Origin of the sequence: Streptomyces sp. NPDC020965 (genome assembly GCF_044333555.1) — a bacterium.
In the GTDB taxonomy this organism is placed as follows: domain Bacteria; phylum Actinomycetota; class Actinomycetes; order Streptomycetales; family Streptomycetaceae; genus Streptomyces.
In genome coordinates this window covers 1,503,145-1,560,815 of the sequence record NZ_JBIRRE010000001.1, presented here as the reverse complement: position 1 = coordinate 1,560,815, position 57,671 = coordinate 1,503,145, and the positions used below count along the sequence as shown (strand labels likewise).

The 57,671-nt window shown below is 71.5% G+C and carries 40 protein-coding genes, 1 other RNA gene and 1 pseudogene (2 of these 42 only partly in view); 31 read left to right on the top strand and 11 right to left on the bottom strand.

Annotated features, from left to right (window positions below):
* Positions 1 to 203 carry the 3' end of a TetR/AcrR family transcriptional regulator gene (locus ACH4S7_RS06740; protein ID WP_398519950.1) on the top strand. The gene continues 403 nt to the left of window position 1, outside the view, so the window shows 203 of its 606 coding nt (coding positions 404–606); the start codon falls outside the window, past its left edge; it ends in the stop codon at positions 201 to 203.
* Between the two features lie 144 nt (positions 204 to 347).
* Here ACH4S7_RS06740 and ACH4S7_RS06735 read toward each other — a convergent pair whose 3' ends face one another.
* From ACH4S7_RS06735 to ACH4S7_RS06715, 5 genes are all read right to left on the bottom strand, one after another.
* Positions 348 to 1,238: a phosphotransferase gene (locus ACH4S7_RS06735; RefSeq protein WP_398519949.1), complete on the bottom strand. Its 891-nt coding sequence runs from the start codon at positions 1,236 to 1,238 to the stop codon at positions 348 to 350.
* Positions 1,239 to 1,774: 536 nt separating this feature from the next.
* Entirely contained in the window at positions 1,775 to 2,656 is an 882-nt protein-coding gene (locus tag ACH4S7_RS06730; RefSeq protein WP_398519948.1) for a carbohydrate ABC transporter permease, read from the bottom strand.
* Positions 2,653 to 3,990: a carbohydrate ABC transporter permease gene (locus ACH4S7_RS06725; protein WP_398520059.1), complete on the bottom strand. Its 1,338-nt coding sequence runs from the start codon at positions 3,988 to 3,990 to the stop codon at positions 2,653 to 2,655. Before ACH4S7_RS06725 ends, ACH4S7_RS06730 begins: the two co-directional genes overlap by 4 nt.
* A gap of 18 nt (positions 3,991 to 4,008) precedes the next feature.
* Positions 4,009 to 5,370, bottom strand: a complete 1,362-nt coding sequence (locus ACH4S7_RS06720) for an ABC transporter substrate-binding protein (protein WP_398519947.1) — start codon at positions 5,368 to 5,370, stop codon at positions 4,009 to 4,011.
* A 435-nt stretch (positions 5,371 to 5,805) separates the two neighbouring features.
* Entirely contained in the window at positions 5,806 to 9,654 is a 3,849-nt protein-coding gene (locus ACH4S7_RS06715; protein ID WP_398519946.1) for an FHA domain-containing protein, read from the bottom strand.
* Between the two features lie 412 nt (positions 9,655 to 10,066).
* Here ACH4S7_RS06715 and ACH4S7_RS06710 point away from each other — a divergent pair, with 412 nt between their 5' ends.
* The 4 genes from ACH4S7_RS06710 to ACH4S7_RS06695 all read left to right on the top strand — a co-directional run bounded on the left by ACH4S7_RS06710 (position 10,067) and on the right by ACH4S7_RS06695 (position 15,915).
* Positions 10,067 to 11,845 (top strand): protein kinase, encoded by a 1,779-nt coding sequence (locus ACH4S7_RS06710; RefSeq protein ID WP_398519945.1) that lies wholly within the window; start codon positions 10,067 to 10,069, stop codon positions 11,843 to 11,845.
* A 167-nt stretch (positions 11,846 to 12,012) separates the two neighbouring features.
* Complete coding sequence (locus tag ACH4S7_RS06705; RefSeq protein WP_398519944.1) at positions 12,013 to 13,290, top strand: serine/threonine-protein kinase; 1,278 nt, start codon at positions 12,013 to 12,015, stop codon at positions 13,288 to 13,290.
* 418 nt (positions 13,291 to 13,708) lie between these two features.
* A complete protein-coding gene (prfB, locus tag ACH4S7_RS06700; RefSeq protein WP_398519943.1) occupies positions 13,709 to 14,815 on the top strand; it encodes a peptide chain release factor 2 in 1,107 nt (368 codons plus the stop codon).
* Between the two features lie 401 nt (positions 14,816 to 15,216).
* On the top strand, positions 15,217 to 15,915 hold the full coding sequence (locus tag ACH4S7_RS06695; protein WP_398519942.1) for a hypothetical protein: 699 nt from the start codon (positions 15,217 to 15,219) through the stop codon (positions 15,913 to 15,915).
* A 145-nt stretch (positions 15,916 to 16,060) separates the two neighbouring features.
* Here the strand turns inward: ACH4S7_RS06695 and ACH4S7_RS06690 are convergent, their stop codons facing one another.
* On the bottom strand, positions 16,061 to 16,258 hold the full coding sequence (locus tag ACH4S7_RS06690) for a hypothetical protein (protein ID WP_398519941.1): 198 nt from the start codon (positions 16,256 to 16,258) through the stop codon (positions 16,061 to 16,063).
* Positions 16,259 to 16,532: 274 nt separating this feature from the next.
* On the opposite strand from ACH4S7_RS06690, the gene ftsE reads away from it, so the two are divergent.
* The 5 genes from ftsE (at position 16,533) to ssrA (ending at position 20,442) form a co-directional block, all read left to right on the top strand.
* Complete coding sequence (gene ftsE, locus ACH4S7_RS06685) at positions 16,533 to 17,222, top strand: cell division ATP-binding protein FtsE (protein ID WP_398519940.1); 690 nt, start codon at positions 16,533 to 16,535, stop codon at positions 17,220 to 17,222.
* A 28-nt stretch (positions 17,223 to 17,250) separates the two neighbouring features.
* Positions 17,251 to 18,168, top strand: a complete 918-nt coding sequence (gene ftsX, locus ACH4S7_RS06680) for a permease-like cell division protein FtsX (protein ID WP_398519939.1) — start codon at positions 17,251 to 17,253, stop codon at positions 18,166 to 18,168.
* Positions 18,169 to 18,235: 67 nt separating this feature from the next.
* Positions 18,236 to 19,402, top strand: coding sequence for a S41 family peptidase (locus tag ACH4S7_RS06675; protein ID WP_398519938.1), 1,167 nt, complete (start codon positions 18,236 to 18,238; stop codon positions 19,400 to 19,402).
* 18 nt (positions 19,403 to 19,420) lie between these two features.
* Positions 19,421 to 19,909, top strand: coding sequence for an SsrA-binding protein SmpB (gene smpB / locus ACH4S7_RS06670; RefSeq protein WP_398519937.1), 489 nt, complete (start codon positions 19,421 to 19,423; stop codon positions 19,907 to 19,909).
* Between the two features lie 144 nt (positions 19,910 to 20,053).
* Positions 20,054 to 20,442: a transfer-messenger RNA gene (ssrA, locus tag ACH4S7_RS06665) on the top strand.
* Positions 20,443 to 20,535: 93 nt separating this feature from the next.
* On the opposite strand, the gene ACH4S7_RS06660 is transcribed toward ssrA, so the two are convergent.
* Positions 20,536 to 21,828, bottom strand: a complete 1,293-nt coding sequence (locus tag ACH4S7_RS06660) for an MFS transporter (protein WP_398519936.1) — start codon at positions 21,826 to 21,828, stop codon at positions 20,536 to 20,538.
* A 181-nt stretch (positions 21,829 to 22,009) separates the two neighbouring features.
* Between ACH4S7_RS06660 and ACH4S7_RS06655 the strand changes: the two genes are divergently transcribed.
* The 7 genes and pseudogenes from ACH4S7_RS06655 (at position 22,010) to ACH4S7_RS06625 (ending at position 31,401) form a co-directional block, all read left to right on the top strand.
* Positions 22,010 to 22,987, top strand: a complete 978-nt coding sequence (locus tag ACH4S7_RS06655) for a LysR family transcriptional regulator (protein ID WP_398520058.1) — start codon at positions 22,010 to 22,012, stop codon at positions 22,985 to 22,987.
* 467 nt (positions 22,988 to 23,454) lie between these two features.
* On the top strand, positions 23,455 to 24,057 hold the full coding sequence (locus ACH4S7_RS06650; RefSeq protein ID WP_398519935.1) for a CGNR zinc finger domain-containing protein: 603 nt from the start codon (positions 23,455 to 23,457) through the stop codon (positions 24,055 to 24,057).
* Between the two features lie 434 nt (positions 24,058 to 24,491).
* Positions 24,492 to 25,085 carry a sigma-70 family RNA polymerase sigma factor gene (locus ACH4S7_RS06645; protein WP_398519934.1) on the top strand — a complete coding sequence of 198 codons (594 nt, stop codon included), beginning with the start codon at positions 24,492 to 24,494 and terminating at the stop codon, positions 25,083 to 25,085.
* Positions 25,082 to 25,972: an anti-sigma factor family protein gene (locus ACH4S7_RS06640; protein WP_398519933.1), complete on the top strand. Its 891-nt coding sequence runs from the start codon at positions 25,082 to 25,084 to the stop codon at positions 25,970 to 25,972. Before ACH4S7_RS06645 ends, ACH4S7_RS06640 begins: the two co-directional genes overlap by 4 nt.
* Positions 25,973 to 26,033: 61 nt before the next feature.
* Positions 26,034 to 28,433, top strand: a pseudogene (locus ACH4S7_RS06635) (HelD family protein); the annotation flags it as partial.
* 740 nt (positions 28,434 to 29,173) lie between these two features.
* Positions 29,174 to 30,607, top strand: coding sequence for an NAD-dependent malic enzyme (locus tag ACH4S7_RS06630; protein WP_398519932.1), 1,434 nt, complete (start codon positions 29,174 to 29,176; stop codon positions 30,605 to 30,607).
* A gap of 512 nt (positions 30,608 to 31,119) precedes the next feature.
* Entirely contained in the window at positions 31,120 to 31,401 is a 282-nt protein-coding gene (locus ACH4S7_RS06625; RefSeq protein WP_004571953.1) for an HU family DNA-binding protein, read from the top strand.
* Positions 31,402 to 31,730: 329 nt separating this feature from the next.
* Here the strand turns inward: ACH4S7_RS06625 and murA are convergent, their stop codons facing one another.
* Entirely contained in the window at positions 31,731 to 33,071 is a 1,341-nt protein-coding gene (murA, locus tag ACH4S7_RS06620) for a UDP-N-acetylglucosamine 1-carboxyvinyltransferase (protein ID WP_398519931.1), read from the bottom strand.
* Positions 33,072 to 33,328: 257 nt separating this feature from the next.
* Between murA and ACH4S7_RS06615 the strand changes: the two genes are divergently transcribed.
* The 12 genes from ACH4S7_RS06615 (at position 33,329) to mycP (ending at position 48,755) form a co-directional block, all read left to right on the top strand.
* Positions 33,329 to 33,889 carry a YqgE/AlgH family protein gene (locus ACH4S7_RS06615; protein ID WP_398519930.1) on the top strand — a complete coding sequence of 187 codons (561 nt, stop codon included), beginning with the start codon at positions 33,329 to 33,331 and terminating at the stop codon, positions 33,887 to 33,889.
* A 120-nt stretch (positions 33,890 to 34,009) separates the two neighbouring features.
* Complete coding sequence (locus tag ACH4S7_RS06610) at positions 34,010 to 34,300, top strand: DUF3039 domain-containing protein (protein WP_398519929.1); 291 nt, start codon at positions 34,010 to 34,012, stop codon at positions 34,298 to 34,300.
* 269 nt (positions 34,301 to 34,569) lie between these two features.
* A complete protein-coding gene (locus ACH4S7_RS06605) occupies positions 34,570 to 35,874 on the top strand; it encodes an extracellular solute-binding protein (protein ID WP_398519928.1) in 1,305 nt (434 codons plus the stop codon).
* Between the two features lie 19 nt (positions 35,875 to 35,893).
* Positions 35,894 to 36,868, top strand: a complete 975-nt coding sequence (locus ACH4S7_RS06600) for a carbohydrate ABC transporter permease (protein WP_398519927.1) — start codon at positions 35,894 to 35,896, stop codon at positions 36,866 to 36,868.
* A 5-nt stretch (positions 36,869 to 36,873) separates the two neighbouring features.
* The gene (locus tag ACH4S7_RS06595) at positions 36,874 to 37,713 is read left to right on the top strand and encodes a carbohydrate ABC transporter permease (RefSeq protein ID WP_398519926.1); all 840 of its coding nucleotides are present in this window, start codon (positions 36,874 to 36,876) and stop codon (positions 37,711 to 37,713) included.
* A gap of 84 nt (positions 37,714 to 37,797) precedes the next feature.
* On the top strand, positions 37,798 to 39,441 hold the full coding sequence (locus tag ACH4S7_RS06590) for a beta-N-acetylhexosaminidase (protein WP_398519925.1): 1,644 nt from the start codon (positions 37,798 to 37,800) through the stop codon (positions 39,439 to 39,441).
* A 289-nt stretch (positions 39,442 to 39,730) separates the two neighbouring features.
* Positions 39,731 to 40,627, top strand: coding sequence for an FAD binding domain-containing protein (locus ACH4S7_RS06585; protein ID WP_398519924.1), 897 nt, complete (start codon positions 39,731 to 39,733; stop codon positions 40,625 to 40,627).
* On the top strand, positions 40,624 to 42,750 hold the full coding sequence (locus ACH4S7_RS06580; protein WP_398519923.1) for a 2Fe-2S iron-sulfur cluster-binding protein: 2,127 nt from the start codon (positions 40,624 to 40,626) through the stop codon (positions 42,748 to 42,750). Before ACH4S7_RS06585 ends, ACH4S7_RS06580 begins: the two co-directional genes overlap by 4 nt.
* Entirely contained in the window at positions 42,747 to 45,071 is a 2,325-nt protein-coding gene (locus tag ACH4S7_RS06575) for a xanthine dehydrogenase family protein molybdopterin-binding subunit (protein ID WP_398519922.1), read from the top strand. The genes ACH4S7_RS06580 and ACH4S7_RS06575 overlap by 4 nt, the downstream gene beginning before the upstream one ends.
* Positions 45,072 to 45,169: 98 nt before the next feature.
* A complete protein-coding gene (locus ACH4S7_RS06570) occupies positions 45,170 to 45,688 on the top strand; it encodes a hypothetical protein (protein WP_398519921.1) in 519 nt (172 codons plus the stop codon).
* Between the two features lie 90 nt (positions 45,689 to 45,778).
* The gene (locus ACH4S7_RS06565; protein ID WP_398519920.1) at positions 45,779 to 47,338 is read left to right on the top strand and encodes a WXG100 family type VII secretion target; all 1,560 of its coding nucleotides are present in this window, start codon (positions 45,779 to 45,781) and stop codon (positions 47,336 to 47,338) included.
* Positions 47,339 to 47,375: 37 nt separating this feature from the next.
* Positions 47,376 to 48,755, top strand: coding sequence for a type VII secretion-associated serine protease mycosin (gene mycP / locus ACH4S7_RS06560; protein WP_398519919.1), 1,380 nt, complete (start codon positions 47,376 to 47,378; stop codon positions 48,753 to 48,755).
* A 33-nt stretch (positions 48,756 to 48,788) separates the two neighbouring features.
* Here the strand turns inward: mycP and ACH4S7_RS06555 are convergent, their stop codons facing one another.
* From ACH4S7_RS06555 to ACH4S7_RS06545, 3 genes are all read right to left on the bottom strand, one after another.
* Positions 48,789 to 50,840: a serine/threonine-protein kinase gene (locus ACH4S7_RS06555; protein ID WP_398519918.1), complete on the bottom strand. Its 2,052-nt coding sequence runs from the start codon at positions 50,838 to 50,840 to the stop codon at positions 48,789 to 48,791.
* A gap of 186 nt (positions 50,841 to 51,026) precedes the next feature.
* Entirely contained in the window at positions 51,027 to 53,285 is a 2,259-nt protein-coding gene (locus tag ACH4S7_RS06550) for a protein kinase (RefSeq protein WP_398519917.1), read from the bottom strand.
* Positions 53,286 to 53,288: 3 nt separating this feature from the next.
* Positions 53,289 to 54,293 carry a serine/threonine protein kinase gene (locus ACH4S7_RS06545; RefSeq protein ID WP_398519916.1) on the bottom strand — a complete coding sequence of 335 codons (1,005 nt, stop codon included), beginning with the start codon at positions 54,291 to 54,293 and terminating at the stop codon, positions 53,289 to 53,291.
* A gap of 169 nt (positions 54,294 to 54,462) precedes the next feature.
* Between ACH4S7_RS06545 and ACH4S7_RS06540 the strand changes: the two genes are divergently transcribed.
* Positions 54,463 to 55,005, top strand: a complete 543-nt coding sequence (locus tag ACH4S7_RS06540; protein ID WP_398519915.1) for an AAA family ATPase — start codon at positions 54,463 to 54,465, stop codon at positions 55,003 to 55,005.
* A 190-nt stretch (positions 55,006 to 55,195) separates the two neighbouring features.
* Positions 55,196 to 57,671: the 5' portion of an NACHT domain-containing protein gene (locus tag ACH4S7_RS06535; protein WP_398519914.1), read on the top strand. Its footprint extends 623 nt past the window's final position; the window shows 2,476 of its 3,099 coding nt (coding positions 1–2,476); the start codon lies at positions 55,196 to 55,198; its stop codon lies beyond the right edge, outside the window.

Genomic DNA, 57,671 nt, shown 5'->3' with positions numbered 1-57,671 from the left:
TGGACAGCCAACAGGGAGTGGCCGCGCTGATCGTGCGCGCGGCGGTCGAGCGCGGCGAACTGCCGGCAGGTACGGACCCGGACCGACTGCTGGACGTGGTGGTGGGGCCGCTGTACTGGCGGCTGGTGGTGGTACGGGGAGACCTGCCGAAGGGGTACGTGGACGAGCTGGCGCGGGGGGCGGTGGCGGCGCTCAAGCTCTGAGCGCTCTGAGCGCCCTGGGCGCCTTGAGCGGGCGCCGGCTCACCCACCCCGCCCGAGCCGTCTCCGATCCCCGGAGCCCCGAGCCGACCCCCGAGCCCTGGAGTCCCCGAGCCCCGCACTCATGCCCGTACGCGCGCTTCGGTGTCAGCTCAGATGGAGCCGCAACGGTGACGACGTCCCCGAGCTGCCGAAGCTCCTGCGGTGCCTCCGCTGCATCCCCGGCCGGTGCGACGTCGTCGTCTCGTGCGAGAAGTTCAGCAACTGCCGGAACCGCTCATTGCTGGCCGAGGCACCCCGCTCGCCCACCGTCTCCGTCCAGTGCCGACAGATGACGTTCACGAACGCCTCGACCGCTCGCGGATCCGCCCGCCGCCAGTGCGGAAAACCGGACAGCCAGGCGAGGGCGTCGGCGGGCGTCTGGCCGCACTCCATGAGACGTACGGCCGTGTAGGCGGGATCGATCCAGGACGGCCCGACCGCGGGCATGGCCCAGTCGATGACGTACGCCGTTCCGCCATGGTCGCCGATCATGATGTTGTGCGGGTTGGTGTCCGTGTGCAGCAGATGACTCCCGGCCAGCTTCTCGGCTTCACCCGGCTTCAGATGCGCGGTGAACCGCTGTGCGAACCGGGGTACGGGCGTCTGCGGGGCACGCAGTTTCTGCATCTGCCGAAGAGTGAAGGCGATGGCCCCGAGGTCCTCGCTCCGCGGCCCCATATCGGCGTGCCGCCCCTCGATGAGGATGAAGGCGAGACAGAACCAGCCCCCGGCCCGGTAGGTGTGCCGGATCGTCGGCCCGACCCCCCGTACGGTCCTGTTGAGCAGCGACTCCCAGCGGAGCGCGGTGGCGCCCGCGACATCGTCGTCCCGGACCCCCTTCAGGAAGAGGCGCCCATTGCCCGCCGTGGTGATGATGAGCGCGGCGGACGCGTTGAGCCCGGCGGTCACACTCCTGGCGCTGACCACTCTGCCCGTCCGCAGCTCGATCGCTTGCCGGAGTTCGGCGGGCAGCTCTTCCCAGTCAACGCGTGACATGCGTTCCTCTCCTGAGAGTCAGGGGGCACCTGGCTCGATGGCCCCCTGACCGTCGAGGGTTCACTCTTGCGTGGTGCCGCACTTCCGGCAACGCTGCTTTCCGCTCCACTGCGTCCATTCGTGGTCGCATTCACGCAGAATCCACGGTTCCATGATCGGTTCCCTTTCCCCTCGGCTGCGGACGGGTGCGTGTCTCCACTGCGCAATGGTGCCCCTCGTTGGGCCGCGCGGGGGTGGGGATGCACATACGGGGTGCAGTTCCTTCGGAGGGTGACGGTGCCGATGGGGATCGGGGACCGGGTGGGGTGGGTGTGGACGGCGGATGCGATCCGTGCGGCACGCCGCAAGGACGAGCACGAGCGCAAGGACCCGCGCCGCACGAGCACAAGCACAAGCACCCGCGCCGTGCGAGCACGAGCACAAGCGGGCAAGCACCAGCACCAGGGCCAGCACCAGGGCCAGCCCAAGCACGCGTACGGACGCACGGCGGCGGCGGAGCGCTGGATGTGCGCCCCGCCGCCGTCGGATCCGTACGGCTACTTCACCGCGCCCGCCATCACCCCCGACACGAAGTGCCGCTGGAACGCGAAGAACACCGCCAGCGGGATCACCATCGACAGGAACGCCCCCGACGCCAGGACGTCGATGTTGTTCCCGAACTGCCGTACCTGCCGTTGCAGCGCCACCGTGATCGGCGCGCTCTGCGAGTCCGCGAAGATCAGGGCCACCAGCATGTCGTTCCACACCCACAGGAACTGGAAGATGCCGAGCGACGCGATGGCGGGTGCGCCCAGGGGCATCACGACCTTGGCGAAGAGGCGGAATTCGCCCGCGCCGTCCAGCCGGGCGGCCTCCATCAGTTCGCGGGGGATCTCCGCGAAGAAGTTCCGGAGCAGGAAGATAGCGAACGGCAGACCGAAGGCGACATGGAAGAGGATCACCCCGAGCGTCGTCTCGAATATCCCGATCTGGCCGAACAGCTTCGAGACCGGCACCAGCGCGACCTGTACGGGCACCACCAGGAGGCCGACCACGGCCATGAACCACCAGTCGCGGCCCGGGAATTCCAGCCAGGCGAACGCGTACCCCGCCAGCGCGCCGATCACCACCACCAGCACCGTCGCCGGGACGGTGATCATCACGCTGGCGAAGAGGGAGTCGGTGATCGCCTCGTTCTTCAGCAGCCGCGAGTAGTTGTCCGTGGTGAGCTGCGCGGGTGCGGTGAACACCTTCCACCAGCCGCTCGCCGCGATGTCCTGCGGCCCGCGGAGCGAGGAGACCAGCAGGCCGAAGGTCGGCATCAGCCAGAACAGCCCGATCAGCAGGAGGAACACCCGCATCACACCGCCACCGGCGCGCGATGCGATCCGCGCCGGGAGCGACTGCTTCGCCTTCACCACACCGTCCGTCGTGGTCATCGGCGACTCTCCCTTCGCATGCGCCGGATGTTGAAGAACATCACCGGGAGCACCAGCAACAGCAGCAGTACCGCGATGGCGCTGCCCACTCCCAGATGGGAGTCCGTGCCGAAGGACGACTGGTAGAGCTGGAGCGCCAGTACGTTCGCGTCGTCCTGGGCGGAGCCCGGCGCGATGATGTACACGAGGTCGAAGATCTTCAACACGTTGATCATCAGCGTGACCAGGACCACCGCCAGTACCGGCGCCAGCAGGGGCACCGTCACCTGGCGGAAGACCTGCCATTCGTTGGCGCCGTCCATCCGGGCCGCCTCCAGCAGTTCGCGCGGCACGCTCGCGAGTCCCGCCGCGATCAGCACCATCGCGAACCCCGCCCACATCCATACATAGCTGCCGATGATCGCCGGGGTGACGAGCGACGGTCCGAGCCAACTCACCCCGTTGTACGGTTCGCGGAAGTTCTCGGCGGGGAACTGGAGCCGCGCGCCCTCGGCGGCGGCCGGCAGGGTGAAGGTGCCGTCCGCCCCGGCCCGCGCCTCCGCGACGACCTCGCCGTCCTTGACCGCCTCCACCCGGATGCCCTTGAGGCCCAGTTCCTTGGTGTCGATCACATTCGGCCGGCCGCCGCCGCCCTTGGTGAAGTCCAGCCACGCCGTACCGGTGATCTTCCCGTCGTCCGCCGTCGCCGCCCGCGCGGGCTTCGCGTCGGACGGCATCTTCGGGGGCGCCACCCCGACCAGCGGCAGCAGCACCCGGGAGTCGGCGCTCACCGGCTCCTTGGTGATGAACGAACCCCCACCGCCGGGCTCCAGCGGATGCACCGGTAGCGGACGCGCCTTGGGGAATCCGGCCGACTCGTTGAACGTGTCGTGCACGCCCACCCAGACCGCGTTGGCGACCCCGCGCTCCGGGTCCTGCTCGTACACCAACCGGAAGATGATCCCCGCCGCCAGCATCGAGATCGCCATCGGCATGAAGACGATCAGCTTGAACGCCGTGCCCCAGCGGATGCGTTCCGTCAGTACGGCGAAGATCAGCCCCAGCACCGTCGCGACCGTCGGGGCCACCAGGACCCAGATCGCGTTGTTCTGGACCGCCGTGAAGATGCTGTCGTCGGTGAAGATCTCCACATAGTTGTCCAGGCCCGCGAATCCGGAGCCGGACTTGTCGAAGAAGGACCGGTAGACCGAGTACCCGATCGGGTAGACCACGAGCGCGCCCAGCAGCGCCAGCGCGGGCAGCAGGAAGCCGACCGCGATGACTTTACGTGTGCCTGTCACGCTCTTGCGTTTACCGGCGGGGGCGCCCGGCCGGGCCGGGCCCCCCGCTGTCACTGTGCCGCTCACCCGTCGTCAGCTCTTGTACGCCTTGGCGGCGTCCGCTTCGAGCCGCTGCTGGGCGCCGGCCACGTCCTTCGGGTTCTTCAGGAAGTCCTGAAGTGTCTTCCAGAACCCTTTCCCCGGCGAACCGCCGAACGACTGCGGCATCTGGTCCGACATGTCGAAGCGGAAGTCGTCGCCCGATTCGATGAGGGCCTTCGCGATGTCACGCAGGACCGCATTGGGGTACGCGGCGAGGTCCAGCGCCTTGTTCGGCGAGAGGAACCCGCCCGCCGCCGCCTGGATCTTGGCCGCGTCCGGCGACGCCAGGAACGTCAGCAGCGCCTGCGCGCCCTTGCTGTCCTTCAGCGCCACGGCCGCGTCCCCGCCCGTCACCACGGGCGGCTGCGCGCCGACCGCCGGGAACGGGAACACCTTCGCGTCCGTACCGATCTTGGCGTCCGTCTGAGCGATGTTCACCGTCACGAAGTCGCCCTCGAAGACCATCGCGCCCTTCGGCTGATCACCCCCGCTGAACGTCTGGGTCACCGACGCCGGGAACTCCGTCTGGAGCGCCCCGTCCGCGCCGCCCGCGATCAGATTGGGCTTGCCGAACAATTCGGCGAGCGAGGTCAGTGCCGCCTTCACCGTCGGATCGGTCCACTTGATCCGGTGCTGGGCGAGCTGGTCGTACTTCTCCGGACCCGCCTGGGAGAGATAGATGTTCTCGAACCAGTCGGTCAGCGTCCAGCCGTCCGCGCCGGCGACCGAGACCGGGGTGACACCGGAGGCGGAGATCGTCTCGGCGGTGGCGAGGAACTCCTTCCAGGTCTTCGGCTCCGTCGCGCCCGCGTTCTCGAAGGCGGCGTTGTTGTACCAGATCAGCGACTTGTTGGCGGCCTTGTAGTAGACGCCGTACTGCTCCCCGCCCACCTGGCCGATCTTCTGCCAGCCCATCGAATAGTTCTTCGCCAGCTCGGCCTTGGCCGCCGCGCCGACCGGTTTGGCCCACTTGCGCTGTACGGCCTGCTGGATGGCGCCCGGCTGCGGCAGCATCGCCACATCGGGCGGGCTGCCCCCGGCGATCTTCGTGCCCAGGAAGTTGACGATCGGGTCCTGGGCGGGGACGAAGGTGACCGTGGCCCCCGTCCGCTTCTCGAACTCGTCCAGCACCTTGACGAAGTTCTCCTGCTCGGGGCCGCTCCACACCGCCGCGACCTCGATCTTCTCCCCCTTCAACTGGGGGAGTTCGACGCCGGCCGCTGGCTTGGTGCCCTTGGTATCGCCCGAGCCCTTGGACTTGTCGTCGTCACCGTCGCCGCAGCCGGTGAGAGCGAGGGCGCCGACGGCGGCGAATATGACCGCGGCCCTGCCCGTACGTAGAGTTGTGCGCATCTCTGCCCCGTCCCTCCCGTGCGCTGTCCCGTTGACCGACAGGTGTACGCCCGGCCCCGGGGGGCCGCAATAGCGCACGGGGCACCCGGGAGCCTTTTGTGATCCCCCTGTGACGAGCCGGGCAAACCCCACCGCACCGCCGCGATCGTGGCGATGGCGGGGTGCTGGTACGGGTGTTATCGGGCGGTTCGTGTGTGTTCGGAGTGTGGCTGTGGCGCGCGTGGGGTCAGGGAGGACGAGGGGTACGCACGGGGTCGCGTACGGGTCACGTACGGGTCACGAGCGGGGTCACGGGCGGGGTTTCAGAGCGACGGGGCGTGACGAGCGGGGGGCAGGGCGATGCGGGGGGTACGGGCGGGGGCAGGGCGCGTCACGGCGTACGCGCGGGGGGCGCGGAAGATCCGGGACGCGGGGATGTGAGGGGCAGGGGTCGGGTCAGGGCGACGCGGGGGTCAGGGGAGGCAGTGGCACCGCGTTCACCGAACGCGCGGCGCGCTCCAGCGCGCTGGCGAGGAGCGCCAGATCGGTCGGGCCGTTGCCCAACTCCCGCACGGGGCGCCGGGTCGGTGGATCGCCCATCCGCTCCCACTCCAGCGGCACCACGGTCGGGCGCAGCGTCGCCGTGCGCGGTATCCGGCCGGTCACCCGGCCGCCCTGGAACGGGGTCACCCGGCCGTCCGGATGCCCCAGCCTGCCGCGCCCCGGCAGCGGGTCGTCCGGCCCGGCCGACGCGGGCGGCGCGTCCAGCACCGCGCGCAGCCGGTTGCCCCGGGCCAGCTCGGTGTCGGCCGTACGGTCCGGGCGCGCGGAGGTCGCCACCAGGTGCACGCCGAGCCGCTCACCCTCCCGGGCCACGGCCTCCAGCGCCCGTACGACCGAACCGGCCGCGGGCCGTCCGGTACTGCCGAGCGCCGGGGCCACCAGCGCGTCGAAGTCGTCGACCAGCACCACTAGCCGGGGCAGTGACGCTCCGGCCGCTGCGGGGTCCGAGGGGTGCAGGGGTGCCATGCGCGTACGGGCGCCGGGGCGCAGCCGGAGGGTGCTGCTCGCCGGGGAGTCGAGATCGCCACGGGCGGAGGGCGGGAGCGGTCCGCGCGAGGGCGCGGGGGGCGGGGTGAGACGGCCGGTGGGGCGGTCGGGCGCCGCCGACGAGCGAGGGCCGACCAACCGGTCCCCGCCCCGATCCGCGCCCCAGCCCCCGGCTGCTCGGTCCCCGGCTCGATCCGTGCTTCGGTCGTTGCTGAAGTCTGTTCGGTCCGTCCGGTCCGTCCGGTCCGTCCGGTCCGTCCGGGGCATTCGGCTGATGCCCCGGTCCCGATCCCGCTCCGGGTGGTCCGTCGGGTGCTCGGGTCGGTCGGATCCGTTGGGTCCGGCATCCGCATCGCGCCGGGCGTGCCACTCCGCGAACCCGAGGCTGCCCAGCAGCTCCGCCCGCCGCTTCAGCTCCGCGCCCAACGCCTGCGCGAACGCCCGCATCCGGAGCGGGTCGCTCGCCACCAGCCGCTCGGTGACGTGCGGCAGCTCCAGACAGGCCGCGAGCCCCGCGCCGCGCTCCCCGCCCGCGCCGTCGACCAGCAGCAGCCCCAGCCGGTCGGGTCGCCCGGCCGCGGCCAGCGAGGCGGCGACCGAACGCAGCAGCTCCGTACGGCCACTGCCGGCGGGGCCCTCGATCAACAGATGGGGGCCCTCTTCGGTCAGATCGACGGCGAGCGGACCCCGCGGCCCCGCGCCGAGCACCGCGACGCTGCCCGACGCGTCGTCGGCCGAGGCCCAGCGAGCCATCAGGGAAGCGGGAGTGGCCCGCGCGAGCCCCAGCTCGTCCAGCAGCCGCGCCGACCGGGGCAGCGTCGCCGCCCGGCCGGGGCTCCCGCCGCAGCCCTCGGTGCGCAGGGGCGCGAGGGCGCGCCCGAAACGCTCCGCCCAGGCCACCGACACGGCGTCCACCGCGGCCAGCGCGCCATGGCCGGCGGGCAGCCCCCCGGCCGTACGCAGCAGTCGCAGGGCGGTCGCGACATCGCCGCTGAGCAGCGCCACCGCTCCACACTCCCGGAAGGCGAGTGAGGCCGCGCACGCGGTCTCGTAGGTCGCGGGGACCGGGGAGAGCGGTGAGGCGGCCGGGGTCTCGGCGAGGGCTATCAGATGGATTCCGGCCGCCCGGCCCACACTCGCCAGCCGTGCGGCCGTCTCCCGCAGCGCGGCCGAACCGGGGTCGCCGTCGACGATGACGACCGTACGCGGACCGGTGTGGCGCGCCGCGGCGTCGGCGACGGTCGCACGGTCCGCGCTCGGCCAGCCGGGGCCGAGCGGTCCGTCGTCCAGACGGCGGGTCAGCTCCGCCGTGCGGGCCAGTGCCTGGTCGCGGTCGTACGCCAGCAGCAGTCGGCAGTCCTGGCCGTGGGCCGGGCGCAGATGCGGGAGCCAGCCGAGCCAGGACCATTCGGCCTTGCGCTCGGCCAGGCCGCGCGCCCGGTCCGTACTGATCAGCACGATTTCCAGCTCGGTGGGGGAGTGCAGCGCGGCGAGCTGGGCCACTGCGGCGCGGGCGAGGCCGGACAGCCGCTCCCGGGGTCCCGCGAGCCCGAGCGAACCGGCCTCCTGGAGCCCGACCGTCACCGGCACCGACGACAGTCCGTCCCGGTCGGCGGTGCCGAGGCGGATGACCAGGGACTCCGGGTGGCCCGGCCCGCGCTCCCAGAGTCGGGGACCGGGGCCGAGCGCGGTGAGCAGGATGGTGGCGGGGTCGGGCCAGGTCTCCACGAGCGGGGCGGCGGTCGGGGGCGTCCCGGGGGTGGGCGGGGCGGGTGCCGCCTCGCCGGCGGGCTCTTCCCGGCCACCGGCGAAACGCCGCGCCCAGGCGCCTATGCCGCGCCTGCGGGGGCCGCGGCCGGCCTGCGCGGCGGGTTCTTCGAATCCGTCGTCCGTCCGGTCTCGGCCCCGGTCCTGGTCAGCGGGCTCATCGGACCTGTCGGCCCGGCGGCCGGAGGCGCGGGCCGGGTCGGACCGCCCGTCGCCCGGGGCGGAGTGGTCGCCGGGGTGCTCGAAACGGTGGCCGGACGGCTCAAAACGGTCATGGGAAGGGGCAAAGCGATCGTGGGGCGGTTCGGAACGGGTGCCGGATGGTCCGAAGCGGTCGTGGGGCGGCGTCGCGAACCGCTCGTCCGGCAGCTCCCCCCGGCCGGCCGACGCCTCGGACCGGTCGTGCCGGTCGGTCCGGTGGTCGGGCGTGGTCCCGCGCGTGGTGGTGCCGTCCCCGCGGGGGGCAGGGGAGCGCGGGGTGTACTGCGCGGGGACCCGGGGGTCCGTCCCCCCGCCTGCGGACGTACGGGTGCCATGGGCCGGGGTCCGGGCGGTGGAGCTGTCCGTGGCACCGCCCGGGGGGATGCCGCCGGTGACATAGGGGTCACCCGGTGGCGCATAGGGACGGCGGGCCGTCTCGGCCGCGGGTTCGTCCGCCGCCTTAGGGATGCGGAGATGCCCCTCGCCGTCCGGGGTCGTCGGCAGCGAAGGCGCCCGCTCCCCGGAGGCCAGCAGAATGGTCGATTCGCCCAGCCGCAGCAGCGCGCCCCGCGGCAGCCGGACCGGGCGGGAACCCACCGGCACGCCGTCCAGGGTGGTGCCGTTCGTCGAGTCGAGGTCCGCGACGGTGATCCGGCCGTCGTCCTCGACCGTCACCTCGCAGTGCAGCCGTGAGACATCGGGGTCGTCCAGCGGGACGTCGGCGCGTGCGGAGCGGCCGACACTGATCCGGCCGCCGTGCAGGAGGTGGACACCGCCCGCGTCGGGGCCCGCGACCACCCGGAGCTGCGCGGCGGCCTCGGCGTGCGGCGGGTCGGCCGGGCCGGGGAACTGGAGGGAGAGCACCGCTCCGTCGACCAGCGGTGGCTCGCCCAGGGTGCGGCGCTGGGCGTCGAGCCTTTCATCCCCCGCGTACAGCACGACGGTGCCGGAGGCGTCGGGACCCGCGACGGCGGCGGCCAGACCGGACGCCACGGCGGCCAGTGCCGTCCCGGCCGGGGCGGTGATCAGCACATCGCACGCGCGCGTGCCGGAGCCCGATCCGATGGCGGTCGCGGTGGAGTCCCCGGCGGTGGGCCCCTGGCCCGCCGGTGAACGGCCGGCCGGCTGCCCCCCGTGTGCCGGCCCCGCCGCGGACTGCCCGCCGCGCGGCGCGAGAACGGTCAGCCGGATCTGCATCGCCGTCAGCAATCCCTTCTGCGCGGGGCGCACCGAGCGGCGGAGCCGCCTCCGCGTCGCCCCCACCCGACAGGTCGGCACGGTGGCCACGGGGCTCCCGCCCCCATGACTCCGTGCTGAGGGCATCCTCGCACCTGCCACTGACAACACGCCCGGGGACCGGCCAAAAGTGATCTTGAATGGTCCGGTCCGGATGGAAAAATGCCTGGTTGGGTCCCGATCGACCGAGGGTGCGGCGTGAGTGCGGCACGGTTGTTCGGCAACCATGCCCGGGGTATGGGCGTCTTCCTTCCGAACGCTTCGCGCCACCGTGCGCGTGTCGTGTCCCCGTCGTGCCGCCGACCGGCCGGCGCCGAGTACGAGTCGAAGGCGAGCTGAATACGAGCTGTGGACAACCGGCCGGTGTGTCGTTCGACGGCACTAAAGTGGGTCGGACAGCCGGGCGCAGTCGACAGGGGGCCCCGGACCACGCAAGGACCACGATCAGCAGGGAGCGCATGACGTGCGGCCTGTAGGCAGCAAGTACCTCCTCGAGGAGCCACTCGGCCGCGGGGCCACGGGCACCGTCTGGCGTGCCCGGCAGCGAGAGACGGCCGGAGCCGAGGCAGCGGTGCCGGGGACGCCCGGCGAGACGGTCGCGATCAAGGTCCTCAAGGAGGAGCTGGCGACGGACGCGGACATCGTGATGCGCTTTCTGCGCGAGCGCTCCGTCCTGCTGCGGCTGACCCATCCGAACATCGTGCGCACCCGGGACCTGGTGGTCGAGGGCGATCTCCTCGCCCTGGTCATGGATCTGATCGACGGCCCGGACCTCCACCGCTATCTGCGGGAGAACGGCCCCTTCACCCCGGTCGCCGCCGCACTGCTGACCGCCCAGGTCGCCGACGCCCTCGCCGCCAGCCACGCCGACGGCGTCGTCCACCGCGACCTCAAGCCGGCGAACGTCCTCCTCAAGACGGACGCCGACGGCCAGATGCACCCGATGCTGACCGACTTCGGCATCGCCCGTCTCGCGGACTCCCCGGGTCTGACCCGTGCCCATGAGTTCGTCGGCACCCCCGCGTACATCGCGCCCGAGTCCGCCGAGGGCCGCCCGCAGACCTCCGCCGTCGATGTCTACGGCGCGGGCATCCTGATGTACGAGCTGGTCACGGGCCGCCCCCCGTTCGCAGGTGGCACCGCTCTGGAGGTGCTCCAGCGCCATCTCAGCGAGGAGCCCCGCCGCCCCACCACCGTCCCCGAGCCGATGTGGACGGTCATAGAGCGCTGTCTGCGCAAGGAGCCCGGGGAGCGGCCGAGCGCCGAGAACCTCGCCCGTGGTCTGCGCACCGTCGCCGCCGGTATCGGGGTCCACTCCACGCCCGCGCAGGTCGACGCGGCGCTCGGGGTCGCGGCCCTGCTCGCGCCCGACCCGTCGCCGGCTCCGGTGCCGCCGACCCCGGGGGCCGCGGACCCGACCCAGGTCCTGCAGAACAACGCGGCACCGTTCGACCCGGGCGCCGCGACCAGCGTGCTGCCCCAGACCGGTGGGCCCGGTGGCGCCGCCGACCCGACGAGCGTGCTGCCCCGCGGTGGCCCGGCCGCCGACCCGACCGCCGTGATGCCGCCGGTACCGCCGCGTCCGGACGGCGCCCCGGGTGCCCCGGGGGATCCACATCCCTGGCAGTCCCAGCTCCAGGCCGCCCGGGACCGTAGCGACCAGACGCAGGTGCAGTATCTGGACCCGAGCCAGGATCCGCTGCGGCGGCGCCCCCAGCGGCAGCCGCAGCAGCCTCCTCAGCAGCCCCCGAACCAGCAGCACCAGCAGCCCCCACATCACCAGCAGCAGTACCCGCCGCAGGCTCAGCGCCCGCAGCACCCGCAGCAGTATCCGCAGCATCAGCAGCGGCCTCATCCGCCGCAGCCGCAACAGCAGCGCCCCCAGCTCCAGCCGCCTCACCACCAGCAGTACGCGCCCCAGCCGTACACGCCTCCCCAGCAGCCGCAGCCCCAGCAGCCCGCACCCCAACAGCCGGAGCCCCGTCAGCCCCGGCAGCCGCGCCAGCGCAGCGCCAACCCGATGCGGATTCCCGGTCTCGGCTGCCTCAAGGGCTGTCTCTTCTCGGTGGCCATGCTGTTCGTCGCCGGCTGGCTGGTCTGGGAGCTGACCCCGCTCCAGGACTGGGTGGCCCAGGGCCAGAGCTACTGGGACGCCATCGGCGACGGCGTCTCGACCGTCACCGGCTGGATCTCCGACCTCGGCGGCTCCGGCTCAAGCGGCGAAACGGACACCGGCCAGTAGGCCGACCCCGCCCCGGCCGACGACCGGGGCGGGAGATTTATCGACTTCCATGGATGGCCTCGCGGGTTGATTCACCCCGTGGAGGTGAAGGTTGATGCCATCCGGGGCACGCGGGCCCCGGACACCCGCGTACGTTATGGGCATCGCCAGCCGCTGAGGGAGCAGTCTTGGCACGGAATATCGGCAGCCGGTACACGGCCCATCAGATCCTCGGACGAGGCAGCGCGGGCACGGTGTGGGCCGGCGAGGGCCCCGACGGGCCCGTCGCCATCAAGCTGTTGCGCGAAGACCTCGCCTCCGACCAGGAGCTGGTCGGACGCTTCGTCCAGGAGCGCACGGCCCTGCTCGGGCTCGTCCACCCCGGGATCGTCACCGTCCGTGACCTGGTGGTCGACGGAAACGATCTCGCGCTCGTCATGGAGCTCGTGCGCGGCACCGACCTGCGCAGCCGCCTCGACCGGGAGCGCAGGCTCGCCCCCGAGGCCGCCGTCGCGATCGTCGCGGACGTCGCCGACGCCCTCGCCGCCGCACACGCGGCCGGGGTCGTCCACCGGGACGTCAAGCCGGAGAACATCCTGCTCGACATGGAGGGACCGCTCGGCCCGGCCCGCTCCCACCCGGCGCTGCTGACCGACTTCGGTGTCGCCAAGCTCATCGACACCCCGCGCCGGGTCAAGACGACCCGGATCATCGGCACCCCGGACTATCTGGCACCCGAGATCGTGGAGGGGCTGCCGCCGAGGGCCGCCGTCGACATCTACGCCCTCGCGACCGTGCTGTACGAACTCCTCGCGGGCTTCACCCCCTTCGGCGGCGGCCACCCGGGAGCGGTGCTGCGCCGCCATGTCACCGAGACCGTCGTTCCGCTGCCGGGCGTCCCCGACGAGCTGTGGCAGCTCGTCGTCCAGTGCCTGGCCAAGGCCCCGGCGTCCCGGCTGCGCGCCTCCGAGCTGGGCACCCGGCTGCGGGAGCTGCTGCCGGCACTGGCGGGTATGCCACCGCTCGATGTCGACGAACCGGACGCCGAACCCGCCGCACCTGAGCCGTACGAGGAGGTCACGCCCGAGCCCGCCGGTGAGGTGCGCCGCCGCGGCGCCGTGCCCCTCGTCCCGGGCGCGGCACCGGCCGACTCCAACCGCGACACCCACACCTCGATGCGGGTCCCGGCCCCGGACGAACTGGCCGGCGGCGCCCACGGCACGGCGCGCGCCCCCCGCTCGCCCGGGCAGCCCCGCCCGGGCTCGGCCCGCAACCGGCCGGGCCAGAAGACCGGCGCCCAGGCGGGCCGGGGCGCGGCCGCGGTCCGCAAACGCCGGATCGCCCTCGGCGCGGCGGCCGTCGCGGTGATCGCGGCGCTGGGGGTCGGCGGCTGGCTGGCCATCGGCGACGGAGACGCGGAACGCACACCCCAGGACACCGAGCGGTCGGCCCCGGCGGAGCCCTAGGTCGTGTCTTCAAAGTCCCGTCTGTCTGCCGTGCCCTGGCACGCACCCTCGCCGCGTTGTCGTCAGTCGCCAACGGGCCCCCGTAGCCCTGCGGGCACGGGAGGGACCCCCACCCTGTGCCCTGGCGGGCACGGGAGGTACCCCCACCGCGTTGACTCTCCCCCAGCCTCCGGCCGGGAGGTGCCCCCATCCTCCGCCTTGCGATCCGTCCCCTCGGCCCTTGCGGGCCTGGGGAGACCCCATGCACCAGACCCCGCCAGCCCCGCCCTCCGGGCGGACGACGCTACTTTGAAGACACTCCCTAGAACCCTGGTCCTGGGGCTGCCGGGGCCCCCGCCCGGGCGGGTTCCGGTGTCCTCGGCCCCCGGCCCCGGGGCCAGGGGGCCGGGATGCCGCGCCCAGCCGTTACGCTGGACCCGTGGCAGTCGTCGATGTATCCGAAGAGCTGAAGTCCCTCTCCACGACCATGGGGTCGATCGAGGCCGTCCTTGACCTGGACAGGATGAGGGCTGACATCGCCGTGCTGGAGGAGCAGGCCGCGGCCCCGTCCCTGTGGGACGACCCGGACGCGGCCCAGAAGATCACCAGCCGCCTCTCGCACCTGCAGGCCGAACTCCGCAAGGTCCAGGCGCTCCGGGGCCGTATCGACGACCTCAGTGTGCTCTTTGAGCTGGCCGAGGCCGAGGACGACGCGGACACCCAGGCCGAGGCCGAGGCCGAGCTGACCGCTGTCAGCAAGGCGCTGGACGAGATGGAAGTACGGACGCTGCTGTCCGGCGAGTACGACGAGCGTGAGGCGCTGGTCAACATTCGCGCCGAGGCCGGTGGCGTGGACGCCTCCGACTTCGCCGAGCGGCTCCAGCGGATGTATCTGCGCTGGGCCGAGCGCCACGGCTACTCCACTGAGGTCTACGACACGTCGTACGCGGAAGAGGCCGGCATCAAGTCGACCACCTTCGTCGTGAAGTCCCCGTACGCCTACGGCACGCTCTCCGTCGAGCAGGGCACCCACCGGCTGGTGCGGATCTCTCCCTTCGACAACCAGGGCCGTCGCCAGACGTCGTTCGCGGGCGTCGAGGTGCTCCCCGTGGTGGAGCAGAGCGACCACGTCGAGATCGACGAGTCCGAGCTGCGGGTGGACGTCTACCGCGCCTCGGGCCCCGGTGGCCAGGGCGTGAACACGACGGACTCCGCGGTCCGCATCACCCACATCCCGACCGGCATCGTGGTCTCCTGCCAGAACGAGCGCTCCCAGATCCAGAACAAGGCGAGCGCAATGAACGTCCTCCAGGCCAAGCTGCTGGAGCGGCGCCGCCAGGAGGAGCAGGCCCGGATGGACGCCCTCAAGGGCGACGGCGGCAACTCCTGGGGCAACCAGATGCGCTCGTACGTCCTCCACCCGTACCAGATGGTCAAGGACCTGCGGACGGAGTTCGAGGTGGGCAACCCGCAGTCGGTGCTGGACGGCGAGATCGACGGATTCCTGGAGGCGGGCATCCGCTGGCGCAAGCAGCAGGAGAAGTAGCCCGCACCGCGCAGACCAATTCTTGAAGGAAAGGTGCCGACTCCGTCACGGGGTCGGCACCTTTCCTTCATGCCGTTTCCACCGATCCCCGGTGCCTAGGGAATTCGCTGACGCAATCCATTGGCAGCAAATCACCTCGCTTTATCGACAAGGGAACTGCATCTCGTCGGACGCCAGTTCCCTTCTGCGTCACGGTTCCATAGCGCTAGTTCGGGCAACCTGCTCGATATCAGACATCGCACGCGCAACCGCCTTGACGCGCCCCCTGAAACTGGGAAGGCTGGCGCGCGGCATGCGTGTATTCGGGGCGCGTGCGAACCGGGGGCGGGAAATATCGGACCCCGCGGTCGCCGCCCCGGACGCTGCTCCAATGACGAACAGCTACTGGGGGTAGCAGCCAGATGACCAAGAAGATGCGTATCCGCGTGGCGCGAATCGCAGCCGGTGCGGTGATCGCCGCAGGCGCGTCGCTGACCGCCGCGGGTGCCGCTTCGGCCGCCGGGCTCGACGTGGGTGTGCTGTCCGATGCGGGACTCGGTGTCAACGAGAAGGACTCCGAGCCCGAGCCGGACGGTCCCACCACCGGCCCGCCGACGACGATTCCCACACCGACCGATACTCCGCCCGGTCCGACCGACACGCCTCCTGGCCCCACCGACACGCCCCCGGGCCCGACCGATACTCCGCCCGGTCCGACCGACATCCCGACCGGTCCCACGGGGATCCCGCCGGGGCCCACGAGCGCGCCCGGCCCCGCGGAGCCGCCCACGAGCGACCCCGACCCTGAGCCCGACCCCACCTCGACCACGGCCAAGCGGGTCGGCGGTACCGGGGGCGCGGGCGGTACCGGGGGCACCGGGGGCGGTGGGGATGCCGGTACCTGCACCGTCGATCTCGACGGTGCCCAGTGCGTCGACAATCTGAACACCAACAACGCCGCCTCCCAGCCCGTCGCGCAGGGCAAGGCCAAGGAAGAGCTGGCCGAGACCGGTGCCATGGAGACGACGTTCCTGCTCATCGGGGCCGCGACCATGATCGCCGGTGGTATCGGCTTCCGGATGCTGCCCCGTCTGGTCGGTGGCGGCCGAGCCGCCGTCTGACTGCCGGCGTGATGATCTGAGACCCCGCGCGGCGCCTACGGGCCCGTAGGCGGGCGCACAGGAGGGCCCTGGGTGCGATATCGCACCCAGGGCCCTCTCGTGTCTGTCTGTGATCGGCGGGCGGGCGGCCGGTCCTGTCCGGGACCTATGCGCTCCGCGACGCCAGTACCGCCAGTGCTGCCATGAGCACGATCAGCAGGGTCAACAGCGTCGCCGGGTTCAGCCCCCCGAACGGGCTGCGGTCCTGCTGGAGCCGCTCGCGGTTGGCGCGGCGGCAGACCGGGCAGCGACCCTCGGAGACCGGGGCCGCGCAGTTGGCGCACACCAGTCGGTCGTAGGTCATGCGCTCTCCTCCTCCCGCGCGCCGGAGCCGCGGACGCGGGACCGTAAGCACAGTTCTCCCTCGACAACGCTCAGCGAAACGCGACTGTTCCCCTACCACTGTGCCAGCTCGCGCGCTTTTCGGCGCGGCCCTGAACGCGGCCCGACCGCCGACCTCGACCGCCCGGTGTCGGACCGTACGACAAACTACGCAAGCCAGACCGACGCCTGCAGCCGTGAGCCCCGGTCGCGTAGTGTCACGCACACCTACTCCCGGCCGACCGCGTGGTGCACCCGTGATCCGATTCGACAACGTCTCCAAGAGTTACCCCAAACAGAACCGCCCAGCCCTGCGTGACGTCTCCCTGGAGATCGAGAAGGGGGAATTCGTCTTTCTCGTGGGCTCGTCCGGTTCCGGTAAGTCGACCTTTCTGCGGCTACTCCTGCGTGAGGAGCGCGCCAGTCAGGGCCTCGTCCATGTACTCGGCAAGGATCTGGCCCGGCTCTCCAACTGGAAAGTGCCGCATATGCGCCGCCAGCTCGGCACGGTCTTCCAGGACTTCCGGCTGCTGCCCAACAAGACCGTCGCGGAGAACGTCGCCTTCGCGCAGGAGGTCATCGGAAAGCCCCGCGGGGAGATCCGCAAGGCGGTCCCCCAGGTCCTGGACCTCGTCGGCCTCGGTGGCAAGGAGGACCGGATGCCGGGCGAGCTGTCCGGTGGTGAGCAGCAGCGGGTGGCCATCGCCCGCGCGTTCGTCAACCGGCCCATGCTCCTCATCGCGGACGAACCCACCGGCAACCTCGACCCCCAGACGTCCGTCGGCATCATGAAGCTGCTCGACCGGATCAACCGGACCGGGACCACCGTGGTGATGGCGACCCACGACCAGAACATCGTCGACCAGATGCGCAAGCGCGTCATCGAGCTGGAGAGTGGCCGTCTCGTGCGTGACCAGGCTCGCGGCGTCTACGGCTACCAGCACTGAAAGCGCAAGGAAAGGCTGACCGCACGCGATGCGCGCCCAGTTCGTACTGTCGGAGATCAGCGTCGGTCTCCGCCGCAATCTGACGATGACCTTCGCCGTCATCGTCTCCGTGGCCCTCTCGCTCGCGCTCTTCGGCGGTGCGTTGCTGATGAGCCAGCAGGTCAACACGATGAAGGACTTCTGGTACGACAAGGTCAACGTCTCCGTCTACCTCTGCAACAAGAACGACGCCACGGCGTCGCCCCAGTGCGGCAAGGGTGCCGTCACCGAAGAGCAGAAGCATCAGATCAAGGCCGATCTGCAGAAGATGGACATCGTCGAGACCGTTCACCAGGAGACGGCCGAGCAGGCGTACAAGCTCTACAAGAAGCAGTACGGCGACACCCCCATCGCGGCCACCATCACGCCGGACCAGATGCAGGAGTCGTTCCGGGTCAAGCTGAAGGACCCGGAGAAGTACCAGGTCGTCGCCACGGCCCTGGCCGGGCGGGCCGGTGTGCACTCGGTCCAGGATCAGCGTGACATTCTGCAGAACCTGTTCTCGCTGATGAACGGAATGCGGGTCGCGGCGCTCTGCGTGATGGGTCTGATGCTGGTGATCGCGATGATGCTGATCGTCAACACGGTGCGGGTCTCGGCATTCTCCCGGCGCCGGGAGACGGGCATCATGCGGCTCGTCGGCGCCTCCAGTTTCTACATCCAGATGCCGTTCATCATGGAGGCGGCGTTCGCCGGCCTCCTCGGTGGCGCGGTCGCCTGTGGATTCCTGGTCATCGGCCGCTACTTCCTCATCGATCACGGTCTCGCGCTCGCGGAGAAGATGCAGTTGGTGAATTTCATCGGCTGGGACGCGGTCCTCACCAAGCTGCCGCTGGTCCTCGCGATCGGTCTGCTGATGCCCGCCATCGCGGCATCCATCGCGCTGCGCAAGTATCTCAAGGTGTGACAAACGCCCCGGGCGCCGTACGGTCAACCGCCGTACGGCGCCCTTCGTTTCGCCTAGACTCGGCGCCATGCCGGGCCCGGAATTCTGCCCCAGGCCCCGCCGCATCCGCCGCGGGGCGGCCCTGACATTCGTCTTCGTGACCGTTCTCGCCACCGGCGCCGCGACCAACGCCCTGCCCCACGTGCAGGAGCCCGCCGCCCACCCGCTCGCGGCCCGTCCTACCGGTCCGGCCGCCGCGACCGCCGACCGGGACGCCGTGGCCCGCGCCGCCGCCGAGGCCGCCGCCGACGGCAAATCGGGCAAGGAGGCCGCCGAGGAGGTCGTCAGCCGCAGCGGTGACCGCTGGGGCGCGGTCTACGACAAGCGGGAGTACGACGACCTCCGGCAGGACCTCGACGGCGAGTACACGGGCGTCGGCCTGTCGGCCGCCCGATCCGGGAACGGCCGGGTCGAGGTCACCAGAGTGCGCCCCGGCGGCCCCGCCGACCGTGCGGGCGTCGAGGCCGGTGACCGGCTGCGCGCCATCGACGGCCGCCCGGTCGACCGCCGCCCCGTCACCGAGGTCGTCGCCCTGCTGCGCGGCAACGAGCGCACCAGCGTGGCCCTGGGCCTGGAGCGCGCCGGCCGCTCATGGACCGAGACCCTCACCCGGGCGACGCTGAGCACCGAGTCCGTCACCGTCCGGCGCATCGACGACCACGCCGTCATGATCAAGGTCGCGGCCTTCACCAAGGGCTCGGGCGCCCGGGTGCGCGAGGCGGTCCGGGAGGCCCCGGAGGGCGCCGGGGTCCTGCTCGATCTGCGCGGTAACGCCGGGGGCCTGGTCAAGGAGGCCGTGGCCGCCGCCGCCGCCTTCCTCGACGGCGGCCTGGTCGCCACGTACGACGTGCGGGGCACCCAGCACGCGCTCTACGCCGACCCCGGCGGGGACACCGACCGGCCGGTGGTCGCGCTGGTCGACAGCGGCACGATGAGCGCGGCCGAGCTGGTCACGGGCGCGCTCCAGGACCGGGGCCGGGCGGTCACGGTCGGCTCGCGGACCTTCGGCAAGGGTTCGGTGCAGATGCCCAGCGAGTTGCCCGACGGTTCGGTGGCCGAGCTGACCGTGGGCCACTACCGCACGCCCGCGGGCCATGACGTCGACGGCGAGGGCATCACCCCCGACCTCGCGGTGCCCGAGCGCGCCGAGGAACGGGCACAGAAGGTATTGGGTGGCCTCGGGGCGGGGTCGTAGTGCGAAAATGGGCGCACTATGGCTAAGGAAAAGGTTCCAGGGCGCAAGCTGATCGCGCAGAACAAGAAGGCGCGGCACGACTACCACATCATCGACACCTACGAGTGCGGCCTGGTGCTCACGGGCACCGAGGTGAAGTCGCTGCGCCAGGGGCGGGCCTCGCTGGTGGACGGATTCATCCAGATCGACGGTCACGAGGCATGGCTGCACAACATCCACGTACCCGAGTACACCCAGGGCACCTGGACCAACCACGCCGCCCGGCGCAAGCGGAAGCTGCTGATGCACCGGGCGGAGATCGACAAGCTGGAGGCCAAGTCCCAGGAGACGGGTCACACGATCGTGCCGCTCGCGCTGTACTTCAAGGACGGCCGGGCGAAGGTGGAGATCGCGCTGGCCAAGGGCAAGAAGGAGTTCGACAAGCGGCAGACGATGCGGGAGCGCCAGGACATGCGTGAGGCGGACCGGGCCATGTCCGCGGTCCGTCGCCGGCAGCGCTCGGCCTGACGTTCCGGCGCGCCGGTGGATGGGGAGCCGCGAGGAATACGCTGGCACCCGGGCCCGTTGGTCACGTACGATGGGCACTGCCCCTCTTCGAAGGGGCACGTGTTGAAAATGACACGTGTTGAAAAATGAACAGAAAATCATCATGGGGATGATCGGTTTCGACAGCGGATGTCGAAGCAGGGGAAGCGAGCCGAGGAAGCGGCAATGATCTCGTAAACCCTATGTCGCAAACAATAATCGCCAATACCAAGAGCGATAACTCCCGCTTCGCCCTCGCTGCCTAATTAGGTAACGAGCCGAAGCTCTTATGGAGCGTCAGCCCGGGGCTGTTCCCGACCCGGATCCTGGCGTCAACTAGGGGACTAAACCTCTAAACCCGGTCGCGGGGTGTAGAGGGAAATCAAACAGTGACTGAGCCCGTCGGAGACTTGTCCGTGTGATCTCCGGGGCTGAGAAAATCGCAGCGGACTGCGCTCGGAGAAGCCCTGGTTTAGCACCGTTGGACGCGGGTTCGATTCCCGCCATCTCCACCTTGGCGACAAGCGAGGTGGGCCCGGAGAAAGTCCGGACCCCGCTCGCCCCGCCATCCGTTTCATCCCATGTGGGCACAGGCCCCCCGGTAGTCGTCACGACGACCGGGGGGCCTTTGTCATGCCGCGCGCCAGGACGAGGGCCGGCAGCAGGGCGATCCCGGCCGCCACCACCGGAATGGTGTAGCCGGCTGCCGCGCCCAGCCGCTCCGCCGTCCAGCCCGCCCCCGCCGCCCCCGCCGCGATCCCGCCGAGGATCGCGGTGACCGCCAGCGTCATGCCCTCGTTCAGACTGCCCTTCGGCGTCAGCCGCTGGACCGTCGTCATCCCGGTCACCATCGTAGGCGCGGTCGCCGCGCCCGCCAGTAGTAGCGCCCCGGCCAGCGTCAGGACGGAGCCGGTACGGGCTGCCAGCAGCGGCAGGACCAGCAGTGCGGTCATCGCGGCGAGGCAGCCCGCCAGCCGCCCCGGCCGATCGTGGGCGGCGCGCAGGGTCCCGTACAGCAGTCCGGCCGCGCAGGAGCCCGCCGCGTGCAGGCCGAGCAGCAGTCCGGCGGCCGGGCCGTCCAGTCGCGCGAGCGTGCTGACCTCCAGCGCCCCGAAGACGACGCCGGTCGCCAGGAAGACCGTGAGCAGCGGGAGCATCCCGGGGATCCGGAGCGGGGCGCGCGAGCGGTCCTGACCTGCGGTGACCGGGGGTTCGGTCGACCGCTGGGCCGCGAAGACCAGGATGCCGGTCAGCAGCAGGACCGCGGCGGTCAGCGTGCCCGCCTCCGGGAAGAGCGCCGAGCAGAGCAGGGCGGCGAGGACCGGTCCGAGCATGAAGCACAGCTCGTCGGCGGCCTGCTCGAAGGAGTTCGCGGTGTGCAGGGCGGCCGGGTCGCCCCGGTGGACATGGGCCCAGCGGGCCCGGGACATGCCCCCGGTGTTGGGCGTGGTGGCGGTCGCGGCGTAGGCGGCGAACAGCGTCCAGGTCGGCGCGTCGGACCGCACGCACAGGAGCAGCGCCAGTGAGCCGAGCACCGCCAGCGCGGCGGCGGGGACGGCGATCCGGGCCTGGCCGTGCCGGTCCACCAGCCGCGCGGTCCACGGCGCGACGAGCGCGGTGGCGGCGAGTCCGGTCGCGGTGACCGCCCCGGCGAGGGCGTACGAGCCGCGCGATCCGGCGATCATGATGATGGCACTCACGCTGAACATGCCCATCGGGAGCCGTGCGAGCAGATTGCCCGCGGTGAACGCCCGGGTGCCGGGGGGAGCGAACAGCCGGGCGTACGGGCCCGGGGCGCGGGGCGCGACGGGGTGGGCCGGCCCGTCGAACCGGGGCGCGGGGTACACCGACTCGGGGGTCAGTCCGAATGCGGGGGTCCGGGGTGCGGTGGAGTACGGCATGGGAACACCATCGGCGCTGGTCAGCGGTGTGGTCCAACACCTGTTCGGGGTCGATTGACGCATCTGTGTTGTAAATTTCGGGACCGGACCGGACCGTACGGGTGCGGGCGTGACCGGACCGGCGACCGTACGGGTGCGGGCCGGGCCGGCGGAGGAGAGGCGGGCAGCGGGGGTGGGGCGCATCGGCACGGGCGGGGACATCGAACCGCGGCTGCTCCGCGCCTTCACGGCCGTCGCGGACGAACTCCACTTCACCCGCGCCGCCGCCCGGCTGTACCTGGCCCAGCAGGCCCTCAGCCGCGATGTGCGGCGGCTGGAACGGGAGTTGGGTGTCGAGCTGTTCGTACGGACCACCCGGCAGGTGACCCTCACGGCGGACGGACGGCGTCTGCTGCCGTACGCGCGCCGGGTCCTCGCCGCGCACGAGGAACTGGCCGCGGCCTTCACCGACGACGGTGACCGGCCGCTGCTCGTGGACATCGGCGCCCCGGTGAGCACCGCCGGCCTGGTGCTGGCGGCGGCCCGCTGCGCGGCGCCCGGCCTGGAGCTGGTCGCCCGGTTCCACAGCGGCCTCACCGGCGCCGCTGCCGAACTGCTCGCGGGGCGGCTCGACGTCAGCTTCGGCCGGGTCGCCGGTCTGCCCCCGGCCGTGCTCGGCGCGTTGGAACATCGGCCGGTGCGGTACGAGCGGATGGCGGTGCTGCTCCCCGACGACCACCGGCTGGCCGCGCTCACTCGGGTCCCGGTCGGCGCGCTGGCGGGGGAGACGCTCTACGCGGGCGCGGGCAATCCGGCCACGGCGGAGTGGACCTCGCTGGCGGCCGGACTCTTCGCCGAGTTCGGCATCGGGATGGCCGCGCCGTTCCCGGAGATCACCGGCGAGGAGGAGTTCGTCCGGATCGTGCGGGGTCGCGGCTGGTCGGTGCTGGCGAGCACCGAGTTCATCGCCGTCCCGGGGATGGTGGTCCGGCCGCTGGTCGATCCCGTACCGCTGTCACCCATCTCGCTCGTACGGCGGCGGGGGCGGCGGCACCCGGGGGTCGACGCCCTGTTCGCGAGCGCCGCTGAACTGGGCGACGCGCACGGCTGGCTGCGCCGGCCGCCCGGCTGCTGGCTACCGTCCGAGGACGCGGTCCTGATGGCGGGGACGCGGTCTTGAAGGCGGGGACGCGGTCCTGATGGCGGGGACGCGGTCTTGAAGGCGGGGACGTGGCCCTGATCGAGGGCGTGCGGTCCTGAGGGCCGCGGGGGGCGTGGCCCTGATGGCGGGTGACGCGGCTCGTGCGGTACGGGCTGGTGCGGTACGGGTCCGTGCGGTGCAGAGCGAGGCGCCCGCGTCGGGCGGGTCCACCCGGCTCGCGTCGGACGGGCCGGAGCCGACCGCTTCGGACAGGCCGGGCCGCCCGGGTTCGAGGCCGGGACGGCGGGGAAGGAGGGGTTTCGGCCGCCCGTTCGGGCAGGCACTCTGGCAGGGCGTCCGCCTCGGCGGACGGATCCGGGTGGCGGCATCCCGGGCGCGGGCCCCGGCGCCCCCGGCTGTGCCCCCGGGCGGGTGCGACGGACGGGCCCCGGGGGTCCGGCACGTGGACCCGGTGAGGCAGCGACCCTTGAGGCGGTGACAGGCGCATGGCGGCAGGTGCGATCGGTACGGCTCCGTACGACTGGCGGTTCGACTCCGGCCGGACCTGTCTGGACCTGATGGCGACGGCGGAGACCGGTGCGGGCGGGCCGGAGCCGCTCGCGGGGGCCGGCCGGCTCGGTCACTGGCTGCTGGGCGCCGGGCTGGTGCCCCCGGGCACCCCGGTCAGCTCCGTGGACGACCGCTGGGTCGACCGGTTCACCGAACTCCGCGCCGCCGTCAACCAACTGGTCCGCGCCGAGATCGACGGCCGCCGCGCCGAGTCGGCGCTGGAGCGGGTGAACACCCTGGCCGCGGCCCCGCCGCCGACCGTCCGGGCCGTCCGGGACGCCAGCGGCGCTCTCGTGCGGGCGCTGGGCGCCTGCCCCGAGTGCGCGGCCCTGCTCGCCGCCGTCGCCCGGGACACGGTGGAGCTGCTGACCGATCCGGAGGCCCGTGCCGGGCTGCGCCAGTGTGAGGGCGAGAGCTGCCGCCGGGTGTATCTGGACACCTCCCGGGGGCGCCGGCGCCGCTGGTGCTCCAGCGAGGTCTGCGGAAACCGCGAGCGCGTCGCCAGGCACCGGCGCCGGGCCGCCGTCGCCAGGGCCTGACCCCGGGCCGCCGTCGCGAGGGCCTGACCCCGGCCCGGTCCTGTCCTGGCCCCCGATGCCCCGACCGAGCCATCCGTAGGGGCCGCAGACCATCCGTACGGACGTCGCGCCCCGGCTTCCGTGCCGCGGCTCCCATGCCCCAGCTTCCGTGACCGGCTCTCGCGCGCGACTCCCGCACCGCTCAACGTCCTTGCGCGCCGCACGAGTTCGCGAGTCCGGGCTTCACCCCGGAGCCCGCCCGGAGCTCCGCCCGGAAAGTTCGACCACCCGGCGTTGAGCGATTCCGCCGTCCCCTCCGTAGAAGAGGACGACGCGCGGTCAGCAGGAGAGCACCGGACAGCACCGGACAGCACCGGAGAACGCCGGACAGCGCTGAAGATCGTCGGAAAACAACGCGAATTCATCGAAAGCCAGGTCTCGACCGGGAGGTTCAGGTGCGCAAGGATGCCGCCGTGGCCGATGACCGTCCGCAGCGGGCCCCCGCCCACCATCGCGCCGAGAAACCACGCGATGACTCCTCGATCCCCGATGAGGAGCTCATGCGGGCGCTCTACCGCGAACACGCGGGCCCCCTGCTCGCCTACGTGCTGCGCCTCGTCGCCGCTGATCGCCAGCGGGCCGAGGACGTGGTGCAGGAGACGCTCATCCGTGCCTGGAAGAACGCCGGTCAGCTCAACCGGGCCACCGGCTCCGTCCGCCCCTGGCTGGTGACGGTCGCTCGCCGTATCGTCATCGACGGTCACCGCAGCCGGCAGGCCCGGCCGCAGGAGGTCGATCCGTCACCGCTGGAGGTCATGCCCGCGGAGGATGAGATCGACAAGGCGTTATGGCTGATGACGCTCGCGGACGCACTCGATGATTTGACGCCCGCGCACCGGGAAGTACTGGTCGAGACGTACTTCAAGGGACGTACGGTCAACGAGGCCGCCGAGACGCTCGGCATCCCCAGTGGGACGGTGCGTTCCCGGGTCTTCTACGCACTCCGCTCTATGAAGCTCGCACTGGAGGAGAGGGGGGTCACGGCATGACCATGCCCGAACAGGAATCCGTACACGACGCTGTCGGGGCGTATGTGCTCGGCGTTCTCGACGACGCCGACGCGTCCGCCTTCGAGGCGCACCTCGCCGGCTGCGATATCTGCGCGGCCCATCTCGAAGAGTTCTCCGGGATGGAGCCGATGCTTGCCCTGCTGGCCGAGGTCCCCGCGCCCGCCCTACCGTCCCCGGGTGCGGTGGACATGCCGGGTGCCCGCACCCCGGCCGAGGAGCGCGACAGCCGGTCAGGTCCGCCGCCGATGCCGTCACCGTCACCGTCACCGTCACCGATGCCGATGCCGATGCCGGTGCCCGTCGTGCCGGCCCCGCCCGCTCCCCGACTCCTGGGCGGCCTCCTGGACGAGGTCGCCGCCAAGCGCGCCGCCCGCCGCAGGCGCGGCATGTATCTGGTCGCGGCCGTCGCCGCCCTCGTCATCGGCGGTCCCGCCGTCGCTTTCGTGATCACGTCCGATGAGACCGGTGGCGGTACGGCCGCCCCGCACCCGCACCCCACCTCGCCCGCCGAGGACGCCTTCTTCCACCACATGGACGAGAAGCTCAGGGGCACCGACGCGACGACCGGCGTCGCCGCCACCGTCGGCGTGGAGCGGAAGGGCTGGGGCACCCACACCGTCCTGGAGCTGAAGAACGTCAAGGGGCCGCTGAAGTGCAGTCTCATCGCCGTCTCGAAGACCGGCGAGCGGGAGGTGGTCACCTCCTGGGCGGTCCCCGAGTGGGGGTACGGTATCCCGGACAGCCCGCAGAAAGCGTCCAGGAATCCGCTGTACGTCCACGGCGGAGCGGCGATGGACCGCAACGAGATCGACCACTTCGAAGTCCGTACGTTCGACGACAAGAAGCTGGTGGAGATCGACGCCTGACAGACTCGCCCCCTTCGCGTACGGTTGACGGCTGCCCAGTGCACGTCAGAAGGGGGCCTCAGTGGCCGCGCAGGAAGCCGCTGTGGACGCTGTCGTCCCAGTCGGAAAAGACACGGTCGTGACCGGCGGGGACGACTCCGTCCGGGACCGCGAGATCGGTGTCGAACAGCTACATCTCGACCAGGTGTACCGCCGCCTGGAGGAGAAGATCCACGAGGCGGAGTTCCTGATGCGGGACGCCGCCAAGCTGGGCCAGGTGGGCACCCCCGGCGCGCTCGCCGAGCGGGACGCGCAGGTCTTCCGCGCCGGGGTCCACCTCAATCGGCTCAACAACGAGTTCGAGGACTTCCTCTTCGGCCGGATCGACCTGCTCTTGGGCAAGGACGGCAAACGCGGTCCCGACGGGGCCTTCACCTCGGTGGAGCCCGCCGACGACGCCGTCCGGCCCGACAACACGGCCGATATCGCCGAGACCCTGCACATCGGCCGGATCGGCGTCCTCGACACCGACTACGCCCCGATGGTGATCGACTGGCGTGCCCCGGCCGCCGCCCCCTTCTACCGGTCGACCCCGGTCGACCCCGGCCGGGTCGTCCGGCGCCGGGTCATCCGCTCCAAGGGCCGCCGCGTCCTCGGTGTCGAGGACGACCTGATGCGCCCCGAGCTGACCGCCACCCTCGACGGCGGCCCGCTCCCGGTGATCGGCGACGGCGCGCTGATGGCCGCGCTCGGGCAGGCCCGCAGCCACACCATGCGGGACATCGTCGCCTCCATCCAGGCCGAACAGGACCTGGTGATCCGGGCGCCCGCCGCCTCCGTCACCTATGTGGAGGGCGGGCCCGGCACCGGCAAGACCGCGGTGGCGCTGCACCGTGCCGCGTACCTCCTCTACCAGGACCGACGGCGGTACGCGGGCGGCATCCTGATCGTCTCGCCGACCCCGCTGCTCGTCGCCTACACCGAGGGCGTGCTGCCGTCGCTGGGCGAGGAGGGGCAGGTCGCGATCCGCGCGGTGGGCCATCTGGTCGACGGCGCGGAGGCCACCGCGTACGACCCGCCGGAGGTGGCCCGGATCAAGGGGTCGTCCCGGATGCTGAAGGTGCTCCGGAAGGCCGCCAGGGGCGCGCTGGAGCGCTCCGGGCCCACCGTGACCGTACGGGACGGACAGCTGACCCTCGGGGACGACGGGCCCGTGGAGACGCCCGGCCGGCTCCGGGTGGTCGCCTTCGGGCGGCGGCTGGAGCTGGAGGCCGATGAGCTGAACCGGATCCGGCACAACGTCCTCGGCGGTTCCGCGCCGGTCAACCTGCTGCGCCCGCGCGCCAGACGGCTGCTGCTGGACGCCCTGTGGTCGAAGTCCGGCTCGGCCGGCCGGCACGCTGACCCGGAACTCGCCGCCGAGCTGCGGTCCTCGTTCGACGAGGACGTGACGGCCGAGGACAGCTTCCTCGCCTTCCTGGACGAATGGTGGCCCGAGCTGACCCCGCGCGGGGTGCTCGCCGCCATGGCTGACGAACGCCGGCTCGGTCGGTGGGCGCGCCGCATCCTCACCCCCGGCGAGGTGCGCCGGCTGGCCCGCTCCCTGCGCCGGGCCGGCGACGACGGCGACGGGCCGCTGTCCGTGCACGACGTGGCGATCCTGGACGAGCTGCACCTGCTGCTCGGCACCCCGCACCGCCCCCGGCGGAAGCGTGAAATGGACCCGCTGGACCAGCTCACCGGTCTGGAGGAGCTGATGCCGCAGCGGGAGGAGACGCAGCGGGAGCGCGCCGAACGGCTGGCGGCGGAGCGCACCGAGTACGCGCACGTCATCGTCGACGAGGCGCAGGACCTGACCCCCATGCAGTGGCGGATGGTCGGCCGCCGCGGCCGGCACGCCACCTGGACGGTCGTCGGTGACCCGGCCCAGTCGTCGTGGCCGGACCCGGAGGAGGCCGCCGAGGCCCGTGACGAGGCCCTCGGCACCCGCCCGCGCCGCCGTTTCCAACTCACCGTCAACTACCGCAACCCCGCCGAGATCGCCGAGATCGCGGCCCGGGTGCTGGCGCTCGCCATGCCCGACATGGAGTCCCCGGCGGCGGTCCGCTCGACCGGTGTGGTGCCGAGGTTCACGGCCGTGCGGGACGGAGAGCTGGGCGCGGTCGTCCGCGACGAGGCGGCGCGGCTGCTGGCGCGGGTGGACGGCACGGTGGGAGTCGTGGTGGCGATGCACCGCCGCGAGGAGGCGGCGCGCTGGCTGGCCGGCCTCGGCGACCGGGTGGTGGCGCTGGGTTCGCTGGAGGCGAAGGGCCTGGAGTACGACGCGACGGTGGTGGTCTCCCCGGCGGAGATCGCCGACGGGTCGGCGGTGGGACTGCGGGTGCTGTACGTGGCGCTGACGCGGGCGACGCAGGAGCTGACGGTGATCGCGGGCCGGCGGGACGAGCCGGACGCGGACGGCGTGGCCGATCTGCTGCGGGAGCGCGATCCCCGTACCGCTCCGGCCACCGCCGAGCCGGACCGGGAGCGGCGGCGGGACCGGGACCGGGCGGAGGCCCGGCAGCAGGAACGGACGCGCGAGCGGACGGACGCCGGTCCGGAGCGCACCCGGGAGCGGACGCGTGGCCGCGACGGCGGCGGTGACGGCCGTTCCGGGGGGACCCGGGCTGGTGACCGCGATCGTGGCCGAGCCGGGGGTTCCCGGGACGGCCGTGGTGACCGCGATCGGGACCGTGACACGAGGTCCCAGGGCGGGCGTGGCGACCGTGGTCGTGGCCGTGACGCGGGGGCCCCGGACGGCCGATCCGGGGACTGACGGCGCGTCAACCCGTGATGCGGGAATCGCTTACCGGGGTGGTTTGTTAGCCTGGGGGTGGCACCGGCCCGATCCAAGCCCCCGGGCCCAACCTTCGTCGCTACGAGCGACCACTTGCCGCGAGGCGAGCATGGCGGGTCGGTGTCACTTTCGCTCTTCAGGCCCACGTCATCCTTTGGTGACGTGGGCCTGTTGTCATTGGGGCGTCAGGGGTGCCAGGGGCGGTGGGGGCCCCAGGGACTTCCAGCGGGGTCGGTTTCTCTCGTATGGTGAAAACCGATTTCCGAAAACAATACGACCACTATTACCTGCTACCCGCAGGTAGGTGCGACCATCGGATGGCGTCCACGGCCTAAACGCCAACGGCCGCATAGCAATGAAGCTAGGGAAAGCAGAGGAACCCGGTCATGGCAACGGCGCCAAGCGTCTCGTATTCGATGACGGTCCGGCTGGAGGTACCCGCGAGCGGAACCGCGGTCTCCCAGCTCACCACGGCCGTGGAGTCCTCCGGGGGCTCCGTGACCGGTCTGGACGTGACCGCCTCCGGCCACGAGAAGCTGCGGATCGACGTGACCATCGCGGCGACCTCCACGGCACACGCGGACGAGATCGTCGAAGGACTGCGGGCCATCGAGGGCGTCGTCCTCGGCAAGGTCTCCGACCGTACCTTCCTGATGCACCTCGGCGGCAAGATCGAGATGCAGTCGAAGCACCCCATCCGCAACCGTGACGACCTCTCGATGATCTACACCCCGGGTGTGGCGCGGGTCTGCATGGCCATCGCGGAGAACCCCGAGGACGCCCGTCGCCTCACCATCAAGCGCAACTCGGTCGCCGTGGTCACCGACGGCTCCGCGGTGCTCGGTCTCGGCAACATCGGCCCGATGGCCTCGCTGCCCGTGATGGAGGGCAAGGCGGCCCTCTTCAAGCGGTTCGCCGGTATCGACGCCTGGCCGATCTGCCTGGACACCCAGGACACGGACGAGATCGTCGCGATCGTCAAGGCCATCGCCCCCGGTTTCGCCGGGATCAACCTGGAGGACATCTCAGCCCCCCGCTGCTTCGAGATCGAGGCACGGCTGCGCGAGGCCCTGGACATCCCGGTCTTCCACGACGACCAGCACGGCACCGCGATCGTCGTCCTCGCCGCGCTGACCAATGCGCTGCGGGTCGTCGGCAAGGCCGTCTCGGATGTACGGGTGGTCATGTCCGGCGCCGGCGCGGCCGGTACCGCCATCCTGAAACTGCTGATCGCAGCGGGTGTGAAGCACGCCGTCGTCGCCGATATCCACGGTGTGGTGCACGCGGGCCGCGAGGACCTCGTCGCCGCCGCGCCCGAGTCCCCGCTGCGCTGGATCGCCGACAACACCAACCCCGAGGGCGTCACCGGCACGCTCAAGGAGGCCGTCGTCGGCGCGGACGTTTTCATCGGCGTCTCCGCCCCTAACCTCCTCGGCGCGGCGGACGTCGCCGCCATGGCGGAGGGCGCGATCGTGTTCGCGCTCGCGAATCCGGACCCCGAGGTGGACCCCGCGATCGCCCGTCAGACGGCGGCCGTCGTGGCCACGGGACGCTCCGACTTCCCCAACCAGATCAACAACGTCCTGGTCTTCCCGGGTGTCTTCCGCGGTCTGCTCGACGCGCAGTCCCGCACCGTCAACACGGAGATGATGCTGGCCGCCGCGAGCGCGCTGGCGGACGTCGTCAGCGAGGACGAGCTGAACCCGAACTACATCATTCCGTCGGTCTTCAACGACAAGGTCGCCGGTGCGGTGGCCGGGGCCGTGCGGACCGCGGCGAAGGCGGCCGGCGCGTCCGTGCCGGGCGCCGGCGCCCCCTGACCGGCCCAACCGGGACCCACCGGACCCACCGGATCACCTGATCCGCACGCTGCCCGGGCGACCCGGTCAGCGTGGGGTTTGTCACCACGACCCCCCGCGCGGCCCTGAGGGGCCCGTGGGGCGTCGCACATCCGTTCCGCGCCCCTTGGGCCGCCGAAGCCGAACGGGCCCGTCAGGGGGCTCTGCCGGCACGTCTGCCCGACGTCCGGCGCGTCGTGGGACGCCGGGCCAGGGCCGCCGCTCTAGGGTGGCGGACCATGGACCCCGGCGCCTCCAGGCGGCTCCAGGGAGTTCCCCCATGGTGCACGGAACGTCACCACGACGAGGCAGTGGCGCTTTTCGTGTGACTTCTGCGGGTGCCGGATTGGCGTTCCCGCCGTTGGTGGGGGCAGGATGCGTAACTGGGCGAGAGGGTCTGATCAAGACCCTGGTCCGGGGACTGTCAGAGGGCCCTGGCAGCATCGGCTTCGATCTCACGCCTCACAGGCAAGTAGAAACACGGGAGTAAGAACATGAACCGCAGTGAGCTGGTGGCCGCGCTGGCCGACCGCGCCGAGGTGACTCGCAAGGACGCCGACGCCGTGCTGGCCGCCCTCGCCGAGACCGTCGGAGAGGTTGTCGCCAAGGGCGACGAGAAGGTCACCATCCCCGGCTTCCTGACCTTCGAGCGCACCCACCGTGCGGCTCGTACCGCGCGTAACCCGCAGACCGGTGACCCGATCCAGATTCCGGCCGGTTACAGCGTGAAGGTTTCGGCGGGCTCGAAGCTGAAGGAAGCGGCGAAGGGCAAGTAAGTCCTCCGGGCTTACCGCTTGACACCACGAAGGGCGGCCACCTTGCCAAGGTGGCCGCCCTTGTGTGTGCCCGGGTGCTGTGTGCGGGAGGCTCCGGGAGTCCCTCAGCGGCGGATCCGCGCGGCGCCGCCCGGAGCGGTCCGGGCAGCCCTCCCGGCCTGGAGACCCGCGGGGGACGCGCCGCCCAGCCTCAGACCCGCGGGGGCGCGCCGCCTCAGACCCGCCGCCTCAGACCCGGCACCCCGCCATCGGCGGAAACCGCAGCAGGGCCCGGACCGGCGCGTTGGCGACGGTCCGGGCCCTGCTGCGGGCGGGCGGGGTGATGAGGCTCAGGCCGTGGTCCGGCCCGGCAGCTCCACCTTCGCCCCCAGCGACACGAGCTTGTCCATGAAGTTCTCGTAGCCACGGTTGATCAGATCGATGCCGTGCACCCGCGACGTCCCCTGGGCGGCCAGGGCCGCGATCAGGTACGAGAAACCGCCCCGCAGGTCCGGGATGACCAGATCCGCGCCCTGGAGCTTCGTCGGGCCCGACACGACCGCCGAGTGGAGGAAGTTCCGCTGACCGAAGCGGCAGTCCGAGCCACCGAGGCACTCGCGGTAGAGCTGGATGTGCGCGCCCATCTGGTTCAGCGCGGAGGTGAAGCCCAGCCGGGACTCGTAGACCGTCTCGTGGACGATGGAGAGGCCCGCGGCCTGCGTCAGCGCCACCACCAGCGGCTGCTGCCAGTCGGTCTGGAAACCGGGGTGCACGTCCGTCTCCAGCGCGATGGCGTTGAGCGAGCCGCCGGGGTGCCAGAAGCGGATCCCCTCGTCGTCGATCTCGAACGCGCCACCGACCCGACGGAAGGTGTTCAGGAAGGTCATCATCGAGCGCTGCTGGGCGCCCCGCACATAGATGTTGCCTTCGGTCGCCAGCGCCGCGGAGGCCCAGGACGCCGCCTCCAGGCGGTCCGGGAGCGCCCGGTGGGTGTAGCCGTCCAGCCGGTCGACACCGGTGATCCGGATCGTCCGGTCGGTGTCCACGGAGATGATCGCGCCCATCTTCTGGAGCACGCAGATCAAATCCTCGATCTCCGGCTCCACCGCGGCGTTCGACAGCTCGGTGACGCCCTCCGCGAGGACGGCGGTCAGCAGCACCTGCTCGGTCGAGCCGACCGACGGGTACGGCAGCCGGATCTTGGTGCCGCGCAGCCGCTGCGGGGCCTCCAGGTACTGGCCGTCGTCCCGCTTCTCGATCTTCGCGCCGAACTGCCGCAGCACGTCGAAGTGGAAGTCGATCGGCCGGCCGCCGATGTCACAGCCGCCGAGACCGGGGATGAAGGCGTGACCCAGCCGGTGCAGCAGCGGGCCGCAGAACAGGATCGGAATGCGTGAGGAACCCGCGTGGGCGTCGATGTCGGCGACATTGGCGCTCTCGACGTGTGTCGGGTCGAGCACCAGCTCACCGGGCTCGTCGCCGGGACGGACCGTCACACCGTGGAGCTGGAGCAGCCCGCGCACCACCCGCACATCGCGGATGTCGGGCACATTGCGCAGTCTGCTCGGCCCGCTGCCGAGGAGGGCGGCGACCATCGCCTTCGGCACCAGGTTCTTGGCGCCGCGAACGCGGATCTCACCCTCCAGCGGGTTTCCGCCGTGGACAAGCAGTACATCGTCTGTGCCGGTCATGAATCTCGCGTTCCGGAGTGGTCGGGCAGAGGGTCAGAGAAAAGGGTAAGCGGCCGGGGGTCCCATCCTGTAAGGGCGTCGGGGCTTCCGGACGTCAGACGGGGGCGCGGCCCCTCCGGTTGCCTCGGCTGCCGGGTGCCGCCGTCGCCACGCCTTCCCCCGTGGGCGGGCCGGTATCCCTCGCTGAGCTGCGCCGGTTCGGACGATGCCGCGGCCGGGGGGCCCGCGAACGCCGAAGATGCGGGATCATGTCTGGCATGACCGAGGTGTCCTCGCTCACAGGGCGGCTGCTCGTCGCCACACCCGCCCTCGCCGACCCCAATTTCGACCGGGCGGTGGTCCTGCTGCTCGACCACGACGACGAGGGTTCCCTCGGCGTGGTCCTCAACCGGCCGACCCCGGTGGACGTCGGGGACATCCTGGCGTCCTGGGCCGGGCTCGCCGGTGAGCCCGGAGTGGTCTTCCAGGGCGGCCCGGTCTCCCTCGACTCCGCGCTCGGCGTCGCGGTGATCCCGGGCGACGAGGGCCCGCTCGGCTGGCGCCGGGTGTACGGGGCGATCGGTCTGGTCGACCTGGAGACGCCGCCCGAGCTGCTCGGCGCGGCTCTCGGCTCGTTGCGCATCTTCGCGGGGTACGCGGGATGGGGCCCCGGCCAGCTTGAGGGCGAGCTGAACGACGGTGCGTGGTACGTCGTGGAGTCCGAGCCGGGGGACGTCTCGTCGCCCCGGCCCGAGCAGCTGTGGCGGGCGGTGCTGCGCAGGCAGCGCAGCGAGCTGGCGATGTTCGCGACCTACCCGGACGACCCCTCGCTCAACTGACGGGCCCCCGCCCCCTCGCGGGACGGGTCCCGGGTGGTCGGCGATGTGTCGTACGGACGGGGCGACCGGTGGCGGGTGCCTGGGGTACGGGAGCTTCCGGCCCGGGTACCCTTGGAGTTCATGAGCACTCTTGAGCCCGACCGCGGGACCGGGACGGGAACCCTTGTAGAGCCGACACCCCAGGTGTCGCACGGCGACGGCGACCACGAGCGCTTCGCCCACTACGTCCAGAAGGACAAGATCATGGCGAGTGCCCTCGACGGCACTCCCGTGGTGGCACTGTGCGGAAAGGTCTGGGTACCGGGGCGCGACCCCAAGAAGTATCCGGTCTGTCCGATGTGCAAGGAGATCTACGAGTCCATGGGCCCCGGTGGGGACAAGGACAAGGGCAAGGGCGGCAAGGACAAGTAACCCCCCTGTCGTACGGCCCTGGGAGCACGTGATCACGTGCTCCCAGGGCCTTTTCGCGTTCCGGTACTTTTTCGCCCGCCGTACGGCCGCTCGCGTGCTCTCCGCGGCCTCCCGCGGGGCCCCTCCGCGTTGCACAGGATGCACCTCCCGGTCACAGAGTGGTTGAGACCTCTTGTCCCCGTGTTTGAGCCGCTCTAGCCTCCACCGTGTTGTGCAGTGCGAAACGTACGTTGCAGATGCTGCAACGCATACTGGTAGGGGACCGCCCAATGAAGCTCAGCTCCCGCGTCGCCGCCCCCGTGGCGGCCCTTGTACTGGCGGGTCTCACCGCCACCGCCTGCGCCCCTCAGACCTCCGACAACAACTCGTCGAAGGACGAGAAGTCCGGGACCCTGCGCGTCTGGCTGTTCCAGGAGGTCAACAACGACCCGAAGAAGAAGGTCGTTGACGAGGCGGTAGCCGCCTTCACCGGAGCCAACAAGGACACCAAGGTCGAGATCGAGTACATCCCGGTCGAGACCCGCGCCCAGCGCATCAAGGCCGCCTTCAACGACCCGAAGAGCGCCCCGGACGTGATCGAGTACGGCAACACCGACACCGCGGGCTACGTCAAGGACGGCGGACTGGCGGACATCAGCAAGGAGTTCTCGGCCTGGGACGAGGCCAAGAGCTCCGACCCCACCGCCACCCAGTCGGTCACCGTCGACGGCAAGGTCTACGGCGCCCCCCTCTTCGTCGGCGTCCGTGCGCTGTACTACCGCACCGACGTCTTCAAGGAGCTGGCGATCCAGCCGCCCAAGACCCTGGACGAGCTGGTCACCACCGCCAAGAAGATCCGCAAGGCGAAGCCCGAGCTGTACGGCATAGCGGTCGGCGGCGCCTACACCTACGGCGCGATGCCGTTCATCTGGGCCAACGGCGGCGAACTCGCCGAGGGCGCCGACGGTTCCTACAAGTCCGCGATCAACAGCCCGGCCGCCCAGAAGGGCATCAAGACCTACACCTCGCTCTTCGGTGACGACAACTGCCCGGCCGCCAAGTGCGCCTCCATGGGCGGCAACGCGACCGTCACCGCCTTCGCCTCCGGCAAGGCGGCCATGGCGATCGGCGGCGACTTCAGCCACCAGGCCGTCGAGGCGGGTTCGGTGAAGGGCAAGTACGCCGTCGTGCCGCTGCCGGGCACCGCACCGGGCGGGATCGCCCCCGCCTTCGCGGGCGGCAACAACCTCGGTGTGCTCAAGAGCAGCTCGCACCGCACCCTCGCCGTCGACCTCATGAAGGAGCTCGCCGGCAAGGACAGCCAGCGCAAGCTCTTCGACGCCATGGGCTTCCTGCCCACGTACACCGATGTGCGCGACGAGGCGGCGAAGAAGGAGCCGTTCGTGGCGCCCTTCGTGAAGACGCTCGCCGCGGGCGCCAAGTTCGTCCCCGCCTCCCCGGGCTGGGGCCAGATCGACTCCTCGCTCGTCCTGCCGACCATGTTCCAGGAGATCGTCAGCGGCAAGAAGGACGTCGGCACCGCGTCGGGTGACGCGGCGAAGAAGATGGACACCGCGTTCACGACCGCGCGCTGAGTCGAGCGGACCCAACGATATGACGCACCAAGCGACAGCCGCAGGGTCGCCAGCGGTCTCCCCGGAGACCGCGGCGGCCCCCGGCCGAAGCCCCAAGAAGCGCCGCTCCACGGGACGTCACGGCAGCCGCTGGACGCCCTGGCTCTATCTGCTGCCGGCGATCGTCGTCCTCGCCGGACTCCTCGTCTACCCGATCTACCAGCTCGGCCTGATCTCGTTCCTGGAGTACAACCAGGCACAGGTCAGCGGTGGTGAACCGACCACCTTCAAGGGGCTCGGCAACTACCGGGAACTCTTCTCCGACGACCAGTTCTGGCAGGTCCTGCTCGCCACGGTCGCCTTCGCCGCCGCGTGCGTGGTCAGCACCCTCGGCGTCGGCTGCGCGCTCGCGGTGCTGCTGACCCGCATCCGGGCGATCCCCCGACTGGTCCTGATGATGGCCGCGCTCGGCGCCTGGGCCACCCCCGCGATCACCGGCTCCACCGTCTGGGTCTTCCTCTTCGACCCGGACTACGGACCCGTCAACCGGATGCTCGGCCTCGGCGACTTCTCCTGGACGTACGGGCGCTACAGCGCCTTCGCGCTCGTCCTCTTCGAGGTCGTCTGGTGCTCGTTCCCGTTCGTCATGGTGACGGTGTACGCGGGCATCAAGGCGATCCCCGCCGAAGTGCTGGAGGCCGCCTCGCTGGACGGCGCGTCCCAGTGGCGCATCTGGCGCTCCATCACGGCGCCGATGCTCCGTCCCATTCTCGTCGTCGTCACGATCCAGTCCATCATCTGGGACTTCAAGGTCTTCACACAGATCTATGTGATGACGAACGGCGGAGGCATCGCGGGCCAGAACATGGTCCTCAACGTCTACGCGTACCAAAAGGCGTTCGCTTCCTCGCAGTACAGCCTGGGCTCGGCCATCGGCGTCGTCATGCTGCTGATTCTGCTGGGCGTCACCCTTGTCTATCTGCGCCTGCTGCGACGCCAGGGAGAAGAACTGTGAGCCGTATGAGCCGCCTGCGCATACGCCGGCCCTGGCGGCTGGCCGCCGAGGTGTCCGCCCTCGTCATCGCCGTGGTCGTGGCCTTCCCGCTGTACTGGATGGTGCTCTCCGCCTTCAAACCGGCCGGGGAGATCCAGTCGACCGAGGCGCGCCCCTGGACGCTCAACCCGTCACTCGACTCGTTCCGGCGCGTATTCGAACAGCAGGAATTCGGCCGCTACTTCCTCAACAGCCTCTTCGTCGCGAGCGTGGTCGTCGTGGCATCGGCGCTCATCGCCTTTCTCGCGGCGACGGCGGTCACCCGGTTCCGCTTCAAATTCCGTACGACCCTGCTGATCATGTTCCTCGTGGCGCAGATGGTGCCGATCGAGGCATTGACGATTCCGCTGTTCTTCCTGATGCGCGACGCCGGCCAGCTCAATACGCTCTGGTCGCTGATCCTGCCGCATATCGCCTTCTCCCTCCCGTTCGCGATCTGGATGCTGCGGGGATTCGTGAAGGCGGTCCCGGAGGCCCTGGAGGAGGCCGCCTACATCGACGGCGCCAGTCGGACGCGTTTCCTCTGGCAGATTCTCTTCCCGCTGGTCTTCCCGGGACTGGTGGCGACGAGCGTCTTCTCCTTCATCTCGACCTGGAACGACTTCCTCTTCGCCAAGTCCTTCATCATCAGCGACACCTCGCAGTCGACCCTGCCGATGGCGCTGCTCGTCTTCTTCAAACCCGATGAGAACGACTGGGGCGGCATCATGGCGGGCTCCACCGTGATGACCGTGCCGGTGCTCATCTTCTTCGTGCTCGTCCAGCGGCGACTGGTCTCCGGACTGGGCGGCGCGGTCAAGGACTGAGCCGGACGGGAACTCTCCGTTTCCGCGGAGAGTTCCCGTCTTCGATTACCCCTGACGATTCCCACCGTCGAAAGGCCGCACGACATGGACCCCGATCACCTCATTCCGCGACCCGACTCCGTCGCGGGCCGGGACACCCCGGGCCGCGTCGCCCTCGGCACGCACACCGCGGTCGACGCCGGCCCCGGCACCGAGGGCGTGGCCCGCTGGCTGCGCACCACCATCGGTGCCGCCACCGGGCTGGCGTTCCCCGCCGGAGACGCGCCGCGGGGCATCGTGCTGCGGGTCGATCCCCAGCTCGCCGAGCGGCTCGGCCCCGAGGGCTACCGGCTCGTCACCAGCGACGCCGCCGACGAGGCCGCGGTGACCGTGACCGGTGGCGCCCCCGCGGGCGTCTTCTGGGGCGCGCAGACGCTGCGGCAGCTCCTCGGCGCCGACGCTTTCCGGCAGGCGCCCCTGGGCGGCGGCGAGCGGGTCTGGGACCTGCCCGTCCGCACCATCGAGGACACCCCCCGGTTCGGCTGGCGCGGCATGATGCTCGATGTCTCACGGCACTTCACCCAGAAGACCGATGTCCTCCGCTATATCGATCTGCTGGCCGCCCACAAGCTGAATGTCTTCCACTTCCACCTCACGGACGACCAGGGCTGGCGCATAGAGATCAAGCGCTACCCGAAGCTCACGGAGATCGGCTCCTGGCGCTCCCGTACCAAATGGGGCCACCGCGCCTCGCCCCTCTGGGACGAGAAGCCGTACGGCGGTTACTACACCCAGGACGACATTCGCGAAATCGTCGCCTACGCCGCCGACCGTCATATCTCCGTCATTCCCGAGATCGATATCCCGGGCCACTCACAGGCGGCCATCTCCGCCTACCCGGAGCTCGGCAACACGGATGTCATCGACACCACCACGCTCACCCCGTGGGACAACTGGGGAGTGAGCCCGCACGTCCTCGCGCCGACCGACAACTCCCTGCGTTTCTACGAAGGGGTGCTGGAGGAAGTCCTCGAACTGTTCCCGTCCACGTTCGTCCACATCGGGGGCGACGAGTGCCCCAAGGACGAGTGGAAGGCGTCGCCCACCGCGCAGGCCCGTATCCAGGAGCTCGGTCTCGCCGACGAGGACGAGCTCCAGTCCTGGATCATCCGCCACTTCGACCAGTGGCTGGCCGAGCGGGGACGCCGACTCATCGGCTGGGACGAGATCCTGGAGGGCGGTCTCGCCCCCGGCGCGGCCGTCCACTCCTGGCGCGGCTACGCCGGTGGCATCGCCGCGGCCGAGGCGGGCCACGACGTCGTGATGTCCCCGGAGCAGTTCGTCTACCTGGACCACCGGCAGGGCGAGGACGAGCCGATGCCCATCGGCTACGTCCGCACCCTGGAGGACGTCTACCGCTTCGAGCCGGTACCGCCGACCCTGTCGCCCGAGGCCGCCGCGCATGTGATCGGCACCCAGGCCAACGTCTGGACCGAGGTCATGCAGGACCGGTCCCGCACCGACTACCAGATCTTCCCCCGGCTCGCGGCCTTCGCCGAGGTCGCCTGGTCGGCGCTGCCCGCCCCGGCCGACCGCGACTTCGCGGACTTCGAAGAGCGCATGACCGAGCACTACGCGCGGCTGGACGTGCTCGGGGTGGACTACCGGCGGCCCGGTGGCCCGTTGCCGTGGCAGAAGCGCCCCGGCGTGCTCGGTTTCCCCCGGGAAGGCGCGCCCCCGAACAGGTGAGCCCGGGACGGAACCGGATGTCCCGCGCCCCGGACTCCGGCACCGTGGCACGACGGTGCTGAATAAAATGCACAAGGGGCGTCGAAGAGTGGCAATCCGCAGGTGACACCGATGACCTGTCAAAACGGTTCATCGGCGTTGTGAGGGCGCATCCGTGACGGATGCGCCCTTCGCGGACCCTCCCGTCGGGCGGCCCGGAAGATGTGCCAGAGTTGCCACGTCCGCGCTGTGAGCACGTACGGTACGGCAACACAGGCGGGATCGCCGGACACCGGGAAGGGGCGGCTGGGTGACCACACAGGCACCGCAGACATCGCGGTCGGTGACGCTGCCGACCTCGCTCGACGAGGCCGTGGCGGTGCTGACCGCCATGCCGGCGGCCGTGCCGGTCGCCGGTGGAACCGACCTCATGGCCGCCGTCAACAGGGGCCAACTCCGCCCGGCCGGGCTCGTCGGACTCGGCCGCATCAACGAGATCCGCGGCTGGCGCTACCAGGACGGGCACGCCCTCCTCGGCGCCGGACTCACCCACGCGCGCATGGGGCGGCCCGACTTCGCCGCCCTCATCCCCGCGCTGGCCGCCTCCGCGCGCGCGGCGGGCCCGCCCCAGATCCGTAACGCCGGCACCCTCGGCGGCAATATCGCCACCGCCGCCGCGACCGGTGACGCGCTGCCCGTACTGGCCGCCCTGGAGGCGGAGCTGATCATCGCGGGCCCCGGCGGCGCCCGCCGTGAGATCCCCGTCTCCCACCTGCTCGCGGGCCGCGAACTGCTCGGCCCCGCCGAACTCATCGGCTACGTACGCGTTCCGCTGCTGCACGCGCCACAGGTCTTCCTGAAGGCGACGGGGCGCACCGGACCCGGCCGCGCCACCGCATCGGTCGCCGTCGTACTGGACCCGGGGCGGCGCGGAGTGCGCTGCGCCGTCGGCGCCATCGCGCCGATGCCGCTGCGCCCGATGGAGGCGGAGCGGTGGATCGCCTCGCTGATCGACTGGGACGGCGCGCGCGGGCTCGCCGCCGAGGCGCTGACCGCCTTCGGTGAGTACGTGGCCACCGCGTGCATCCCCGATCCGCCGCCGGCTCCACAGGGCGAGGAACAGCCGGTCCATCCGCCCGCCGTACTGCATCTGCGGCGCACGGTCGCCGCGCTGGCCCGACGGGCACTGGGGAGGGCACTGTCATGAGCGACGAGGAGAACCGGGGGCGCGGTACGCACCCCCGGGAGACGCCGGACCACCCGCACCCGCACGGCGGCTGGCAGCAGACGCCGCAGGGTGACTACGACCACGACGCCACGGCGTTCGTGCAGCTCCCCCCGGGGGACGCGCCGCACGCCTCGCCGCTGGAGGCGCCGGGGCACGGTTTCGTGCCGCCGATGATCCATCCGCTGACGCCCGCCGACCCGTCGGCGACGGGTGGTTGGCCCGCGCGCCCGGAGGACGAGCGGCGCTGGCCGGAGCCGTCGGCGGGTCCGCACGGGGAGCCCCCGGCCGCGGACGCGCACGCCGGCTACCCCTACCCGGCGCAGGACATGGGGGCGCGGAACGGCGCACACCCGGACGCCCGGGGCGCGGCGCACCACGAGTCCCACCTCCACCCCCAGAACGCTTCCGCGCGCCCGGCGCACCATTCGGACCCGCACGCTCCCCATTCCGGTGGGTATCAGGAGCAGGGTTTCGCGCTGGGTTCCGACCAGCGGGCCCGCGATCATCACGCCGATCATCACGCCGGGGATCACGGCACCGCCGACCAGCACGCCGGCGACCACCGGGGCGCGGGCCGGCGTGGCGGCGCCCAGCAGGACACCGTTCAGCAGGACACCGCCCAGTGGGTCTTCCCGGAGGCCGAGCGGCCCGGTCCGCCGGCGTCCCCCGGGTCCGATGTGACGGGCCAGTGGACGATCCCGGTGGCGCGTGGCGATCTGCCCGAGGAGTCGGGGGAATTCACCACCGCGATGCTCCAGTCGCAGTGGGGTTCGGCCCCCGCGACCCTGCCCGGGGGCGCCACCGCGCCCTGGGCGACCGAACCCCCGGCGACCCTGCCGGGCGGGGCGGCGGCGCCTTGGGCACCGGAGCCGCAGGAGCACCAGGAACCGCGAGAAGCGCAGGAATCGCGGGAACCCCAGGAGACTCAGGAACCGCACCACCCCCATCAGGGCCAGACTCAGGAACCGCACCACCCCCATCAGGGCCAGACTCAGGGACCGCACCACCCTCACCAGGGCCAGACTCAGGGACCGCACCACCCTCACCAGGGCCAGACTCAGGGACCGGTCCAGGCTCAGGGACCGGGCGCTTCGGTCGAGCCGGCCGAATCCGTGGCGCCGGTGACCCCTCCGGAGTCCCCGGACGCCCCCGCGCCCGCCGCCGATGCGCCCGCCGCGCCACCGGTGGACGAGGCGCGGACACCGGACCCGGAGCCCGCCGAGCCCCGGCCCACGACGGAGCCCCCGGTCGAGCACACCGCCGTGGCCGAGACACCGGCCGACGACGACCCCGTGGCGGAGTACGCCCCCGAGGGCCCCGAGGAGCACACCGAACCCGAGGCGACCCCCGGACCGGCGCCCGAAACGGCTCCGGAGCCCGCACAGCGACAGCCCGAGTCCGAGCCGTCGGCGGACCCGGTCGAGTCATCAGCGGACCCGGCACCGTCGGAACCACCGGCGCAGCCGGAGCCCGAGCAGCAGCCGGACCCCGCCGACCAGCCCTTCCCCACCGTCATCGACGAACACCCCCCCACCTCCTATGTCCTGCGCGTCAACGGCACCGACCGGCCCGTCACCGACGCCTGGATCGGTGAATCGCTGCTCTACGTGCTGCGCGAGCGCCTCGGCCTCGCCGGCGCCAAGGACGGCTGCTCCCAGGGCGAGTGCGGCGCGTGCAACGTCCAGGTCGACGGCCGGCTCGTTGCCTCCTGCCTGGTCCCCGCCGCCACCACGGCGGGCTCCGAGGTCCGTACGGTCGAGGGACTCGCCACCGACGGCGAACCCTCCGACGTCCAGCGCGCCCTGGCCAACTGCGGTGCCGTCCAGTGCGGTTTCTGCATCCCGGGCATGGCGATGACCGTCCACGACCTGCTGGAGGGCAACCACAAGCCCAGCGAGCTGGAGACCCGCCAGGCGCTCTGCGGCAACCTCTGCCGCTGCTCCGGCTACCGCGGAGTGCTCGACGCCGTACGGGACGTGGTCGCCGAGCGCGAGGCGAGCGCGGCAGCCGCCGACACCACTCCCGAAGCCCGCATCCCGCACCAGGCGCCCCCCGGTGCGGGTAGTGTGCAGCCCCACCCGCATGACGGAGGCATGGCGTGACCAACGACGCGGCCACCACCGCGACGCCCCGGCCGACCGGTACGCCCGGTAACCACCAGTCCGAGCAGCCGACTCGTGGCATCGGAGCCTCGCTCCCCCCGGCCGACGCACGGGCCAAGACCGAGGGCACCTTCCCGTACGCTTCCGACCTCTGGGCCGAGGGCCTGCTCTGGGCGGCCATTCTGCGCTCCCCGCACCCCCGGGCCCGGATCATCTCCGTGGACACATCGGCCGCGCTGGCGATGCCGGGCGTACGGGCCGTCGTCACCCATGAGGACATCCCCGGAGACACGGCCTACGGACGGCGCATCGCCGACCGGCCCGTCTTCGCCTCGGACACCGTCCGCCACCACGGCGAGGCCATCGCCGCCATCGCCGCCGACCACCCCGACACCGCCCGGCTCGCCACGGCGGCCATCGCGGTCGAGTACGAGCCGCTGGAGCCGGTCACCGACCCCGAGCAGGCATTCGCCGCCGAGCCCCTGCACCCCGACGGCAATCTGATCCGCCACATCCCGCTGCGCTACGGCGACCCGGACATCACCGGTGACGTCGTCGTCGAGGGCCTCTACCGGATCGGCCGCCAGGACCCGGCACCCATCGGCGCCGAAGCGGGCCTGGCCGTACCCCGCCCGGACGGCGGCGTCGAACTGTACGTGGCCTCCACCGACCCGCACACCGACCGCGACCTGGCCGCCGCCTGCTTCGGCCTGGAGCCCGGCCGGGTCAAGGTCGTCGTGACGGGCGTCCCCGGTGCGACCGGTGACCGCGAGGACCCCGGCTTCCAGCTCCCGCTGGGCCTGCTGGCGCTGAAGACGGGCTGCCCGGTCAAACTGACGGCGACCCGCGAGGAGTCCTTCCTCGGCCACGCCCACCGCCACCCCACCCTGCTCCGCTACCGCCACCACGCGGACTCCGACGGCCGGCTCGTCAAGGTCGAGGCCCAACTGCTGCTGGACGCGGGCGCGTACGCCGACGACTCGTCCGAGTCCCTCGCGGCGGCCGTCGCCTTCGCCTGCGGACCGTACGTCGTCCCGCACGCCTTCATCGAGGGCTGGGCGGTGCGGACGAACAACCCGCCGTCGGGCCATGTCCGCGGCGAGGGCGCCATGCAGGTGTGCGCCGCGTACGAGGCCCAGATGGACAAGCTCTCCGCCAAACTCGGCATCGACCCCACCGAGATCCGGCTGCGCAACGCACTGGCCACCGGCGACATCCTGCCCACCGGCCAGACGGTCACCTGCCCGGCCCCGGTCGCCGAACTGCTCCAGACCGTACGGGACTACCCGCTACCGCCCCTGCCCAAGGACTCGCCGGAGGACGACTGGCTCCTCCCCGGCGGCCCGGAGGGCGCGGGCGAACCGGGCGCGGTGCGCCGGGGCGTCGGATATGCCCTCGGCATGGTCCATATGCTCGGTGCCGAAGGCACCGACGAGGTGTCCACGGCGACGGTCAAGGTCCACGACGGCGTCGCCACCGTGATCTGCGCGGCGGTCGAGACCGGCTCCGGATTCACCACCCTGGCCCGGCAGATCGTCCAGGAGACCCTGGGCATCGAAGAGGTCCACGTCGCCTCGGTCGACACCGACCAGCCACCGGCGGGGCCCGCCGCCCACGGTCGCCACACCTGGGTCTCCGGGGGCGCCGTCGAACGCGCGGCCAAAATGGTCCGCACCCAACTGCTCCAGCCACTGGCCCACAAGTTCGGCATGTCGACCGAGCTGCTCCAGATCACCGACGGCAAGATCACGTCGTACGACGGTGTGCTCTCCACGACGGTGATGGAGGAACTCGACGGCAAAGAACTGTGGGCGACGGCCCAGTGCCGCCCGCACCCGACGGAACCCCTGGACGAATCCGGCCAGGGCGACGCCTTCGTGGGCATGGCGTTCTGCGCCGTACGCGCGGTGGTCGACGTCGACATCGAACTGGGCTCGATCCGGGTGGTGGAGATGGCGGTGGCACAGGACGTGGGCCGGGTGCTCAACCCGGCGCAGCTCGCCAGCCGCATCGAGGCGGGCGTCACGCTCGGCGTCGGTACGGCCCTGACGGAGAACCTCCGCACCGCCCGCGGACTGGTCCGCCACCCGGACCTCACCGGCTACGCGCTCCCGACCTCGCTCGACGCCCCGGACATTCGCATCGTGAAACTCGTCGAGGAACGCGATGTGGTGGCGCCCTTCGGGGCGAAGCCGGCGAGCGCGGTCCCCGTGGTCACCTCCCCAGCCGCGGTGGCCGGAGCCGTACGCGCGGCCACGGGCCGCCCGATCAACCGCCTTCCGATCAGGCCCCAGGCAGCGGTGGCCCTCCCCAATTCCTGACGCTAAGACGCCCATTGCGGACGCAATCTAAGGATGCGTGCTGTCAGTGGTGCTCGCTAGAGTGATCCTCGTATGTGTGTTTCAACGGGGAGGCGTGCGTGGCTGAGGACAACGGGGTGGGGCCGTTCGACGCGTTCAGTCTGGTGCCGGGCGTGGGCGGAGCCGTCGCGGCGGCGGCCGGCGCGGTCAAGAACCTGCTCGTCGAACTCGGCGAGATGGACAACTTCAAGAACCGCGTCGACCAGCTACTGATCGAGTTCAACGAGTCCCCCGCCGAACACCGGAAGGTCGCCGAGGGCCGGCTCCAGCAGGCCAGCCTGGGCGGCGCGGGCTTCCAGGAGGCCGAGTTCCTGTACGCGTCGTACAACCGGGTCCATGAAGAGCTACAGAACCTGTCGAAGGTCCTGGGACTCCAGATCGAGAGCATGAAGCTGGCGATCCACGCCTCACAGGCGGGCTACCAGAACATCGACGACGACATCAAGACGCAGATGCAGGGGCTGAACGCGCAGATCGCCGCCCGGTACGACCGACGGCGCGATCCGAACGCGGATGTGAACAGCACTTCGAAGGATCAGGCGGCCGGCTCCGGCGCCGCTGGTCAGGGAGACATCTAGTGAAGTGGCAGCCGGAGATCACGGGGGTGGTACTCAATGGGTAAGCCGGGTGGTGGAACGCCGACCGCGGGCAGGACGCCCTTCGAATCCATGACTCAGGAGCAGCTCTTCGCGCTGCTCACACCGGTCAACAGAGACACCGCGTCGACGGCCTCGGCCCGGCTCAAGACGGCCGCCGAGGCCCTCCAGAAGATCGGTAACGAGCTGAAGCTCCGCGTCACGCTGGTCAAGTGGGAGGGCGAGGGCGCCGACGCGTTCAAGGACTGGGGCAGTCAGACGGCCAACGCCACGCTGCGCCTGGGGGATTACTCCGCGGAGGCCGGCAGGTGGATGGACGACGTCGTCCAGGCCATCGCCGAGGCACAGTCCGGCCTGGGCGACCTTCAGAAGTCGGCCGCGACGGCGGAGAGCGACCTCGGCACCGCGAAGAAGACACACTTCGCGGCGGTGCACGACCCTGGCGCCGGGAAGGACGCGGCGAAGGACGCCCGGACGGACATGGACCTCGCGCAGGCGGGCATGGAGGCGGCCCGACTGGCGAGTGTGGACAGACTGCGGAAGCTCGGTCAGACGTATACGCAGTCCGGCGAGCAGATCAACAAGCTGGAGCCGCCGACGTTTCCGCCTCCTGCGAGCCTTCTGGGTGGCGAGTGGCGATACTCCGAAAAGGACCGGGGTTACGGAAGGTACGAAGGGCAGCCCGGAGGCGGGGGTACCGGTGGCGGGCCCTTCACGGGAACCACTTCTCCCCGGAGCACCGGTGAGGTTCAAGGGACTATCCGTACCAATTCCGATGGAGGCGGGACGCGCGTCGACGGCGCTACGCCCCCGCCCGGGGCGACCCAGCCGCTCCCGCCGCTTCCCGACCCAACGGTCGGCCTGGGCCTCGACAGTGTGGTCACACCCGATGCCCCGACGACGGTCGCCCCGCCCGGTGTCTTGCCGCCGGGCGGCAGGCCCGACGGTGGTGGCGGTGGGCAAATGACCCCGAGTGCCATGCCTCCCGGCGTGGTACCGCCCGTGCTCAAGGGCAATGGCGGCGGCACCGGCCCGGGCTCAGGATCGGGCGGGAAGGTCCCGCCTGTCACCAAGTCCGGTCTGCTCCCACCCGGAGTGTCGGGTGGTGGCGTGGTCCCTCCGAGGATGCCGATGCCGCGCGGCGAAGGCGGCATCGTTGGCGGTCGCCCGGTCGCGCAGCAGGGGACCACCGGTCCGGGCACGGGCCGGCCCGCGGGTGCCATCCCCCGTGGCACGGTGATCGGCGGTGAGGGAACCACCGGCACCCGTGGGCAGATGGGTCGCGGTATGGCCGGGATGCCCGGCATGTATGGCGGCGGCGGACCCATGGGCGGTGTGGGACAGAGCGGTATCTCCGGTGGCCGTCGGCTGGCGTCCGAGACCGGGGGAGTGGTCGGTGGCCGTGCGGCCCAGCCGTCCGGGCAGGGCGGTGGACGTCCGTTCACCCCTGGTGGGTCCGGTCTGGTGCGAGGCGCGGAGTCCGGTCGGGGCGGAATGTTCGCCGCAGGGGCGAACACGGCCAACCCCCGTCGGGAGAACGATGAGAACGGCGAGCGCCCGGACTATCTGACCGAGGACGAAGAGACCTGGCAGCAGGGCGGCCGTAGGGTCGTACCGCCTGTGATCGACTGACCCCTTCCCTACCGAGAAAACAGGTCAAGGACAGCAGATGCCTACCAGCAGCACGCCTCACAACCACCGCCGAAACGTCGTCTCGGGGGTACTGGGACTGCTGCTGGTGGGTATCGCGGCCACTCCCGCCCACGCGAACACGGTGCGCTCTGACCAATGGCATCTCGACGCCATGAAGGCGGACGAGATGTGGCGTATCGGCAAGGGCGCGGGGATCACTGTTGCTCTCATCGATTCCGGTGTCGATGACACGCTGCCCGATCTGAAAGGACAGGTCCTCAAGGGCAAGGACTACTCTCAAATGGACGGTGATGAAAACAATGACATCGCCGACCACGGGACGGGTATGGCCACTCTGATTGCGGGGACCGGCGCTCGGGGGCTGAAAACGGGTTCCTGGGGTCTCGCTCCCGGGGTCAAGATCCTGCCCATACGGATGCCCTACGAGGAGGAGAGGTTCGGGCAGGATGCCCGAACTGCGTACTCCCAGAAGATGAGCGAAGCCATCCGCTACGCCGCGGACTCTTCTGCTCGGATCATCAACATCTCGATGGGGCGAGCTGGTGTGGGGTCCACGGAGCTGACTCAGGCCGTGCGGTACGCGCTCTCCAAGAACAAGCTGATCTTCGCCGCAGTGGGTAACACCGCACACACGGGTAATGAGCCGGAGCATCCCGCAGCCACCCCCGGAGTGGTCGGCGTAGGTGGCGTCGACAAGAGCATAAAGTGGTGGAAGAAGTCGCAATCGGGGCCTCAGGTCGACTTCGCGGCACCTGCCGTCGAGGCGATATCGGCTTGCAGCCCGACCAAGTTGTGCGAAGGAGAGGGCACCAGCGCGGCGGCCGCTCTCGCATCGGCTTCCGCGGCTCTCGTCTGGTCCAAACACCCCGAGTGGACGAACAATCAGGTCCTGAGGGTCATGCTCAACACAGCAGGTGGGCCCCATAGTGGTGAGAAGCGCACCGACTTCATCGGATACGGCGTTGTTCGCCCTCGTGTTGCGCTGAAGACGCCGGGGGACCCCGGCCCCGCCGATGTCTACCCCCTGCCGGATCTGGCCGCCGCAGCCCCCAAGTCGCCCGCTCCCCAGGCATCCCAGCCGGCCAGTGGAGACAAGGCGGATGGGCAGGCCGACTCGGCCGCTCCGGCCGCGGCGAAGGACGACGGCGAGGACAGCGGGCTCTGGATCGGACTCGGGGTGGGGGCCGCCGTGCTGCTCGGGGCGGCCGTCGCCGTACCGATCGTCCGGGTGCGGCGGCGTGCCGCAGCCGCACCGGCGCCCGACCCTGCCGCGTTCTCGCCCCAGCAGCCCTACGGCCCGCCCCCGTATCCCGGCTATGGACCGCCCCCGACCGGACCGAATGGACCGACCGGAGGCACCCCGGGCCCGCACGGGTACGGGCAGGACCCCCGGTAGCCCGTACTCATCCCATCAACCCGGCTCCCGGGGTCAGCCCCCGGACAGGGCCGTGACCCGTTCCGCCTGCAACATGAAGAGCCGCTTTCCGCCCGCCGTCAGCTTTACGGATTTGGCGCTCTTCTGCCCGTGGGTCCAGACATGTTTTCCCGTCTTCTTGTCGACGGCCACGGCGTCGAAGCTCTTCTCGTCCGTGCTGGTGACCGAGCAGACGACATCACCCACCAGTTGCGGCGCGTAGTAGGTGACGGCCGGGGCCCGGAGCGCGTACTCCCAGACCTTTGCCCCGTTGCTCAGCCGGCGGCAGTTGAGCGTGGTGTCGTCGATCGCGTACAGGTACTCGCCCTCCAGGGTGGCCGAGCACCAGAGGGACGACCCCGCGTTCTTCGACATCGGGCTGGCCGTGGGGACGGACCAGATCTCCCGGCCGTCGGCGAGGTTCACCTTGGCGAGCGCGTGTCCGCCGAGCACGGCGATGTCATCGCGCAGCGCCGGTACGGTGGTGGGCCCGCCGACTCCGTTGCGGTTCCACGCCTTGGCGCCCGTCTCCGTGTCGAGCACGGACACATCGCCGCTGTCCGAGTAGAGCACCAGACGTTCCCCGCCCACCTGGGCGTAGCCGCTGGGAAATGTGGTGGTGACGGTCCACCGGATCGTGCGGGTGCCGAGGTCGACGGCCCGTACCTTCTTGTCCCGGGTCTGGACGTAGACGGTTGTCTCCGAGACCGCGAGGATCAGGGCGGCATCAGCCGGGGTTGACCAGCGTTCCGCGCCGGTGGCCGCGTCGAAGGCGTACAGCTTGCCGGCCGCGTCGGCCACCGCCACCAGACCACCGGGGAGCGGTGGGAACTCGGACGACGGGGTGACGTTCGGGGCCGCCCACAGCCTGCTGCCGTCGGTCACGTCCAGGGCGACCAGGCCGCCGTCCTTGGCCCCGAAGATCAGCGCGTCGCCGATGACGCACGCGGGCGGGCTCCATGGGTCCGCCACCGGCAGCGGCCCCCAGAGCCTGCTGCCCGGTGGTTTCCGGTCGCTCGACTTCGACGCCGGGTCGTCCTCGTTTTCGTCCTTGTCCTTGTCGTCGCCACTCATCAGCCAGGCGGCCGTGCCACCGCCGACGCCCACCACGGCCGCCGCCGCGGCCAGCGCGGTCAGGAGGCCGCGGCGACCGGGCGCCGGTGCGGCGACGACGGTCTCCGGCAGGGGGGTCCACTGGTGGGCGGCGGCCTCGCGCCGTTCGATGTCACCGGCCAGCGGACCCTGCCGCCAGGCCTGTTCGGCACCGACCGGCGGGGCGAAGGCCGCGGGTATCAGCTCCGGGGTGGGCCGTTCCGCGGGGTCCTTCGCCAGACACGGTGCGATGAGTGGTCGCAGCCCGCCGGGTACCCCGCTCAGATCGGGCTCCCCGTGCACCACCTCGTACTGCACGGCGGCCACATGGGAGCCGCTGTAGGCCCGGTGGCCGCTCGCCGCGTACACCAGGACCGCGCCGAGCGAGAAGACATCGGCGGCTGGTCCGACGCGCCGCCCCAGGGCCTGTTCGGGTGCGCCGAAGCCGGGGGTCACCGGGATCTGTCCGGTGGTGGTGAGGGTGAGGCCGTGTTCGGGCCGGGCGATGCCGAAGTCGATGATGCGCGGGCCGGACGAGGTGAGCACGATGTTCGCCGGTTTGAGGTCGCGGTGGATCAGACCGGCCGCGTGGATGGTCCCCAGGGTCCGGGCGAGTGAGGCGGCGAGCGCGCTGACGGCGTCCGGGGACAGTGGCCCGTATGCGCTGACCGCGTCCTCCAGTGTCGGCCCGGCGAGGAACTCGGACGCGATCCAGGGTCGACCGCCCTCGGTCTGGGCGGCGAGGACCCGCGCGACGCCCTCACCGGTGACCGCGCGGGCGGCCTCGGCCTCGCGCAGGAATCGCTGTACCAGGTGTTGATCGTCGGTGAGATGGGGCAGCAGGACCTTGACGGCGGCCGGGCGGCCGTGACCGTCGTGGCCGAGGTACACCTTCCCCATGCCGCCGGCACCGAGCACGCCCGCGAGGCGGTAGGGGCCGAGCCGGAGCGGATCACCGGGGCCGAGGGGGTCCATGGGTATGCCCTTCTTCGTTCTTCACCCCGGGGGCGTCGTCCTGTCGTCGCAGGGAGCCCCCCGGGGGGTGGTGGTTGTTCGCACGGCGGACGGCCCGCCGTGGTCGTCAGGGGGAGTCGGTCCGCGGTGGACCGTGGCCGGGACGGACCGCTCCCGCCGTCATCGCGGTCATCGCGGTCATCGTCGTCAGGGAGAGCCGGTGGGCGGTGGACTGTAGTCGAGCCGGACCGCGGTGACCCAGGCGCGGTCCGCGAGGAGCAGCCGTTCCACCGTCTCCGGGAGGCAGAGGCTCCCGGACGCCAACTGGAAGGCCCAACTCTCCGAGCGGTCCTCCAGCTCGACGGCCCGCACACTGCTGTCGCACATCAGGAAGACGAACTTCCCGGAGACGGCCGGCTGGACCCGGGGGTCGGGGTTGTCGCCCGTACGCGCCTCCCAGCGGAGCCCGCCGTCGGCCGCCGACACGGCGACGACGCCCTGGTCCCGCTCGGCCGCGTAGACGATCGCGTCCCGGAGCACCGGAGCGCTGTACGAGCCGGGGGCGCGTCCCTTTCCGAAGGTCCAGGCGGTGCCGCCGTCGGTGACCCGGATCGCCTGTAGCCGGCTCGCGCCGACGTAGACATGGCGGTCGTCCACGGTGAGCGCGCCGGGTGTACGGGGGGATTCGGCCGACCGGTCGCGGGGCACCGCCGTCTCCCACAGTTTCGCGCCCGTACGGGCATCGCGCGCGGAGACGTCCAGCGCGCCGCCGTCCGCCGACCTCCGGCAGAGGATCAGCCGGTCGCCGACGACGGCGGACAGGATCATGTCGTCCGGGCTGTCGAGTTCGTACGAGCGCAGCGGTGTAGCCCACCGCTCCCGGCCGCCGTCGAGTCCGACCGCCAGGACGTGCCAACTCCCCGCCCGTACGGCGGCGGAGGCGCCCGGCGCGCTCTTCTCGGCGACCAGGTAGGCGGTGTCGGCCGAGACCTGGAGCAGCGCGGCCCGCTGGACCGGCTTGTCGAACGCGGCGAAGGAGGTGGTGGGTGCGGTCCGGCCGCTGGTGGGGTCCACGGTGTGCAGCGAGAGCTGATGGCCGTGGGAGCCGCCGGGCACCAGGGCGTGGATCGTCTTCCCGGTCGCGTGGACGTGCCGGGGGTTCCGGATCGTGGCGGCGAGCCAGCGCCGTTCGCCGTTGGCGGGGGTGATGCCGAGCAGTCCGTCGGCCGTCATCATCGCGACCGTGTCGCCGACCGACCGCGGGGTGAGGAGCAGGGTCTCGCTCCGCAGGTTCTTCCGCCACGCCTGCCGCAGGTCGGTGCTGTCCGCGGGCGGCGGCAGATCGTCCGGTGTGGCGCCTCCGGGCCGCGATCCGGGGGCGGCCACGGTGTCACCCGAGTCGGTGGGGTTCCTGAGCCAGGACCACAGACCGACGCCGACGGCCGTCGCCGCGAGCGCGGCGCCGCCCGAGACGGCGAGCCGACGACGGCTCAACCCGGCCGTCGGCAGGGCCGCCGCGACGGTCGAGTGCGGGCGCGGTTCGGGTGGGGCGGGGCGCCGGGCGGGTTCGTACCGCCAGACCTCCGTGGCGCGCCGGGCGATCTCGGCGAGGAGTGTGTCGGGCAGGTGGTCGACGAACTCGTCGCGTCCATCGTGCAGTTGGGCGGCCAGCTCCTGCGTGGTGGGCCGCTCGCGGGGCTCCTTGGCGAGGCAACGGGCCAGGACCGGTACGAGCGCGTCGGGGACGCCGCTGAGGTCGGGGTCGGCGTAACGGACCCGGTAGAGCAGATCGGCGGGCTGGCCGGAACCGAACGGCCCGTGTCCGGTGGCCGCGTGGACCAGGACCCCGGCGAGCGCGAACACATCGCCCGCGGGCTCGTGCTCCTGGCCGGATGCCTGCTCGGGGGACATGAACGCCGGGGTGCCCGCGGCCGAACCGACGCGGGTCAGCCGGTCGTCCCCGGCCGCACGGGCGATACCGAAGTCGATGATCTTCGGCCCGTACGCCGTCACCAGCACATTGGAGGGCTTGAGGTCCCGGTGTACGACGTCGGACGCGTGCAACTGCCCGAGCGCCCCGGCGAGCGCCGCGCCCAGCGCGCGGACGGTGACTTCCGGGAGCGGCCCGGCGAGCTGTACGGCGTCGCCCAGCGGCGGGCCGAGTACGTACTCGGTGGCCAGCCAGGGGGTTTCGGCGAGCGGATCGGCGTCGACGACGACCGCGCCGTGGTGGCCGCCGATGACGCGCGCCGCGTCCGTCTCCAGTCGGAACCGGGTGCGGAACGCGGAGTCGGAGGCGAGATGCGCGTGCAGGGTCTTCAGGGCGACGACCCGGCCCCCGGCCGAACGGGCCAGATAGACCGTGCCCATACCGCCACCGCCGAGCCGCGCGATCAGCAGGTACGGGCCGAAGGCGACGGGGTCGTCGTGGGAGAGGGGCGAGAGAGCGGAGAGAGGGGAGGGCACCGGTCAGATCCTGGGGGACGAGGGGAGTGCGATGTCCGTGGCGAGGACATCGGCGGACTGCCGGGCGATGGCCGCCACGATCCGGCTGGACGGCAGCGGGACGCGGGTGGCGGGGGCCGGGTCCAGCACGGTCGCGACGGGGGCGTTTCCGTCCCCGTACCCGTAACCCTTTCCGTCCACCGGCCCGGGTGGGGTGCCGGTGAGCGTGGTCAGGACCTCCGCCGCCGTGGGGCGGGCCGCCGCGTCACGGCTGAGGCAGCGGGCGACCAGGGAGCGCAGCGAGTCGGGGAGTTCGGTGCGGTCCGGGACGGTGTGGCCCGTCGCCGCGTACGCCAGGACCGACCCGAGGGCGTAGATGTCCCCCGGCGGCCGGGGGCGCCCGCCCGCCGCCAACTCCGGTGCCAGGCAGCCCGGTTCAAGTCCGGGCCGACCCAGGCGGGGTTCGCCGTCCGGGGCCGCCGCGCGGGCCGCGCCGAAGCAGGTGAGCAGGGGACCGTCGGCGGTCAGGAGTACGGCGGCGGGGGAGAGCCCCGCGTGGGTGACGCCCGCGCCGTGGAGCCCGGTGAGCGCCTCGGCGAGCGCGGCGCCCAGGGCCCGTACGGACCATTCGGGCAGGGGGCCGGCGTGCACGGCGAGGGCGGTGGGGAGCGGCAGCGCGGGGAGGTAGGGGGAGGCGTACCAGGGGTCGGCGGGCTCCGGCGACACCGCGATGACGGGCGAGATGCGGGGACGGTCCGCGTGCGCCCCGTACACCTCGCGTGATTCGTGAGCCCCGTACGTCTCGTATGCCTTGTGCGCCTCGGTGAGGAAGCGGCGGGGGTCGATGCCGTCGAGGGGTGCGCTGACGATCACGGTCCGGGCGCTGCCGCCACCACGGGCGATGAAACGCCGCTCGGGGGTGGGCGGAAGGCCGGGGCCGGCCGTGTCCAGCCGGGCGATGAGATGGTACGGCCCGATCCGCCGATCATCGTCCCGCTGTGGTCGTTCCGTGTGCGCTGCCCGCATCATCAGTCAAGCCCCCCGTGGCTCGTATTCACCGCTCATGAACGAGAGGAGCCTACTCAGCGCGCCGACGGGCGGGACGGCCGGGACGATCCGGCCGGGCGGGGCCGAGCGGGTCGAGTGCCGCGCCGCCAATCCGGTTGAGGGCGGTGGGCCACGGACGTAGCGTCGCCGCATGATCGAGCCGTTGAACTCCTCCGTCATCCTCGTCACCGGTGTCATGGCGGCCGGAAAGTCCACCGTCGCCCAGGCCCTCGCGGAACGGCTGCCCCGATCCGTACACGTCCGCGGGGACGCGTTCCGCCGCATGATCGTCTCCGGTCGGGTGGACATGGGCTCCCCGCCCGAGGAGGAGGCCCTGGCGCAACTGCGCCTGCGGTACCGGCTCTCCACGGCGACGGCGGACGGGTACGCGGATGCGGGGTGGACGGTGGTGCTACAGGACATCGTGATCGGCCCGGAACTGGACACGTACCTCCCACTGATCCGGACCCGTCCCCTGTACGTCGTGGTCCTCGCCCCCGACCCGGCGACGGTCACCACCCGCGAGGCGGCCCGCCCCAAGACCGGCTACGGCCCGGGCTTCACGGTCGAGACCCTGGACCGGCTGCTCCGCGAGGAGACGTCGAGGGTGGGCCTGTGGCTGGACACGAGCGCGCAGACACCGGAGGAGACGGTGACGGCGGTGCTGGAGCGACTGACGGAGGCGCGGGTGTGAGGGGCCCGGGGGCCGGACGGTGGCAGGCACGGGGTGGCGGAATGGAGATCCGCTCTCCTCAAGCGGCAGTCGCACGGCCCCGATTCGCCCGCGCTCGGGAACGCGGCACGTACGGCGGAGTTCCGCAGCACCCTTAGGCGTACGGCGGTGACGCTGCCACAATGCCGGGGTTCCGGCGAAGGAGGGGCGAATGAGCGCCGAGGTGGCCGCGCTGCGGCTGGGGACGACCGTGGCCACGGCGGCGGGGCAGTGGTGGCTGGGCGGCAGACAGCGGGAGCAGGAGCGGCTGCTGTCCATGGCGGACCTGGTCCGGGTGAGGGTGCCCGGTGTGCGGCTTCAGCGCGAGGTGAGGCAGCAGTTCGAGCAGATCACCAACGCCGTGTTCGACCGGCTGGAACCGTACTTGAAGCACGCGTTCCAGCGGTTGGAGGAAGGCGGCCGGCAGGCCGTGATCGACGCCGTCTCGGACACCTTCGTCCAGGCGGACCTCTCGGACGAGGCCCTCTTCGACGCGAACGCCAAACCGGCGGAACTCATCCGTCGCATCAGCGGTTCCGTCAGCGCGCCGATCGGTCTGAACGAAGCGGAGACCCGCCTGTACGAGATGCTCTTCGCCGAATGCGTCGAGTACTACGTCCGCATCGTGCGCAGCCTGCCGGTCTTCGAGGAGCGCGCGGCGGGGGAACTGCTCTCGCGGACCGCCACGCTGGGCTCCGAGGTCGCGCGCATCCTGGAGCGCCTGCCGGACCGCTCGCTGTTCGCGCCGGAGGGTACGGACCTGGACACGGCCTTCCGCCGCAAGTACCTGGAGCTGGTCAGCAGGGACCTCGACGAGGTCGAGCTGTTCCGCCGTACGTCCGACCAGGCGACCGCGCCGCGCGTACGGCTGTCGGTCGCGTACGTCAGCCTGCGGGCCACGGGCGACGACGGGAAGCGCCGACGCGCCGCCCGCGCCCTGCCCCTGCTCCGGCCCGATATGAGCTTGTGGGAGGAGGCCGGTGACGACAGCTCCGGCATGGGGGTCGAGGCCGCGCTGAGCGGTGCGTCCCGGGTGCTGCTGCGGGGTGAGGCCGGCTCGGGCAAGACGACTCTGCTGCGCTGGCTGGCCATCATGGCGGCGCGCGGGGCCTTCACGGGTGAACTGGCCGACTGGAACGGGCTCACCCCCGTGCTCATCAAGCTGCGCGAGTACAGCGGACGCACACCGCCCGGTCCGGAGGCGATGCTCGACGGAGTCGCCGGACCCATTACCGGGGTCATGCCCAGGGGGTGGGTGGAGCGCCAGCTCGACGGCGGCAGGGTCCTCCTCCTCATCGACGGCGTGGATGAACTGCTCGACCGGGAACGCCGGGCGGTGCGGGAGTGGCTGCGCAAGCTGCTGGCGCAGTACGACGGTGTCCAGGTGGTCGTCACCTCGCGCCCTGCTGCGGCCGGGGTGGACTGGCTGCGCCGTGAGGAATTCACCGCCTTCCACCTGGACCGGATGACGCCACCGGACCTGGCGGCGTTCGTACGACAGTGGCACCAGGCCGTGCGGGAGCTGGGGGACGAGCTGCCCTGCGCGGTGGAGGATCTTCCGCAGTACGAGCAGTCGCTGCTCAACAGCCTCAAGGACCGCGCCCACCTCCAATCGCTGGCGGGCACGCCCTTGTTGGCGGCCATGCTCTGCGCGATGCATCTGAACCGGGGCAGGCAGCTTCCGCGTGATCGGATGGAGCTGTATCGCAACGCCCTGCACACCCTGGTCCACGACCGGGACGCGGACCGGAATGTGCCGAGCGCGGCGGACAGCAAACTCAGCCTCGGCGACAAACTGGTCATACTGCGGGATCTCGCATGGCGGTTCTCGGACAACAACCGCAGCGAGATCGACCTGGAGAAGGCGGCCGGGTACGTCGCCGCGAAGCTGCGGGCGATGCGTCACCTCGACGTCATGGACGGCGGCCAGGTCCTGGAGCAGCTACGGCACCGCTCCGGAATCCTGCGGTCTCCCGCCGAGAGGCGCATGGATTTCGTGCACCGCACCTTCCAGGAGTACCTCGCCGCCGAGGAGGCCACGGAGGAGGACCGCATCGGCAATCTGATCGGCCGGGCGCATCTGGATCAGTGGCGGGAGACGATCGTCATGGCGGCGGGCCATGCCAACACCCGGCAGCGGGATGAGCTGCTCGGTGGCATCCTCGACCGCGCCGAGCGGGAACCCCAGCACGCGCGCACGCTCCGGCTGCTGGCGGCGGCCTGCCAGGAGACCCTGCCTTCCATGTCGGAAGAGCTCGCGGAGCGCCTGGACAAGGCCGTGACCAGGCTGCTGCCGGCGAGGCGGAAGACCGATCCACCCGCACTGGCGGCGGTGGGGCCCGGCTTGCTGCGCTGGATGCCGCGTTCGTTGGGGCAGTTGACGGAGAAGGCGGCGCAGCAGACGGTGCGGACGGTGGCGCTGATCGGGGGCGAGGAGTCTCTGGAGCTGCTGGCGGGGTATGTGACGGATGAGCGTGACAGCGTCATTCAGGAACTCATTCGCGCGTGGCGGTACTTCGACGCAGATGCCTACGCCGACAAGATTCTGTCCCGGCTGCCGCTGGCGGGACGCGAGGTGGTGCTCACGCACTCCGGCCAACTGCATGTGGCACACCGTTTACGTTCACTGACGAATGTCCGAGTGGAAC

Coding starts and splice junctions, on each gene's coding strand:
- ACH4S7_RS06555 (WP_398519918.1), bottom strand. CDS start 50,840: ATGGACCCCCTCGGCCCCGGTGATCCGCTCCGGCTCGGCCCCTACCGC.
- ACH4S7_RS06605 (WP_398519928.1), top strand. CDS start 34,570: ATGAAGCTCAGCTCCCGCGTCGCCGCCCCCGTGGCGGCCCTTGTACTG.
- murA (WP_398519931.1), bottom strand. CDS start 33,071: ATGACCGGCACAGACGATGTACTGCTTGTCCACGGCGGAAACCCGCTG.
- ACH4S7_RS06615 (WP_398519930.1), top strand. CDS start 33,329: ATGACCGAGGTGTCCTCGCTCACAGGGCGGCTGCTCGTCGCCACACCC.
- smpB (WP_398519937.1), top strand. CDS start 19,421: ATGGCTAAGGAAAAGGTTCCAGGGCGCAAGCTGATCGCGCAGAACAAG.
- ACH4S7_RS06675 (WP_398519938.1), top strand. CDS start 18,236: ATGCCGGGCCCGGAATTCTGCCCCAGGCCCCGCCGCATCCGCCGCGGG.
- ACH4S7_RS06580 (WP_398519923.1), top strand. CDS start 40,624: ATGAGCGACGAGGAGAACCGGGGGCGCGGTACGCACCCCCGGGAGACG.
- ACH4S7_RS06590 (WP_398519925.1), top strand. CDS start 37,798: ATGGACCCCGATCACCTCATTCCGCGACCCGACTCCGTCGCGGGCCGG.
- ACH4S7_RS06545 (WP_398519916.1), bottom strand. CDS start 54,293: ATGATGCGGGCAGCGCACACGGAACGACCACAGCGGGACGATGATCGG.
- ACH4S7_RS06595 (WP_398519926.1), top strand. CDS start 36,874: ATGAGCCGCCTGCGCATACGCCGGCCCTGGCGGCTGGCCGCCGAGGTG.
- ACH4S7_RS06630 (WP_398519932.1), top strand. CDS start 29,174: ATGGCAACGGCGCCAAGCGTCTCGTATTCGATGACGGTCCGGCTGGAG.
- ACH4S7_RS06625 (WP_004571953.1), top strand. CDS start 31,120: ATGAACCGCAGTGAGCTGGTGGCCGCGCTGGCCGACCGCGCCGAGGTG.
- ACH4S7_RS06640 (WP_398519933.1), top strand. CDS start 25,082: ATGACCATGCCCGAACAGGAATCCGTACACGACGCTGTCGGGGCGTAT.
- ACH4S7_RS06565 (WP_398519920.1), top strand. CDS start 45,779: ATGACTCAGGAGCAGCTCTTCGCGCTGCTCACACCGGTCAACAGAGAC.
- ACH4S7_RS06690 (WP_398519941.1), bottom strand. CDS start 16,258: ATGACCTACGACCGACTGGTGTGCGCCAACTGCGCGGCCCCGGTCTCC.
- ACH4S7_RS06540 (WP_398519915.1), top strand. CDS start 54,463: ATGATCGAGCCGTTGAACTCCTCCGTCATCCTCGTCACCGGTGTCATG.
- ACH4S7_RS06650 (WP_398519935.1), top strand. CDS start 23,455: ATGGCGGCAGGTGCGATCGGTACGGCTCCGTACGACTGGCGGTTCGAC.
- mycP (WP_398519919.1), top strand. CDS start 47,376: ATGCCTACCAGCAGCACGCCTCACAACCACCGCCGAAACGTCGTCTCG.
- ACH4S7_RS06730 (WP_398519948.1), bottom strand. CDS start 2,656: ATGACCACGACGGACGGTGTGGTGAAGGCGAAGCAGTCGCTCCCGGCG.
- ACH4S7_RS06695 (WP_398519942.1), top strand. CDS start 15,217: ATGACCAAGAAGATGCGTATCCGCGTGGCGCGAATCGCAGCCGGTGCG.
- ACH4S7_RS06600 (WP_398519927.1), top strand. CDS start 35,894: ATGACGCACCAAGCGACAGCCGCAGGGTCGCCAGCGGTCTCCCCGGAG.
- ACH4S7_RS06660 (WP_398519936.1), bottom strand. CDS start 21,828: ATGCCGTACTCCACCGCACCCCGGACCCCCGCATTCGGACTGACCCCC.
- ACH4S7_RS06735 (WP_398519949.1), bottom strand. CDS start 1,238: ATGTCACGCGTTGACTGGGAAGAGCTGCCCGCCGAACTCCGGCAAGCG.
- ftsX (WP_398519939.1), top strand. CDS start 17,251: ATGCGCGCCCAGTTCGTACTGTCGGAGATCAGCGTCGGTCTCCGCCGC.
- ACH4S7_RS06720 (WP_398519947.1), bottom strand. CDS start 5,370: ATGCGCACAACTCTACGTACGGGCAGGGCCGCGGTCATATTCGCCGCC.
- ACH4S7_RS06610 (WP_398519929.1), top strand. CDS start 34,010: ATGAGCACTCTTGAGCCCGACCGCGGGACCGGGACGGGAACCCTTGTA.